Raw genomic sequence first — 42901 nt, 5'->3', positions numbered from 1 at the left:
AGGCCGCATACAACGCCGGCAGAAACAAAAGCGTTAACGCCGTCGCCACAATCAGCCCGCCCATGATCGCCACCGCCATCGGCCCGAAGAACACACTGCGCGACAAGGGAATCATCGCCAACACCGCCGCCAGCGCAGTCAACACGATAGGCCTGAAACGCCGAACCGTTGCCTCGATAATTGCCTGCCAAGGCCTGAGCCCCGCCAAAATATCCTGCTCGATCTGATCCACCAGAATCACCGAGTTGCGCATGATCATCCCTGAAAGCGCGATCGTCCCCAACATTGCCACAAACCCGAACGGCTGACGGAACACCAGCAGAAACAGTGTCACCCCAATCAACCCCAGCGGCGCCGTCAGAAACACCATCGCCGTGCGCGAAAAGCTGCGCAGTTGCAGCATCAACAACGTCAGCACCACCACGATAAACATTGGCACGCCGGCGTTCACCGACTTCTGTCCACGCTCGGAATCTTCCACCGTTCCGCCGACATCCAGTAGATAACCGTCCGGCAATTCGGCACGGATCGGATCGAGCGTCGGCATGATTTGCTTCACCAGCGACGCCGGTTGCTCCTTGCCATAAATGTCTGCACGCACGGTGACGTTGGGCAAGCGATTACGGTGCCAGATGATGCCTTCTTCAAAGCCGTATTCCAGCGTCGCGATCTGCGACAACGCCACGCTGCGGCCGTTGTCGGTCGGCACTGCCAGACTCGACAACAGTGACAGTTCGGTACGCTCATGCACGGTGCCGCGCAAAAGGATTTCGATCAATTCGTTGTCTTCGCGGTACTGACTGACACTGGAGCCGGTCAACGAACTCTGGAGGAATCTGGCCAGACTCGCCGTGCTCACGCCAAGCGCCCGGGCACGATCCTGATCAATGTTCAGGTAGACGACTTTGCTCGGTTCTTCCCAGTCCAGATGCACGTTGACCACATGCGGGTTTTCGCGAACCTTGGCCGCGACCTTGCGCGCCAACGCGCGGACTTCTTCGATATGCTCGCCCGTGACGCGGAACTGCACGGGGTAGCCGACTGGCGGACCGTTCTCCAGTCGCGTGACCCGAGAGCGCAGGGCCGGGAACTGCTCGTTGAGGGTATCGATCAGCCAGGCGCGCAGGGTTTCGCGCTCCTCGATGGTTTTCGCCAACACCACGAACTGAGCGAAGCTCGCCGCCGGCAGTTGTTGATCCAGCGGCAGATAAAAACGCGGCGAACCGGTGCCGACATACGCCACATAGTTATCAATGCCCGCATGATCCTTAAGCAACGCTTCGAGGCGTTTGACCTCGGCGGCGGTGTTGCTCAACGAGGCACCTTCGGCGAGCTTCAAGTCGACCATCAACTCCAGGCGTCCGGAGGCCGGAAAGAACTGTTGCGGCACGAAACGGAACAGCGCCACCGAACCGACGAACAGCAGCACCGTCAGCACAATCACGGTTTTACGCCGACGCACACACCACTCGACCACTCGCCGAACCCGTTGATAGAACGGCGTGCCGTAAGGGTCGGTCTTGCCGTCAGTCGAACCGTGTTTGGCCGCATGAATTTTCGCCAGATCCGGCAGGAGTTTTTCCCCCAGGTACGGCACGAACACCACCGCTGCGACCCACGAGGCGAGTAGCGCAATGGTCACTACCTGGAAGATCGAACGGGTGTATTCGCCAGTGCCGGACTGCGCCGTCGCAATCGGCAAAAAACCGGCGGCAGTGATCAACGTACCGGTGAGCATCGGGAACGCCGTGCTCGTCCAGGCAAAGCTCGCGGCCTTGATCCGGTCGAAGCCCTGCTCCATTTTGATCGCCATCATTTCCACGGCAATGATCGCGTCGTCCACCAGCAATCCCAGCGCCAGCACCAGCGCGCCAAGGGAAATCTTGTGCAGACCGATGCCAAAGTAATACATACAGGCAAAGGTCATCGCCAACACCAGCGGAATCGCCAGTGCCACGACCATGCCAGTGCGCACGCCGAGGGAGAAGAAGCTCACCAGCAACACAATCGCCAAGGCCTCGACCAGCACCTGGACGAACTCGCCAACCCCGGTTTTCACCGCTGCCGGTTGGTCGGAGACCTTGCGCAACTGCATGCCGGCCGGCAGGTTTTTCTGGATGCGGGCGAACTCGACTTCCAGCGCCTTGCCGAGCACGAGGATGTCGCCGCCATCCTTCATGGCCACCGCGAGGCCAATCGCATCTTCGGCCATGAAACGCATGCGCGGCGCCGGAGGATCGTTGAACCCACGACGCACGTCAGCGACATCGGAGATACGGAACGTACGATCACCGACCCGGACAGGAAAGTTTTTTATCTCATCAACTGTCTGAAAATTTCCCGAGACCCGTAACTGCAATCGCTCGCTGCCGGTTTCGAAAAAACCGGCAGTGGACACGGCGTTCTGTTCTTCCAGCGCTTGTTGCACGGCTGCCAGCGGCAGGCCGAGGGTGGCGAGTTTGACATTGGACAGCTCGACCCAGATTTTCTCGTCCTGCAAACCGAGCAGATCGACCTTGCCGATGTCCTTGACCCGTTGCAGCTGGATCTGGATGCGATCGGCGTAATCCTTGAGCACGGCGTAGTCGAAACCGTCGCCGGTCAGCGCGTAGATGTTGCCGAAGGTCGTACCGAATTCATCATTGAAGAATGGCCCCTGAATGCCCGGCGGCAAGGTCTGGCGAATGTCGCTGACCTTCTTGCGCACCTGATACCAGAGCTCGGGAATCTGCACCGAATGCATGGAGTCGCGGGCGATGAACGTAACCTGGGATTCACCGGGACGGGAGAACGACACGATGCGTTCGTACTCGCCGGTTTCCATGAGCTTCTTTTCGATGCGCTCGGTGACCTGGCGCGAGACTTCCTCGGCCGTGGCGCCGGGCCAGCGAGTCTGAATCACCATGGCCTTGAAGGTGAACGGCGGGTCTTCGCTCTGCCCCAGTTTGGTGTAGGACAACGCGCCGACAATCGCCAGCAAAAGCATCAGGAACAGTACGATCTGGCGATTACGCAGCGCCCATTCGGAGAGGTTGAAGCGCATCGGGGCTTACTCCTTGTCCGCCAGATTGACCACACGGTTGGAGCGATCCACCGGTCGCACCTGTTGCCCTTCCAGCAGCACATGGACGCCGGCGGCCACCACCCAGTCGCTGGCGCTGAGGCCTTCGAGCACCGGCACGGTTTTTTCACCGAATGGCCCGATGCGCACCGGGGTTTTCTTCAACGTGTTGTTGGCGCTGACGACCCAGACATAGGTCGCGCCGTTTTCAGCCGTCAGGGCCGAAAGCGGCACGGACAGCGGGATCACCTCAGCGGTCTGCACGAACACTCGGGCGCTTTGGCCAAGTTCCGCCGGGACTTTTCCTGCGGTGAAAGCGATACGTGCGGCGAAGGTGCGGGATTTCGGATCGGCCGAGGGTGACAGCTCGCGAATCTGTCCGGGGAAGCGCTGATTCGGTTGCGTCCACAGCTCCACCGATACCGGCTGGCCGACCTTGAAGCGGCCAAAGCTCTGTTCCGGCAGGCTGATCGACACTTCGCGCTCGCCATCGGTGGCGAGGGTAAACACGGTTTGCCCCGCAGCGATCACCTGGCCGACTTCCACCAGACGTTTGGCGACTACACCATCCTGTGGCGCGCGCAGCACGGCGTAACTGGCCTGGTTGGACGAGACGTTGAATTCGGCTTTGATTTGTTTAAGACGTGCTTCGCCGGAGCGATAGAGGTTTTCCGAGTTGTCGTATTGCGAACGGCTGACCATCTGACGTTCCATCAACGTCTTGTAGCGATCACGCTCGGCACGTACGAGATTCAGATTGGCTTCTGCCGCAGCGACTTGGGCGCGGGTGGCTTCGAGTTGCAGGCGCACATCCTGCGGATCGAGTTCAGCGAGGGGTTGATCGGCCTTCACGCGCTGGCCTTCTTCGACCAGTCGTCGGCTGACTTTGCCACCGATACGGAACGCCAGATCCGGCTCGTAACGGGCACGCACCTCGCCCGGGTAACTTTCCATCGCCTGGGCCGAAGGCTCTGGTTGCACCACCATGGCCGGTCGCACGGCAACTTGCGCTACCTCTTCCTGACCGCACGCAGACAATAAAAAAGCCAGACTGACTGGCAACGCGAGGGGCAAGGCATGGCGGAACATGATGACGGACCTTTCGCTAATGGTGCTTGGAATAATTATACTGGCGGGTATGTTATTAATAGCAAACTCACCAGTCCAGTATTAAAAGCGAAGAATGTCGAACAATCTTTCAGCTCCAAACGGTCCGGGTCGCCCGAAGGATCCGGCCAAGCGCCAGGCCATCCTCGAAGCGGCGAAAATCCTGTTCCTGAGTAACGGCTACGCCAACACCAGCATGGACGCGGTGGCGGCCGAGGCCGGCGTATCAAAGCTCACGGTTTATAGCCACTTCAACGACAAGGAAACGCTGTTCAGCGCCGCTGTCGTGGCCAAATGTGAAGCACAATTACCGCCGATGTTCTTTGAATTACCGGACGGCATCGCGGTGGAAAGTGTGTTGCTGAACATTGCGCGAGGCTTTCATCAGCTGATTAACAGCGATGAGTCGGTGAATTTGCACCGTTTGATCATGGCGTTGGGCAGCCAGGATCCGAAGCTTTCGCAGATTTTCTTCGAAGCCGGCCCCGAGCGAATGCTTCAGGGCATGGAGCGCTTGCTGGCGCGGATCCATGAGACGGGGGCGTTGAGCATTGACAAGCCACGCAATGCCGCCGAGCACTTCTTCTGCCTGCTCAAAGGCGCGGGGAATTTCCGTTTGCTGTATGGCTGCGGTGAACCGTTGACCGGCGAAGAGGCGGAGCGCCATGTGCGGGAAGTAGTGGCGTTGTTTATGAAAGCCTTCAGGGTAGAGGCAGCAGCAAGCCTCTAGCTGCAAGCCACAAGCAACGGCGCATCGACGCTTGCGGCTTATAGCTTGCAGCTTGCAGCTTGCAGCTGCTATTAACCCTTCAACGCTTTCTTCGGATAGATGTCATATCGGCTGGATTTGCCGTCCAGCGCATGACTCGGCTTTGGCCCTTCGATGCACGGCGCCTTGCGCGGGCGCTTGACCACCACCCGATGCGTGGCCAATGCCAATGCCGCTTCGAGCAATGCCGGTGCGTCCGGGTCATCGCCCACCAGCGGCCGGAACAAACGCATTTCCTTCTTCACCAGCGCCGTTTTCTCACGATGCGGGAACATCGGGTCGAGGTAGATCACCTGGGGCGGCTCGCCTTCCCATTGGCGCATCACCTCAATGGAGTCGCCCTTGAGCAACTTCATCCGCGCCACAATCGGCGCAACGTCGAAGTCTTCCCCCGCCCGCGCCAGACCGTCCTCCAGCAACGCACCAATCAACGGCTGCCGCTCAATCAGACTCATCTCGCAACCCAGGCTTGCCAGCACGAACGCATCCTTACCCAGCCCTGCCGTCGCATCCAGCACGCGCGGGCGTACCCCTTGGGCGATGCCGACTGCCTTGGCGATCATCTGACCGCTGCCGCCGCCGTACAAACGGCGATGGGCCGCACCGCCCTCGACGAAGTCGACCCGCACCGGCCCTGGCGCGTCGGGCCCGAGCTGTTGCAGCTGCAAACCCTGCTCGCCGACCTGCAAGGCAAACTCAGCGTCAGCGATTTGCAGCGGCAGGCCGAGGCGTTCGGCCCACTGTTCGGCGTGCGGCTCGTAAGTCGCGCCGAGGGCCTCGACGTGGATGCGGCAGGCCGCAGGTTGCTCGATCATGGAAAACACGCTCAAAAAGTTAAGGATCGGCAAAAACGGCCGATAACCCAATCAATGCGCATTTTGCCAGAGCTGAGCGTCGACCGAAAAAAATGTCAGGCATTCTTCCCACATCGATTGGCTACATTTCGTCTCATGGCGATTTCAGCCGTCAAAACACTCAAGCACTGAGCGGCGTCAGTCACCTGTGGCAGGATTTCTTTGCCCAGGCGATGGCCGAACAGTCGAGTGATGTGGTGCCTGCCTGTGGCACTTTTCCCGACGTCGATCTCGACAGCCCGAATGAGCCGACCGTTGGCAGCGATTTGCACGCGCACATTGTCAGCCAGCGCCAGTGCGACGTGACCGAGACCCCGGTGCGTCCGCCGGAGCCTCTCTTCCTGCCGATTGCCGAATTCGAAATGGAGCTGGCCGACAAGCCGTTCCCACCGTTCCCGCCGGAAGAAATCACCGCGCAACAGAAACAGCAGGACTTCGACAGCGGCTGGGTTCGTCCAATCGTGCTCACCAACGGTCAGCCGGTGCCAGAGCCGGGCGCCGCGCCGCAAAAACGACCGCTGTACCTGCCAATTGCCGAGTTCGACCTCGACCTGCTCAACAACCCGTTCCCGCCGTTCTCGCCTGAGGACATGGCCGAACAACAGAAAGCCCTCGATTTCGATAACGGTTGGGCTCGCCCGATCGTCCTGCAAAACCTGCGCATCGCCGCGTAACCCTCAGCGACACACGCTCCAGCGCCCGATATCGACATGAAAGTGATTGCGATGGGCGGCGTTGTAATCCGGACTCAACACCACACTGAACGTCTCACAGGCGCCGTCGCGCACCTGGCGCAGAAACTGCGCTTCGCGGTTTTGCTTCGGCCAGTCCTTGAGCACGCTGATGCTGCGACCGTCAGCCAGACGAAACCCGGCGATGTCCAACGCATCGGCGCTGGCGTGTCGGCTGAGGGCGCCGCTCTCGCGGTTGTAAACATTGCGGCAGGCAAAACTGCCGAGATGATCGACCCGTGTCACGGCCTGGCCGTAAACCGCCTGCGCCGCCGGTTGCAGGGCGTGGCGCTCGAACATGGCGTACGCCACCGCCAACGGACAACTGGCGAGGAAGCTGCTGCTCAGCGCAACATCACCACCCTGCACACGCACCGCGCCAATCAACGGGCACTTGGCGCCGGGGCTATCGGCCTGAGATGAAACACGCAGCCCGGAACCGCTCAATGCTTGTTCGCATAATGCACGATCGCTGCGCAAGCGCATCAGTTTGTAGCCGGTCAGCCAGTTAGGCGTTGCCTTTACATCCAGCGGCGCCCACGGATTCCACTCCGGCGGCACGTCGAGCCAACCCCGCCAGACGCTCACTGCCGCGCCGCCAACAAGCAAAACCAACAACAAAAAAAACCCGCGCCCCGCAGTCATGCTCAGTCCTTGAATAATTGATTGGCCTGAGCGAATGGCATCGACCTCGACGTGAATTCAAAGGTGCCGGATTTCTGGATCTCATCAGCGGCACGAAAGAATTCGCCAAACGCCGCCAGCGCCAGCGCCGAACCGGTGCTGATGCGCCGCACACCCATTTCGCTCAGTTGCTGAACCGTCAGTTTCAAGCCGCCGGACATCAACACGTTCACCGGTTTCGGCGCGACCGCTCGCACCACCGCCAGCACTTCTTCAGCGTTACGCAGACCCGGCGCGTAAAGCACGTCGGCGCCCGCTTCGGCGAACGCCTGCAACCGGCCAATGGTGTCGTCGAGATCAGGTTTGCCGTGCAGATAGTTCTCTGCGCGGGCAGTCAGCATGAAGGGAAAGGACAACGTGCGCACGGCAGCGACGGCGGCTTCAATTCTTGCCACGGCGTGTTCGAAGCAATAGATCGGGCCGTCTTCACGACCGGTCGCGTCTTCGATGGATCCGCCCACGGCGCCGGCCTCGGCCGCGCGAATAAGGCTCTGCGCGCACTCGACAGGCCCGTCGGCGAAACCGTTTTCCAGATCCACCGCCACCGGCAAATCAGTGGCAGCGACAATCGACCGGACATTGGCCAGGGTTTCATCGAGGCTCAGGCCACCGTCGGGTTTGCCTTGGGAAAACGCATAACCGGCACTGGTAGTGGCCAAGGCCTGATAGCCGAGGCTGGCAAGCGTCTTCGCGGATCCGGCATCCCACGGGTTGGGAATGACAAACACTTCGCGCCGTTCGTGCAAGGCTTTGAAGGCTTCGGCTTTACGGGTTTGCGCGTCCATCGGCAGGCTCCTGACGTGAAAAAGTCCGCGTCAGAGCAGGCCAAGTTGCTCTGCGGCGGGTTCTCTGTATAGCTCAGGCAGGGCCGGCAAGCCAGGCAAACGCTGCATCAGTTGTGCATGAAAACGTTGCGCCAGTTTCGCCGCCAGCAGGTTATCGGCGGTGTGCAGGAAGATGTAGGGCGTGCGCCCTTCTTCGATCCACTCGGCGATTTTTGCTACCCAAGGCACAAGGAACGGATCGTTGGCCTCAAGCTGCGGGTGGCCGATGAAGCGCACCTGGGGACACTGCGTGAACGCCGCCGGACGCGTCGGCACCCGAGGCTTTTTCGATTGCGCGTGGATCACCGATGAGTCGGTCGACATGCAACTGAACAGCGCCCGGGGATCGAGACAAATACGCTCCACCCCGCGCTCCAGCAACAGGCGATTGAGCAGGCGCTCGCTTTCACCCTTGGCGAAGAATTGCTCGTGACGCACTTCCACCGCCAACGGCCGATCCAGTGCATCGATGAACGCGGTAAGCTCTGGCAAGCGTTGCGGCGTAAAGGTTTTCGAGAGCTGCAACCAGAGTGGCGACACGCGTTCGCCAAGTGGGCTGAGCAATTGAGTGAACGTTTCGGCGGCGGTCAACTGATCGCGCAAATCGCCGCCGTGACTGATGTCGCCGGGGAATTTGGCAGTGAAGCGAAAATGCGCGGGCATCGTCTCGGCCCAGCGCTGCACGGTGGCGGGCGCAGGACTGGCGTAGAAGGTGGTGTTGCCTTCGACGGCGTTGAACACTTGGCAATAGAGCCCGAGAAAATCAGAGGTCTTGGCGTCAGGCGGATAGAGGTCATCGCGCCAGGCGTTCTCACTCCACGACGGACAGCCGAGGTAGTAAGGCAGCACCGTCAAATGTACAGATCAAGGCCCTGCACATCCGCATCCCAGTCGACAAAACCGGCAGTGCTCAGGTAGCTGGCCAGGGCCATCGCTACGCTCTTGCTCATCGCGCGGTGATAAATCATGTCTTGCTGACGGGCAGGCAGGTTGCTCAGGCGTTGCGCGGAGGCTTTGGCAGCACGGGCGGCCAGTTGCTCTTCGGAGGGGAATTCCAGCTCGCCGTCGATATCGTCGACGGATTCTTCAAGCGCGACATTGCCTCTGCGAGGCTTGCGCTTGATGGGATAGGACTGAGAGGAAACGCCGTCTATACGCATAAATTCATGCTCGGTATCAATGATGGCAATTTAGCGGCACCTGACCGACTTAGCAAATCGCCTAGTGATAACTAGAACACATAACGCGCAAAAGGTTTAAAGCGAAAGGGCGGAAACTGACGATTGGTTTTTGCAGATTGGAAAAATCACAGCCTTCGGCAGCTCCTGCAAGGCAACGCATTCCATGTAGGCGCTACCGCAGGCTGTGATCTTTTGATTGATCAACGGGCCTTCGGAGTGGCGACTTTATCGCGCAGATAAACCGGCTGCGCATCGTCCGCCGGGATGCCCTCGCCACGTTCCCAGGCAAACCGCGCCAGGGTCAGCAGGTCTTCGGCATGAGGCAACATGCCCGCATCGGATCCGGTCAGACTGACCGCGATCCGCTCGCCATAGCCCCAACCGGTGCCGGCACCAAACCAGTCGCCGCTGGCATCGGCCGGCAGCGCCGCCGCTTCCGGTGGCAAAACGGCTTCGGCGCCGACGAGACGCATCTCCCCCGCCGTTTCGCGGTAGCAACCCCAATAGACTTCGTCCATCCGCGCATCAATGGCCGCCGCGACCTGACGCGCGCCGTGCTCGCGATATGCACGCTGCGCCAGCACAGCGAGGTTCGACACCGGCAACACCGGCCGATCCAGCGCAAACGCCAGTCCTTGCACCACACCGATGGCAATCCGCACTCCGGTAAAAGCGCCCGGGCCACGGCCGAACGCAATGGCATCCACCGCTTGCAGCGTGGTGCCGGCGTCGGCGAGCAGTTGCTGGATCATCGGCAGCAGCTTCTGCGCGTGCAGGCGCGGGATCACCTCGTAATGGCTCGTGACCTTGCCGTCATGCAGCAAGGCAACGGAGCAAGCTTCGGTCGCGGTGTCCAGGGCCAACAAGGTGCTCATCGATGTTTCCGTAAACAGGTAGGGGAAAAAGTGCGCCAGTATAAACAACTACGGCCCGCAAGCGGGCCGTGGATGATGCAGCGGATCAGGTTTTTCAGCTCAGCGCCGCAAGCACCTTGGCGGTGATCGAATCGACCGAACCGACGCCAGGAATGTGGCTGTACTTCGGCTTGCCTTGAGCGGCGGACAACTTCTGGTAGAAATCCACCAGCGGTTTGGTCTGCGAATGGTAGACCGACAGGCGATGACGCACGGTTTCTTCGGTGTCGTCCTTGCGCTGCACCAGTGCTTCACCGGTGATGTCGTCTTTGCCAGCCAGTTTCGGCGGGTTGTAAACGGTGTGGTAAACGCGACCGCTGGCCTCGTGAACGCGACGGCCGGCGATACGCTGAACGATCTCTTCGTCTTCAACGGCGATTTCAACCACGGCATCCAGTTCCACACCGGCAGTCACCAGCGCTTCGGCTTGTGGGATGGTGCGAGGGAAACCGTCGAACAGGAAGCCGTTGGCGCAGTCAGGTTGAGCGATGCGATCCTGAACCAGCGCGATGATCAGGTCATCCGACACCAGGCCGCCGGCATCCATGATGCCCTTGGCTTGAACGCCCAACGGGGTGCCAGCCTTGACGGCGGCACGCAGCATGTCGCCGGTGGAGATTTGCGGGATGTTGAATTTTTCGGTGATGAACTTAGCCTGAGTACCTTTACCGGCCCCGGGAGCTCCCAGCAGAATGACGCGCATTAGATGTGCTCCTCAATTTTTTTATAAAAAACAACAGATTCGCCTCTTGGGGCCAATCTTGAACAATCGGGTCGTGGCCGCCCAAACGGCCAAAGGCTGATCAAGATACACAGCAGGCTGCGCCCACACAAGCCGCCAAAAGTCGGAGAAACCGACGCCTGCCGCGACCTCACGACGCAGTGTCCCAAGTCGCAACCCCATCATTAACTGTCGCCTGACCGCACTTTATCGCCAAACACTCAAGGGCATCCGACGCTGGCGCCGGATGCCCTGCCCTCCCGTTGAAAACCTTAGCCGGTATTTCGCAAACCGGCGGCAATCCCCGCCACAGACACCAGCAACGCCTGTTCCACCGGGCTGCCCTGGGCCACATCCTGCCGGCGGGAACGGGCCAGCAACTCGGCCTGCAACAGATGCAGCGGGTCGAGGTAGGTGTTGCGCAGACGGATGAACTCGAGGGTGTCGGGACTGTGCGCCAGTAGCTGAGATTGCCCCGTCAGCCCGAGGACAACGGAGCATGCCTGCGACAATAGGTCGCGTAAGTGCACACCCAAAGGTAATAAGTCCGACTCAACCAATCGCTCGTCGTAGGACTGGGCGATCTCGGCGTCCGCCTTGGCGAGCACCATTTCCAGCATGTCGATGCGGGTACGGAAGAACGGCCACCGCTCGCGCATCTGCCCGAGCAATTCACCTTCGCCGCGCTCCAGCGCTTTGCTCAACGCCGATTCCCAGCCGAGCCACGCCGGGAGCATCAGCCGCGTTTGCGTCCAGCCGAAAATCCACGGGATAGCCCGCAGGCTTTCGATGCCCCCCGCGCGGCGCTTGGCCGGGCGGCTGCCCAAGGGCAAGCGACCGAGTTCCTGTTCGGGAGTGGACTGGCGGAAGTACTCGACGAACTGCGGATTTTCCCGCACCACAGCGCGATAAGCACTGACGCCATCTGCCGCCAACTCGTCCATCAGGTGGCGCCATTCCGGCGTCGGCGGTGGGGGCGGCAACAGCGTCGCTTCGAGCACGGCGGCGAGATACAAGTTGAGGTTTTGTTCGGCGATGTCCGGCAGGCCGAATTTGAATCTAATCATTTCTCCCTGCTCGGTGGTGCGGAATCGCCCCGCCACTGATCCCGGCGGCTGCGACAGAATCGCCGCGTGCGCCGGGCCGCCTCCACGGCCCACGGTGCCTCCGCGACCATGGAACAACAGCAGTTCGACTTGTTGCTCGCGGCAGATTTCCACCAATCGTTCCTGGGCGCGATATTGCGCCCAGGCGGCCGCCGTGGTGCCGGCGTCCTTGGCGGAATCGGAATAACCGATCATGACTTCCTGCGGCCCCTGCAACCGTGCGCGATAGCCCGGCAACAGCAACAGGCGTTCCATGACGGGCCCCGCGTTGTCGAGGTCGGCAAGGGTTTCGAACAAGGGCACAACACGCATCGGCCGCAGCACGCCGGCTTCTTTTAACAGCAACTGCACGGCGAGCACGTCAGACGCGGCGCCGGCCATCGAGATCACGTAGGAACCCAGCGAAGCCCCCGGCGCGGCGGCGACTTCCTTGCACGTCGCCAGCACTTCGGCGGTGTCGGCCGACGGTTTGAAGTGCGCAGGCAATAATGGCCGGCGGTTGCTCAGCTCTTGCGTCAGGAAGGTGATGCGCTGTTCCTCGTCCCAGTCTTCGTAGCGACCGAGGCCGAGGTAATCGGTAATTTCGGTCATCGCCGAACTGTGCCGCGCCGAATCCTGACGAACGTCGAGGCGCACCAGGAACAGGCCGAACGTCACCGCTCGACGCAGGCAATCGAGCAACGGGCCGTCGGCAATCACGCCCATGCCACACTCGTGCAGCGATTCGTAGCACAGCTCAAGTGGATCGAGCAGGTCGCGGTTGTTATGCAGCACGTCGGCGGGCGCCGGGGTGCTGGCCGCCAGTGAGGCATGCGCCCAATTGCGCGTCGCACGCAGGCGTTCGCGCAGTTGCTTAAGCACCGCGCGGTACGGTTCTGCGCTGTCGCCAGCCTTCGCCTTGAGCGCTTCGCTGGCCTGCTGCATCGACAGCTCGGCGGCCAAGTGATCGACATCGCGCAGGTACAGGTCCGCCGCCATCCAGCGCGCCAGCAGCAACACTTCGCGGGTTACCGCTGCGGTGACGTTGGGGTTGCCGTCGCGGTCGCCGCCCATCCATGAGGCGAAGCGGATTGGCGCGGCTTCCAGCGGCAGACGCAGACCGGTCGCAGCGTGCAGCGCCTTGTCGACCTTGCGCATGTGGTGGGGAATCGCTTGCCACAGCGAATGCTCGATCACCGCGAAACCCCACTTGGCTTCGTCCACCGGCGTCGGCCGCGTGCGACGGATCTCCTCGGTGTGCCAGGCTTCGGCGATCAAGCGTTGCAGGGTGTTGTGGATTTCTTCGCGCTCGGCGCTGGTCAGGTCGCGATGATCCTGCGCGGCCAATTGCGCGGCGATGGCGTCGTACTTCTGGATCAGCGTGCGCCGCGCCACTTCGGTCGGGTGCGCGGTCAGCACCAGTTCGATTTCCAGCCGCCCGAGTTGCCGGCCGAGGGATTCGGCGCTGTGGCCTTCGCTGCGCAATCGGGCGAGCAGTTCGGGCAACACGCGCGATTCGAACGGTGCCGGCTGCGACTCCTCGCGACGGTGAATCAACTGATATTGCTCGGCGATGTTGGCGAGGTTGAGGAAATGGTTGAACGCGCGCGCCACCGGGAGCAGTTCGTCCTCGCTCAATTGATTGAGGCTGGCGCTCAGTTCGGCGTCCATCGAGCCCACGCGATCAGCCTTGGCGCCCTTGCGAATCTGCTCGATCTTGTCGAGAAAGTCCTCGCCGTACTGGTCACGAATGGTGTTGCCCAACAGCTCACCCAGCAGGTGAACGTCCTCGCGCAAGCGTGCATCGATATCGGTCATCAGCAGTTCTCCAGCGGTAATCCGGACGGCATAAAAATGAAACGCTTGGCTAGAGAGTGCCGCTCTGGGGCGCGTCTTACAAGCAGACGACGAAGGGTCTTTAAACCTTGGGCGTTAAAGCTAGTCTCAACAGTAAGCCGCATAACGGCTTGCCACCGGCCAGGGCCGGACATTCACCCAGCCTGCCACGAGCAGACGCGACATGAGGTCATTATGAAAATTCGTGAACTCGCCCAGCATTGGGAAGAAAACGCCAAGGGTCGCCTGACCGACACCGGCTACACGATTCATCTGGACATGGAATCCGCCGCACGCCTGGCGGCGATTGCCGAGATGTACCCGAAACGGCACCCCGAAGAACTCCTCGGCGAGTTGATCGGCGCCGCGCTGGAAGAATTCGAAGCGAGCCTGCCGTATGTAAAAGGCTCGACCGTGGTCGCGACCGACGAGGAAGGTGATCCGCTGTATGAAGACGTGGGGCCGACGCCGCGTTTTCTGGCGCTGTCGCGGCGGCATTTGCATGACCTGGCCAGCACCGACGACAAGGCAAAACATTAACCCTACCTGGAATGAATTGTGGGAGCGGGCTTGCTCGCGAAGGCGGTTTGTCAGCCACTTTTGAGCGAGCTGACAGACCGCTTTCGCGAGCAAACCCGCTCCCACAGGAATCGCCCAAACATGAAGTTTTTGCGTCGCCGAGTGCCCGCGCGTACCGCTTCAACCCGTCAAAGTTCCCGCTTTAGAGCCTTGTCCGTTCGGTCGAAGTTTTTCCGGGCGATAGGCCATCTTTTCTGAACTTTTGAAAAAAGCCGCCGGTCGGAACCAGTAACCACGCCTGGAACGAGCGTTTCAATAACGCCCTACACATGACGGTTGCGACTCCTCGACCAGGATGGATTTAGTTGTTTTCAGGAGATGCCTAATGGAGTTGAAGACCATGAAAACCCAAACCTCGTTTTCCCACTTGCGCGGTCTGAAACTGGCCGCACTGGCCATCGGCACCAGCTTCGTGCTGGCCGGTTGCGCCGGCAATCCGCCGACCGAGCAATATGCCGTGACCCAATCGGCGGTGAACAGCGCGGTCAGCGCCGGCGGTACTGAATTCGCTGCTGTGGAAATGAAGCAGGCGCAAGACAAACTCAAGCAAGCTGAAATCGCCATGCACGACAAAAAGTATGACGAAGCGCGCACCCTCGCCGAACAGGCCGAATGGGACGCTCGCGTCGCCGAACGCAAGGCTCAGGCGATGAAGGCCGAACAGGCTGTGAAGGATTCCCAGAAAGGTGTTCAGGAACTGCGTCAGGAAAGTCAGCGCACCGTGCAATAAGCGCGCATCCCGACCGCAAGACTGAAACTCTTATCGATAGAAAGGACGAACGATTATGCGTAAGCAACTGATGATCCCCGCTCTTCTGGCCGCAAGTGTTGCCCTGGCTGCCTGCTCCACGCCGCCGAACGCGAATCTGGAACAGGCGCGTACCAACTACGCCGGCCTGCAAGCCAACCCGCAGGCGAGCAAAGTCGCGGCACTGGAAACCAAAGACGCCAGTGATTACCTGGACAAGGCCGACAAGGCCTACATGGACAAGCAAGACGCGTCCAAGGTCGATCAACTGGCCTACCTGACCAATCAGCGCGTGGAAGTGGCCAAGCAGACCATCGCCCTGCGCACCGCAGAAAACAATCTGAAGAACGCCTCGGCGCAACGCGCTCAGGCTCGTCTCGATGCACGCGACCAGCAGATCAAACAATTGCAGGACAGCCTCAACGCCAAGCAGACCGATCGCGGCACGCTGGTGACCTTTGGTGACGTGCTGTTTGCCACCAACAAGGCTGATCTGAAATCCAGCGGTCTGGTGAACATCAACAAACTGGCGCAATTTCTTCAGGAAAACCCGGATCGCAAAGTGATTGTCGAGGGTTATACCGACAGCACCGGCACCGCGAGCTACAACCAGTCGCTGTCCGAGCGCCGTGCGACCTCGGTGCAGATGGCCCTGATCAAAATGGGTGTCGACCCGGCGCGCGTGGTCGCTCAGGGTTATGGCAAGGAATACCCGGTCGCGGATAACGGCAGCGTCTCGGGCCGTGCGATGAACCGTCGGGTGGAAGTGACCATTTCCAACGACAACCAGCCCGTGGCGCCACGTTCGGCGATGAGCTCGAACTAAGCGTTACGCGGTAAAAACGAAAGCCCCGCCTGATCCAGTCAGGCGGGGCTTTTTTTCATGCGCGAACACAATCCCCTAGAGGTATTTATGGCTGCAATTGCTGCGGGGTTTCTTCGCCCATGCAGCGCACGGCCTTTTTCTGGCCGTTGATCAGCACGCCCGTGAGGCCTTTCTGCTCCGTATCAAACAGCACCAGCACGCCATCGATGCACTGCGCCACCTGCGCCGCCGGCTCCAGCGAGACTTTGTAATCCTCGCCCGGAACAGTCTTGAGCATGCTGAATTCGTTGAGCAGCAACGCATCCTCGGGTTTGGCGAAATGCAGGTAGCCGTACCACCACAGGGCACCGACGGTGCCGAGGATGCTGCAGATGCCGGTGATGACCAGCGGAATGGCGTTGCGTTCTTCACTCATTGCGGACTCTCTGATGGGTCGTCTTCGGAATTCGGGGGTGGCGGGTAATTGGGAATTTCGCCGAGGCGGCGCAGGCCGTTGAAATGCTCGGGATCTTCAAGGTAACGCAACATCACTTGGCGCCAGACCGGGTCGCCAAACGTCTGCACATGACCGCCACGGGTCAGTTGCAGCACACGCGGTGGCGGCGCAGCTTGATACAACCGGATACCGTTGGCCATCGGTACGAGCGGATCGTCGATGCTGTGGAAGATCAGCTTCGGCACGCCGTTGAGTTGCGCCATCGAATTGATTGCGCTGTCGCCGTCCGGCACCAACCATGACAGCGGCACTTGCAACGGCCAGGTCAGCCAGCCCGTACCGAGGGCGTATTGGCCGACGCTGCGATAACTGGCCGGAACACCGTCGAGCACCAACGCCTTGAGCTGCTTTTGCCGTTCTGGATGCTGCGTCAACCAGTGCACGGCCATCGAACCGCCAAGGCTTTGACCGAGCAGAATCAGCGGCTTGCCTTTCACCTCAGGAGCCTTGTCCAGCCAGGCGAACGCCGCATCGATGTCCTGATAGATCGCCGGCAGGCTCGGCTTGCCCTCGGACAAACCGTAACCGCGATAATCCACCAGCAACACTTGATAACCCTGCTTCGGCAACCACCAGCTACCGCCCAGATGCATTGGTAAATTGCCGCCGTTGCCGTGCAAATGCAGCACCGTGCCTTTGACTTCGACGCCGGGCTTGGCCGGCAGCCACCAGGCGTTGAGCTTCAGGCCGTCGGCGGTCACCAGCGTGACTTCGCGATACTCGAGTTTGGCTTTTGCCGGTGTGAACAGCTGACCGGGTTCGGGGTAGAACAGCAATGAGCTGCAACCCCCAAGGGTCAGGAGCAGGCAGAAAATGCCGAGGATTCTCATCCGGTGAACCTCGCGAAAAAATTGGTTAGTCCGATCCAGAGCACAACGACTCTCCCTGTGGGAGCGGGCTTGCCCGCGATGGCGGCGGATCAGCCAACCTATATGTTGACTGTCAGACTGCAATCGCTGGCAAGCCAGCTCCCACAGGGTTTGCGTCTGGCCTAGAGGATATTGGAATAATCCGCTTCGATCCGGTCCAGGCTCAGATGGTTGAGGAAGTTGGAGAAGCACATCCACGCTGACAGCGCATTCATGTCACGGAACTGTTCCGGCAAATACTTCGGCGCCACCACCAGCCCCTCATCCACCAACTGCCGAAGGGTACGCATGTCTTCCAACGTGGTCTTGCCGCAAAACAGCAACGGAATTTGTTCCAACTTGCCCTTACGCACGGCCAACTGAATGTAGTTGTAAACCATGATGAAGCCCTTGAGGTAGGACAAGTCTTTGGTGAATGGCAGACCGGTCGGCGTCGAGCCACGGAAAACCCGACTGGCGTTGCCATAGCTTTCCGCCATTTCGAAACCCTGCTCGCGGAAGAATTCGAAAATCTGCAAAAAGTCCGCGCCCTCTTCGACCATGTGGATCGCGCGGGTGCGGTTGGTCAATTTGCGCAAGCGGCTTGGATACGAGGCGAAGGTGATGATTTCCATCAGGATCGCCAGGCCTTCTTGAGTGACGGTGGACGATGGCGGGCCTTTGGACAGGAAGGTGCAGATCGGCTGGTTCAAGCCGTTGAGCGTGGTGCCGACATGCACCAGGCCTTCATGCACTTCCAGCGCGCGCACATCGCGGTCGTTGAACATCGCGTCGGTGCGGATCTTGATGTAGTCGGCGCCTGCCGCCGCGTCGGCGACGATACCGTCGGACTCGAACACGCGGATGGTTTCTTCGGCCTCCCCGAATACTCTGTTCAGACGGGTTTGCAGCAGGTGCACGGCGTCCTTGGCGGTGAGGGTTTTCGCCTCGTCTTTAAGGTCGCCACGGCCATCGATGTTGTTCAGATAGTCCGACATCATCATGCCGAGGTCGGCGAGCGTCGGGTCGCCGGCGTGGAATGCATCGGACGCAGCGCCGTACAGTTCCTGCGAGATCAGGCCGAAATCCTCGGTGCCGCGCGCTTCGAGCATGCGCACCACCATGCGGTATTCCTTGCACATGCGCCGCATGATTTGCCCGACCGGGTTGAACTGGCCGAGCTGGCGGGTAATGTCACGTTCGATGTTCTGGAATTCCAGCTTCACCTTGCTCGAATCGAAGGTCAGCGGCCGGTTGAGGTAGTAATCGCGATCCACCGCCGGCATTTCCTTGCCCTTGGCCTTGAGAAAGCCCTTGCGCACGTTCTCGTCCCATTTGACGGCATCGAGGACGCGGATAGGCGTCTGCGCCAGCACTATGCGATCGGACAAAACGCGTATCGTCTGCTGGTAATCGTCCACCCGAAACTCCTGTAAAAAACCTGTCGTGCTGAATTATTGGGCCTTGGCCTGACGCTGATAGCGCACGGCTTCGACGAACACGTCGGAATTGGCCGGATCATCGAGGTAAGCAAAGACCTTGTCGAGGCCGCTATCGACATGCACACCCTCGCCGTCGTCGGTCTGGAAGGGCTGACCGTCGAGGCTTTTATCTTTGATCGCTTGATTGATCTGTTCGAGATCGAGGTTGTAGATCACCAGTTCGCGCTTATCGGTGATCTCGAAACCGGCAATGATGAACTGCCCGCCGAACCGCGCCGGCACTTTCGCCGACAAGTACCAGCGATCGCCGTGGCGCGACACCGTGAACGGGTAGGCTTCACGTTCGCGAGGCTTGGCCTTCAAGTAAGTGACAGCCTGATAGCGGTCGTTGCTGACGCGGGTCAGTTCCAGATTCATGGGCTCGCCCCAGGCATTGGTGCTCGACCATTTGCCCAGCAGGCCTTTGGGCGCCGGGTCACTGGTGGCCAAAGGCTCCTTGAAAGTCACCAGGCAGCCACTGAGCAACAGGAACGACAGGGCGATTACGACGCCACGCCAGGCTTTCATTCAACACTCCCTATGAACATACCGTATCGCTTGATCGTTCCCCATGCTCCGCGTGGGGACGATCAAGTTAAAAGATCAGACCGATGCCAGGACCAGGTGCATGTACCGGTTCAGAATGCCGAGCATGTCTTCTTCGGCCAAAGGTTCGGCGTCGTTGATCAGGCCCTGATATTCCATCCGTCCGATAATCGCCGTCAACACCTTGGCATCCTGCAGCGGTTCGCGCGAGCCCAACACCTGGAACAATTGGCAACTGCCCTGCAGCAGAATTTGCTGATGGGAGCGCACCAGTTCGGCCAGACGCGGGTTGAGCAACGCTTCCTGACGGAACGCCTGTTCGGCCATCAGATACTCGCGGCGATTGATCAGTTGGCGATGCACGTAATCGGCCATCAGCCGCGCAATCTCGTCCGCCAGTTGCGAGCGCGACTCCGGGCTGCCGTCGGCGCTGACCACCATGTCGCGCAGCAGACCTTCGTTGTTGACCCACAGCTTGGCCATGTAAGCCGCGCTGCGCTCGACATGTTGCGCGAAGGTATCAGTGAGCAAGTCATCGATGTCCTTGAAGTAATACGTGGTCGCCGACAGCGGCACGCAAGCTTCGGCGGCCACCGCCCGATGGCGCACGGCCCGAACGCCGTCGCGCACGACAATGCGCATCGCCGCATCGAGAATGTCCTGACGACGCTGCTCGCTGCCCTGCCGGCTAGCCTTGCGGCCCTGGTACTGAACACTTTCAGCGACCGCAGTGGCGATACCCGCTGCACCCTCTTGAGCCATTGCACCAATCACGACAGGTATTCCTCTGAATTTGCAAAAGTAACTATTTGATACGTTTGTACCAGACAGGCAATAAAAAGCCGCCTGTCATAGGCGGCTTTTTGTTTGAAACATTTACGCTTGCGGCCGCATGTGCGGGAACAGGATCACGTCGCGGATCGACGGGGAGTTGGTCAGCAGCATCACCAGACGGTCGATGCCGATGCCCTCGCCCGCCGTTGGCGGCATGCCGTATTCGAGCGCGCGAACGAAGTCGGCGTCGTAGTGCATGGCTTCGTCATCGCCAGCGTCCTTGTCGGCCACCTGCGCCATGAAGCGCTCGGCCTGGTCTTCCGCGTCGTTCAACTCGGAGTAGGCGTTGGCGATTTCACGGCCGCCGATGAACAGTTCGAAACGGTCGGTGACGTTCGGGTTGTCGTCGTTGCGACGGGCCAGCGGCGACACTTCGAACGGGTACTGCGTGATGAAGTGCGGCTGCTCGAGTTTGTGCTCGACCAGTTCTTCGAAAATCATCACCTGCAATTTGCCCAGACCTTCGAAGCCCAGCACCTTGGCGCCGGCCTTCTTGGCGATGGCGCGCGCCTTGTCGATGTCGTTCAGGTCATCGGCGGTCAGCTCAGGGTTGTACTTGAGGATCGAATCGAACACCGACAGACGCACGAACGGCTCGCCGAAGTGGAACACCTTGTCGCCGTACGGCACGTCGGTAGACCCCAGCACCAGCTGCGCCAGTTCGCGGAACAGTTCTTCGGTCAAATCCATGTTGTCTTCGTAATCGGCGTACGCCTGATAGAACTCCAACATGGTGAATTCAGGGTTGTGACGGGTCGAGACACCTTCGTTACGGAAGTTACGGTTGATCTCGAACACTTTCTCGAAGCCGCCGACCACAAGGCGCTTGAGGTACAGCTCCGGCGCGATACGCAGGAACATTTCCATGTCCAGGGCGTTGTGGTGGGTTTCGAACGGCTTGGCTGCCGCGCCGCCAGGAATGGTCTGCAGCATCGGCGTTTCGACTTCAAGGAAGTCACGCGCCATCAGGAAGCTGCGAATGTGCGCAATCACTTGCGAACGCACGCGGAACGTCTGGCGTACTTCTTCGTTGACGATCAGGTCGACGTAGCGCTGGCGGTAGCGCTGTTCGGTATCGGTCAGGCCGTGGTGTTTGTCCGGCAGCGGGCGCAGCGATTTGGTCAGCAGGCGCACTTCGGTCATTTCAACGTACAGGTCGCCCTTGCCAGAACGGGCCAGGGTGCCGACGGCGGCAATGATGTCGCCCATGTCCCAGGTTTTCACCGCGGCCAGGGTTTCTTCGGACAGGGTTTTACGATTGACGTAGACCTGGATGCGACCGGTCATGTCCTGGATCACCATGAACGAGCCACGGTTGAGCATGATGCGACCGGCAACCTTGACCGGGATTGCAGCCTCTGCCAGCTCTTCCTTGGTCTTGTCCGCGTATTTCTTCTGCAATTCTTCGCAGTAGTTTTCACGGCGGAAGTCGTTCGGGAAGGCATTGCCCTTGGCGCGCTCGGCGGCAAGCTTTTCCTTGCGCAGGGCGATCAGGGAGTTTTCTTCCTGTTGCAGGGCTTGCGGGTCGAGTTGTTGGTCGCTCATGTCTTTAGATATTCCATCAGGTTCGTTGCCCCCGGGCTTTGGGCCCGGGGATCGCCAGCAGGCTGGCTCCTACAGGGATCGCGTTGAATCAGGCGGTCCTGTGTGCGTCTTTTACAGGCCTGATTTCAGGCTGGCTTCCAGGTATTCGTCGATGTCGCCGTCGAGCACCTTGTCGCAATCGCTGCGTTCAATGTTGGTACGCAAATCCTTGATCCGCGACGCGTCGAGCACATAAGAACGGATCTGATGACCCCAGCCGATGTCGGACTTGGTGTCTTCCAGCGCCTGGGAAGCGGCGTTGCGCTTCTGCATCTCCTGCTCGTACAACTTGGCCCGCAGCATTTTCATCGCGGTGTCTTTGTTGGCGTGCTGGGAGCGTTCGTTCTGGCAACTGACCACGGTGTTGGTCGGTACGTGGGTGATACGTACGGCCGAGTCAGTGGTGTTTACGTGCTGACCACCGGCACCGGAGGAACGATAGGTGTCGATCCGCAGGTCTGCCGGGTTGATTTCGATTTCGACCTTGTCATCGATCTCTGGCGAGACGAATACGGCAGAGAACGAGGTGTGGCGACGGTTGCCGGAGTCGAACGGGCTCTTGCGCACCAGACGGTGGACGCCGATCTCGGTTCGCAGCCAGCCAAAGGCGTATTCGCCCTTGATGTGCACGGTCGCGCCTTTGATCCCGGCGACTTCACCGGCGGACAGTTCCATGATGGTCGCTTCGAAACCGCGTTTGTCGGCCCAGCGCAGGTACATGCGCAGCAGGATGTTGGCCCAGTCCTGCGCTTCGGTACCGCCGGAACCGGCCTGGATGTCCAGGTAGGCGTTGTTCGGGTCCATTTCATGGCTGAACATGCGGCGGAATTCCAGCTTGGCCAGATTCGCCTCTAGACGGGCCAGCTCGGCGACGACATCGCCCACTGCGCCTTCGTCGTTTTCTTCGACGGCCATGTCCAGCAGGTCGCGGCAATCGGCCAGACCGGCGTTCAGCTCGTCCAGCGTGTCGACGATCTGCGCCAGCGCAGAGCGCTCGCGGCCCAACTCTTGGGCGTATTCAGGTTTGTTCCAGACGCTCGGATCTTCAAGCTCGCGATTGACTTCAGTCAGACGCTCATGCTTTTGATCGTAGTCAAAGATACCCCCGAATAGTTTCGGAGCGCTCGGACAGGTCCTTGATGGTGTTCAGGATCGGGTTGATTTCCATGACGGGCAGCACTCGTTGGCGAACTTTTGAAAGCCGGCGAGTATAACCCAATCAAACTGTCACGGCAGCCCGTCTGGCGGGTGTTGGAGGCAATTCAAACGGTAGGAGCTGCCGCCGGCTGCGATCTTTTGATCTTTAAAAAACAAAATCAAAAGATCGCAGCCTGCGGCCGCTCCTACGGGATTGGCGGTTATTCGATACCGACCTGGTTGCGGCCATTGTTTTTCGCGAGATAGAGCCCGCGATCCGCCGCCGAGATCAGTTGCCGGCAATCGCCACCCTGCTGCGGAATCGTCGTCGCCAGCCCGATGCTGATGGTCAGCACCGAACCTTCGTTCGGCGTGTTGTGGGCAATGCTTAGCCCTTCAACCGTCAGGCGCAGCTTCTCCGCCACCAACCGCGCACCGCCCGGCGAAGTGTTCGGCAGTACCAGCGCGAATTCTTCACCACCGTAACGGGCCGGCAGATCGGAAGGTCGGGCGCTGGCATCACGGATCGCCGTGGCGACCTTGCGCAGCGCCTCGTCGCCTTCGACGTGGCCGAAGGAATCGTTGTAGGACTTGAAGTAATCGACGTCGATCATCAACAGCGACAACTGACTCTGATCACGCAGGGAACGGCGCCATTCCAGTTCCAGGTATTCATCGAAATGGCGGCGGTTGGACAACCCGGTCAGGCCGTCCGAATTCATCAAACGTTGCAGCACCAGGTTGGCGTCGAGCAATTGCTGCTGGCTGACCCGCAACGCGCGGTACGCCGCGTCTCGTTGCAGCAAGGTCATGTAGGAGCGCGAGTGGTAGCGGATGCGGGCCACCAGTTCGATGGTGTCCGGCAGCTTGACCAGGTAATCGTTGGCCCCGGCCGCGAACGCCGCGCTCTTGATCAGCGGGTCTTCCTTGGTCGACAGGACAATGATCGGGGTGTCCTTGGTCGCCGGATGATTTCGGTATTCGCGCACCAAACTCAGGCCGTCGAGGCCGGGCATCACCAGATCCTGAAGAATGACGGTCGGCTTGATCCGCACTGCCTGGGCGATGGCCTGATGCGGGTCAGAGCAAAAATGGAAGTCGATGTTCTCTTCATTCGACAACCCGCGACGCACGGCTTCGCCGATCATCGCCTGATCGTCGACCAACAACACCATGGCGGCGTTTTCGTCGGTCTTGATGCCATCGAGCTGCAAGTCATTCATGGACGGTCACCTGATTACTGCAAAAGCCAGACTTGCTGAAAAGTGCATGCATCATGAAAAAATCTCCAGCAATCGTGGTGCTATCTTGAGCAAGGGACGGATTTCCACGGCTGCATCAATGGCCGCTGCGGCCTTGGGCATGCCGTAAACCGCGCTGCTTTGCTGATCCTGCGCGATGGTCAGGTAACCCTGTTGGCGCAAGAGCTTAAGCCCTTGGGCACCGTCGCGTCCCATCCCAGTCAATAAAACGCCTACTGCATCACCCTTCCAATGATTGGCGACGCTCTCGAAAAACACATCGATCGAGGGCCGATAGATCTCGTTGACCGGCTCGGCCGTATAAGAAAGCGTGCCGTTCTTGAGCAAACGAATGTGGTGATTGGTGCCCGCCAGCAACACCGTGCCGCTCTGCGGCGTTTCACCTTCGCGCGCCAGTCGCACGTCCAGGCCGCTGGCACTGGCGAGCCATTCGGCCATGCCGGCGGCGAACACCTGATCGACATGCTGCACCAGGACAATCGCCGCCGAAAAATTGCGCGGCAGGCCTTTGAGCAACATTTCCAGCGCCGCCGGCCCGCCCGCCGAAGAGCCGATGGCGACAAGCCGCTGAGGCGAAGCCGAGCCGCGCGGCGAACTGGGCGCGACCTGCGAGCGCCCGGGTTTATCACCGATCAGCCAGCCGATGTTGAGGATCTTGCGCAGCAACGGCGCCGCCGCTTCCTGGGGATTGCCGGCGCCGAGGGCCGGCGTGTCGACCACGTCCAGCGCGCCGTAGCCCATGGCTTCGAACACCCGGTGCACGTTCTGCTGGCGATCCACGGTGACAATGACAATCGCGCACGGGCTCTCGGCCATGATCCGCCGCGTGGCTTCGACGCCGTCCATCACCGGCATGATCAGATCCATCAGGATCAGATCCGGCGTATTGGCAGCGCACAACTGCACCGCTTCCAGACCGTTGTACGCCACCCAGACCACTTGGTGCGCCGGCTCGAACGCCAGCGACCGGCGCAGTGCTTCTACCGCCAGCGGCATATCGTTGACGATTGCGATCTTCATGCCCGCGCTCCTCCGATGAGCTCCACCACCGCATCGAGCAGGGCGTCGTCATGAAAACTGGCCTTGGCTAGATAATAGTCGGCGCCGGCGTCCAGTCCACGGCGGCGATCCTCCTCACGATCCTTGTAGGACACGACCATCACCGGCAGCGATTGCAGACGGTTGTCCCGACGCAGCAGCGACACCAGTTCGATGCCGTCCATGCGCGGCATGTCGATGTCAGTGATGAGCAGGTCGAAGTCTTCTGAGCGCAGGGCATTCCAGCCGTCCATACCGTCCACTGCCACCGCCACGTCGTAGCCGCGATTGAGCAGCAGCTTGCGTTGCAACTCGCGCACGGTCAGGGAATCGTCGACCACCAGCACTCGCTTGCGCGCCGCTTCCGCCGCTTGCTGGCCGTGGCGGGCGATGCGCTCCAGGCGTCCGGTGTTGAGCAATTTGTCCACGGATCGCAGCATGTCTTCGACGTCGATGATCAGTACCACTCGGCCATCGTCGAGCAAGGCACCGGCGGAAATGTCCTGCACTTTGCCCAGACGCTCATCCAGCGGCAACACCACCAGGGTGCGCTCGCCGATAAAGCGTTCGACCGCCACGCCGTAAATCGCATCGCGCTCGCGGATTACCACGACTTTAAGCGTGTCGCCGCTGTTCTGGCTCGCCGGGCGCTGCAACAACTGGCTGGCGGCAACGAGTCCGACATGGCGGCCTTCGTGCCAGAAATGCTGACGTCCTTCAACCTGCACAATGTCGTCGGGTTCGAGGTCGCACATGCGTTCGATGTGCGCCAGCGGAAACGCGTAGGCCTCTTCGCCGACTTCGACCACCAGGCTGCGCACCACCGACAGGGTCAGTGGCACTTCCAGATGGAAACGGCTGCCCTCGCCCGCCACTTGCTCCAGCACCACGGCGCCGTGCAACTGACGCACCATATGCTGCACCGCGTCGAGGCCGACACCTCGGCCGGACACTTCGGTGACCGTGTCGCGCAGGCTGAAGCCCGGCAGGAACAGGAAGGTCAGCAGTTCGTCTTCGCTCAACTGCGCGGCGGTGTCGGCCGGGGACAACTGGCGCTCGACGATGCTGCGGCGAACTTTTTCCAGATCCACGCCATGGCCGTCGTCACTCAGTTCCAGCACCAGCAAACCCGCCTGATGAGCGACGCGCAGGCGAATCAGACCTTCTTCCGGTTTGCCGGCCAGCAGCCGCTGCTGCGGCGATTCGATGCCGTGATCGACGGCGTTGCGCAACAAGTGCGTGAGCGGCGCTTCGAGTTTTTCCAGGACGTCGCGATCAACCTGGGTTTTCTCGCCTTCGATCTCCAGCCGCACCTGTTTGCCGAGGCTGCGGCCGAGGTCGCGCACCATGCGCACCTGACCGCTCAGGACATCGGCAAACGGGCGCATGCGACAGGCCAGCGCGGTGTCGTAAAGCACTTGGGCGCGCTGGCTCGCCTGCCAGGCGAATTCATCCAGCTCGGCGTTTTTTTCCGCCAGCAGTTGTTGGGCCTCGGCGAGCAAACGACGAGCATCGCCGAGCGCTTCATGGGCTTCGAGGCCGAGAGCGTGATCCTTGAGATGCACATTCAGGCTTTCGAGGGCGCGCAAGCTGTTGCTCTGCATGCGCTTGAGCCGCTGCATCGTCGCCAGATGCGGTTTGAGGCGCTGGGTTTCGACGAGGGATTTGCTCGACAGGTCGAGAAGGCTGTTCAGGCGTTCGGCGGTAACCCGCAGTACACGCTCGCCCCCCTCAGTGGCGCGCCTGGTCTTGCGTGGCGCGTCTTGCAACTCGGCAACCGGGGCCGGGATTTCGGCTGCCGCTGCCGGCGCGACCGGGGCTTGCGGCACCCGTTCGACCATCGGCACTGGCGCGGGCGTGATCGGCGCCAGTGCCGGATCCAGCAGGCGCCCCATCAACGCTACGTAGCCTTCAATCTCGGGCGGCTGCGGACTGTTTGCAGGCGTCGCGATGCGCATCAGCAAATCGGTGCCCTGCAGCAAGGCATCGATGTGCTCCGGGCGCAGCAACAACCGCCCTTCCTGCGCGCTGACCAGACAATCTTCCATCACGTGGGCAACGCTGACGCCGCTGTCGATGCCAACGATCCGCGCCGCCCCTTTGAGCGAGTGCGCCGCGCGCATGCATGACTCCAGATGATCGGCCTGGGTCGGATTGCGCTCAAGCGCCAGCAGCCCGGCGCTGAGCACTTGGGTCTGGGCTTCGGCTTCGAGGCTGAACAGCTCGAGCAACGAGGCATCGCGCATTTGCTCGGGGGTCATGTCAGGCTCCGGGTCACGGCGGACATCAACTGTTCTTCATCCAGCCAGCGCAGGCTGCGACCTTTGAATTGCAAGACGCCACGGGTGTATTTGGCGCTGGATTGCGCCCCCGAGCGCGACGCGGCTTCGAGCACGCGCTCGTCGATGGCGTGGATGCCATCGACTTCATCCACCGGCACCACCACGGGCCCGCCATGAGCAGCAATGATCAACATGCGCGGCATGACGCGCCCATTACTGGCTGGGACGTGGCCGACATCCAGATCGAGCAATTCCACCAGTGACAGACACGCCACCAGCGCGCCGCGCACATTCGCAACGCCTTGCAGGGCGCGGGAACGCTGGTGCGGCAGCGAATGAATCGTCTGCATCGGCGCCACTTCCACCAGACTGCGCGTGGCCAGAGCGAGCCATTCTTCGCCGAGACGGAACATCAGCAATGAACGGGTTTTCAGGTCGGTTTCGACGTGTGTCGCCACCGAATCTCGCCCGTCCTGCTGCAAGGCGTAGCGATCCAGCAGACGCGTCGCGGCGGAGGAATACACCGAACAATTGCGGCAATGAATGTGTTCGTCGAGCAGCGGGCAGGATCTGTCGCCGCGAATACCGATGCGGTTCCAGCAATCGTCGATGGCCCGGGCGTCGACATGGGTGACGTTAAAAGTGTCGGACGAAGTCATCGTTTACGCTCGCTGTCGGCGGTGCGCGCGCTGCGGGCGGCACGTTCCTGCAATCGTCGGGCGCCCGCCGTATCGCCCTGGGATTGCAGCAAGGCGGCCAGGTGCATCAGCGCTTCGGGATGTTGTGGTTCGAGGTACAAGGCCTTGCGGTAGTAGTTCTGCGCTTCGAGCGCCAGCCCGGCGACATCGCTGAGCAGACCGAGCCAGTAAAACACCTGAGCCACCGGTTCGTGGCTGCGCAAGTAGCTTTCGCATGCCGCGCGGGCCTCGGCGCTTTTGCCTTCGTTGGCCAGGGCGGCGATCTGGGCCAGCATCGTCGTGGCGTCGGTGTTCGGTTTTCGATTGCTGACGGGCGACGGCACCGAAGCGGCAAACGGACGGATGCGCACGGGCGGCACGGGCACACCGCGCACCGGCAGTGGTTTCGGCGTCGGCACCAGCAGCACGGGTGGCGGCAGTTCCGGCGTTGGCTCGCTGTGACGACTGAAGGCGAACGACTGCGCAATGCCGATCGAACGCATGCCCAGCCGCCCGAGCAGACTGCCCTCGGCCGGCCCGATAAACAGCACGCCATCGACGTGGGTCAAACGCTTGAGCACCTCGAACACCTGGCGTTGGGTCGCTTGATCGAAGTAGATCAGCAGGTTGCGACAGAACACAAAATCGAACGGCGGCTGGTTGGCCAACAGCGTCGGGTCGAGGACGTTGCCCACTTGCAAACGCACCTGCTCACGGACGTTGTCATCCAGTCGATAGCCGTCCTGCTCCGCTGTGAAATATCGCTCGCGATAGGTGAGATCTTCACCGCGAAACGAGTTATTGCCGTAACGCCCGCGCCGGGCCTTGTCCACCGATAGCGGACTGACGTCCATGCCATCGACCTTGAACTGATGCGGTTCGAGCCCGGCGTCGAACAACGCCATGGCGATCGAATAGGGTTCTTCGCCGGTCGAGCATGGCAGGCTGAGAATCCGCAACGCGCGCAAGTTATTCAGTTCAGCCAGACGCGTGCGCGCCAGCCTGCCGAGGGTTTCGAACGATTCCGGGTAACGGAAAAACCACGTCTCCGGGACAATCACCGCTTCGATCAGCGCTTGCTGTTCGTCCCGTGAAGCTTGCAGGCGCTGCCAGTAGTCCTCGGCATCAGCGGCATCGGCGCTGGTCATGCGTTGGCGCACAGCGCGCTCAATGATTGCGGGGCCGACCGAGGCGACATCGAGGCCGATGCTCTCCTTGAGGAAATCGAAAAACCGTTGATCGCCGCTCATGCCAGCGCCTCCAGCCGCGCCGGATCCAGCGGCGGCGTCGGATACAGCAAGGCGCGCACGGATTCATTCAGCAAATCGCCAACCCGTACCCACTGCACCAGGCCCTGCGCATCTTCGCGCACCGGCCCCAGATAGGGCGCCTGCGGATTGTCGAGGCCGTAGGGCTGAAAGTCCGTCGGATGACAGCGCAGGGTGTCGGTGGCTTGTTCGAGGATCAGGCCGAGCCATTGCATCGGCTGATTGTCGTCAGGACGGTAATGCACCAGCACCAGGCGCGTGCTGGTGCGTGCTTGCGCAGGCTTGCCGAACGTCAGCCTGCTCAGGTCGATCACCGGCACCACGCTGCCCCGATAAGCAAAGACGCCCGCCACCCATTCCGGCGCCTGGGCAATCGGCTTCAACGGCAAGCGCGGCAACACTTCTGCCACCTCCGTGGCGCGCAGGGCATAGCGCTCGTTGCCGATGCAAAACAGCAGGAACAACGCCTGCTTCGCCACCGGCGCGGCGTTGCGTTTGGCCGCCAGTTCGTTCATCAGACTTTGAATCGCGAAACGCCGCTGCGCAGCCCGACGGCTACCTGGCTCAGTTCATCGATGGCGAAACTGGCCTGACGCAACGACTCGACCGTCTGGCTGCTGGCGTCGCCCAACTGCACCAGCGCGTGGTTGATCTGCTCGGCGCCGGTGGCCTGGGCCTGCATGCCTTCGTTGACCATCAACACGCGCGGCGCCAGGGCCTGCACCTGATGAATGATCTGCGACAACTGCTCGCCGACTTGCTGCACCTCGGACATGCCGCGTCGCACTTCTTCGGAAAACTTGTCCATGCCCATCACTCCAGCGGACACCGCCGACTGAATCTCACGCACCATTTGCTCGATGTCATAAGTGGCGACGGCGGTCTGATCGGCCAGACGCCGCACTTCGGTAGCAACCACGGCAAACCCGCGACCATATTCGCCGGCCTTTTCGGCTTCGATGGCGGCGTTCAGGGACAGCAGGTTGGTTTGATCGGCGACCTTGACGATGGTTACGACCACCTGGTTGATGTTGCCGGCTTTCTCGTTGAGGATCGCCAGTTTGGCGTTGACCAGATCGGCCGCGCCCATCACCGAGTGCATGGTGTCTTCCATGCGCGCCAGACCTTGCTGACCGGAACCGGCGGCGACCGAAGCCTGATCGGCAGCGGTGGACACTTCGGTCATGGTGCGTACCAGATCACGGGAGGTCGCGGCGATCTCGCGAGACGTCGCGCCGATTTCCGTGGTGGTCGCGGCGGTTTCGGTGGCCGTGGCTTGCTGCTGCTTGGACGTGGCGGCGATCTCGGTCACCGAGGTGGTCACTTGCACCGACGAACGCTGGGCCTGGGACACCAGCGACGTCAGCTCGGTCATCATGTCGTTGAAGCCGGTTTCCACCGCGCCGAATTCGTCTTTTCGGTCAAGGTTCAAGCGGCTGCTCAGATCGCCCGTACGCATGATGTCGAGGATTTTCACGATGCGGTTCATCGGCGCCATAATCGCGCGCATCAACAGCAGACCGCACAGGCCGGCGGCGAGCACCGCAACCAGCAGCGACAGAAGCATGCTGACTTTGGCCGCCGACACGGAGTCATCAATGGCGACCATGGCGTTGTCGGCGACTGCCTTGTTCTGGCGGATGATGTCGTTGAGTTTCATACGACCGACGAGCCAGGCCGGTGTCATTTTCTCGTTAAACAACCGGATGGCTTGGTCAGCCTGGTTGCCTTGGAGCAGGTCGAGCACGGCGGCCTGCTCGCGGTAGAAATCCTGAACGTTTTTTTCAAACACCGCGAACTCGGTCTTGTCTTCGTCGGTGGTGACGGTGTTGCGGTAATTGGCCATCTGTTCCTGAAGACGCTGGTCGAAGGCTTTGAAGTCGGCCGAATCCTCGGCGCTGATGCCCTGCCCTCGCTTCAGTCCGAGCAATTCCTGAGTTCTCAGGTAGCTGTCGACCCAGGCGCTGCGAATCATCGAACTGTAATAAACCCCCGGCAGCGCATCGTCACGCACGCTGTGTTCACTGGCTTCGATCTTCAGCAGCCGTGAGTACGAGACGACGACCATGAGCAGCATGATGGCGATAATCACCGCAAAGCTCGCCAAAATGCGTTGGCGCAACGTCCAGTTCTTCACAGTCAGTCCTCGGGGGGTGGGTCGAAATGCGGGGGAGTATAGCCGAGGGCGGTGCTTCACTTATAAGACGCTTTCGCTCCTCCAATCCTGTTGAGTGGAACCCGAATGATCGAGGATGCGCAAGTGCGCAACTTCTTGCGCAGTCAATTGTGGGAAGGCAGCACATGGCATTGCTGCAGGCCACGTTCTTTCTAGCCTGCAGCCAAGTGCGCAACTTCTTGCGCAGTACTGCGCAAGAAGTTGCGCACCTTTTAATCCGACGGTGATTGAAAGACGCCTCGTCCTGACGGGAAATCCTCTGCAAGCCCTGCCCCACGGGCGTTGATTAAAACCTGGCACGCTCCTTGATAAAGCTCTCGCCACCCACCGGGCGATTTCGCCTCCCGGGCACCCTCAATTTATCCGCAAGGAGAGCATCCCATGGCAACACCAGCGTACATGTCCATCACTGGCGAAAAACAAGGCCTGATCACTGCCGGCGCATTCACCGCCGACTCCGTGGGCAACACCTTCCAGGAAGGCCACGAAGACCAAGTCATGGTTCAGGCTTTCCACCACGACGTGATCATCCCGCGTGACCCACAGTCCGGCCAGCCAACCGGCCAGCGCGTTCACAAACCAGTGAAAATCACCAAGGTTTTCGACAAGTCCTCGCCACTGCTGCAAGCGGCCCTGACCTCCGGCGAGCGCCTGAGCAAAGTTGAAATCCAGTGGTACCGCACTTCGGCTCAAGGTACCCAAGAGCACTACTACACCACCGTTCTGGAAGACGCGATCCTCGTTTCCTCCAAGGACTACATGCACAACTGCCAGGATCCAAACAACGCGCATTTCACGCACCTGGAAGACATTGAAATGACCTACCGCAAAATCACCTGGACCCACGAAGTATCCGGTACTTCGGGTTCCGATGACTGGCGTGCTCCAGTCGTTTAATTACGGCTGATCGTTTCAAGCATCGGCCAGCTCTGCTGGTCGATGTCGTTTACGCCCCTCCAGAATTTCGCGTAGGTTGAGCGCCCGTTTTCGGGTATTCGACTAAACGCCGCTACACAGCACGAGGAACAAGGGATGTTCGCGCCGGCCAATCAGACTCACTTTGCCCTGACCATTGAGGGCCTGGAAAATGACCTCCAGGTGCTTTCGCTCACCGGTCGGGAAGCCATCAGCCAGCCATTCGTGTTCGAGGTGGCGCTGGTCAGTGAAAAGCCCGCGCTGGATCTCGAAACCCTGCTGCATAAACCAGCCTTCCTGCAACTGTCGCCTGACGGCAGCGGCATCCACGGCCAGATCTACCGCGCCGCGCAAGGCGATTCCGGCAAGCGCCTGACGCGCTACTCCGTGACCCTGCGCCCGCAGCTGTCTTACCTGGCGCACCGGATCAACCAGCGCATTTTCCAGAACCTCAGCGTGCCGAAGATCATCGGCCAGGTGCTGGAAGAGCACGGCATCCAGGGCAATGCCTACGAATTCAAGGTCGGTTCGATCTATCCCGAGCGCATTTACTGCGTGCAATACGACGAGTCGGATCTGCACTTCGTCCAGCGCCTGTGCGAAGAAGAAGGCATCCACTACCACTTCGAACACAGCGCCACCGCGCACAAACTGGTGTTCGGCGACGACCAGACGGTGTTCCCGAAACTCGCGCCCGTGGCCTATCAGCAAGACTCCGGCATGGTCGCCAACGACCCGGTGATCAAGCGCTTCGACCTGCGCCTGGAAACCCGCACCAGCCGCACCACGCGCCGCGACTACGACTTCGAAAAACCGCGCCTGACCCTCGAAAGCGATAAACGCGGCGACGCCGTGCCCGACCTCGAAGACTACGATTACCCGGGCCGTTTCATCGACCGCGAGCGCGGCAAACACTTGGCCACCCGCGCCCTCGAGCGCCACCGCAGCGATTTTCAGCTCGCCGAAGGCAAAAGCGATCAACCGTTGCTGGTCAGCGGCCACTTCCTGGCCCTGACCCAACACCCCAAAGCCAAGTGGAACGACCTCTGGCTGCTCACTGAAATTCTGCACGAAGGTAAACAGCCACAAGTGCTCGAAGAGTCGGTGACCAGCGACACCACCGCGCTCAAAGACGATTTCCACCAGGGCTATCGCAACCGCTTTCAAGCCACCCCGTGGGACGTGCCGAACCGCCCGCCGCTGAACCACCCGAAGCCGCGCATCCTCGGCAGCCAGAGCGCCGTGGTCACCGGCCCGCAAGGTGAAGAAATCCACTGCGACCAGTACGGCCGCGTCAAAGTGCAGTTCCACTGGGATCGCGAAGGCCAGGCCGACGACAAAACCAGCTGCTGGCTACGCGTCTCCTCAGCCTGGGCCGGCGCCCAGTACGGCGGCATCGCCATCCCGCGCATCGGCATGGAAGTCCTCGTCACCTTCCTCGAAGGCGACCCCGACCAGCCGCTGATCACCGGTTGCCTGTACCACAAGGAAAACATCGTCCCCTACCCGCTGCCGGCGAACAAAACCCGCACCACCTTCAAAACCCTCAGCTCCATGGGCGGCGGCGGTTACAACGAACTGCGCATCGAAGACAAAAAAGGCCAGGAACAAATCTTCCTGCACGCCCAGCGCGACTGGGATGAAAACGTCGAGCACGACCAGAAAATCCGCGTCGGCAACGAGCGCCACGATACGGTCGAACAGAATAGCTACAGCGAATTCAAGGCCGAAGAACACCACACCGTCTACGCCGACCGCAAAGTAGAAACCCGCGCCAACGACCACCTCACCGTCGGTGTGAATCAGCACATCAAGATCGGTACCGGGCAATTCATTGATGCGGGCCAGGAGATCCACCTGAGCAGCGGCATGAAGGTAGTGCTGGAGGCTGGCAGTGAACTGACGCTGATCGGTGGCGGGAGTTTTATCAAGATCGATGGCGGTGGCGTGACGCTGAGCGGGCCGGTGATCAATGTGAATTCCGGGGGCAGTCCGGGGAATGGCACCGGTGCGGCGCCACTCATGCCCGGCGTCCTCAAACAGGCCGATGCCGACAAGGCCGGCCAGGTTCTGACCCCGGCCCAGATCAACACCCTCAAACGTAACGCTCCGTTCTGCGAAGAATGCGAAAAATGCAAGGCAGGTGTCTGTGCCGTCTGATCGAATCACACCTCAGCAATGGCTGGCTGAACAGCCACTGGAAAAAGACCAGCGCCTGTACCTGATCATCAGCGCCGCCAGTGATGCCGATGCCCTGAAGTCCTTGTACCTCAACGACCCGGCCACCCAACTCATACCGATCTGGGGCGACACCCCCTACGCCAGTTGGCAACCGGTGATGCCCTACGTCACCGAGCTGAAAGCCAACTCAGCGTTTCTGAAATGGATCGAGCAGACCGATGCCCTTGACTGGGGCTGGCTCGCCGTCTCCCGCTCGGAACCGAACGAAGTGTTCGAACACCTGCGCAGCCTGACCCAAGTGAAAATGCCAAACGGGACGGAGGTGTTCTTCCGTTTTTGGGATGGGCGGCATATCTACCCGATCCTTAAAGGGCTGGGCGAGTCGGCGGGGGAACTGATGCCGATGTTTGAGCGGTTCTTGATTAATGGACAGGTGTTGGAGGTTGGTGCGAGGGCCTTGCCGAAGGCGAGGGACTGGCCGTGGTGGGAGGTGCCGAAGAAGTTGCTGGATGGGTTGATGGCGGAAAATCCATCCACTGTTATCGGCAACATGATGCAGTGGCTGCTCGATGAACATGCCGATCTGTACTTCTCGTTTCCCGAGTCGAATTTGCAACAAAAAGTGGCGCGCTTCGTAAAACGTACGCCGCTCACGGAAGAAAATTTTGCGGGCCTGTTGAAGGCCCATTTGGAAAAAGAGGTGACTGCATGAGCATTTTGATGGGTGAGATTGTTGGCAATCTCAACGCGAAACAACCTGATGCTCAGGCCATCATCGGCGACTTCAAAAAGTGCCTGACGGATTACCGTGAACACGCTGAAGCCTGGTATGGCGGCGTGCTGGATGCCGAGCAACAGTTCAAGGTCGGTGACGAAGTCGGTACTGCGGACAAGGACAGCAAAAAGGAAAATACCCTTTATGCCAACTGTCCGGCCAACGGCAAACTCACACTGGTACACAGCTTCGAATCCGCGCGCTTTGTCCCGATCGGCAACACCCCGGTGCGTTTGGTGCCTGTGGTGGATGGCCGGTTCATTGGCAAGAATGAGGCAGGGCCTGAGATCAATAAGATCATCGACTCGACCGGGATTCTGGAAGTCACGGGCCTCACACCCAATCAGCAATACAAAATCACCTTCTTTCCCAACCCCACCCGTGCGCAGATCGACAGCCTGTTCAACTCCTATCAAGGGGTAATCGGCGAGCTGAGTGGCTGGTTGCAGACCGAATGGAGCACCAGTTTCCTTCCACTCTGGCAGGCACATACCGACGCCTCAATGGGTGGCCGTGTTCTGCAAGAACTGGAAGCTGCTTGGGAAGGATTTCTCAAAGCGATCATGGGTCTGTGGGGCGATATCAAAAGCCTTTACGACCTCGTTGCGCACCCTCGCGAAAACTACGAAAAACTGAAAAAGTTTTTCACGGAGGAGCAGATCAAGAAGATCTATGACGCCTCCGCAGATGCCATTCACACCGCTCTGTTGATTGCCAGCGACGAACCACTGATGTGGATCTACGTTGCAGCCATCATGGCTTGGGTGAAGATGCTTCCGCCGCAAACCTGCACGGAAGTGCTGGCACAGATGACGACGGAATTCCTGCTGAACATCCTGGTAGGCGTGGTGCTGACCGGTGGTCTTGGCTTGGCGGTTCGCGTCGGTACGAAGGTCGTTAAAGCCACACAAAACAGCGGGAAGGTGGTGAAGCTGATCGAGGACTTCACCGGCATGCTGATGAAAGTCAGCAAGACCAAGGCCGCTCCGCATGCCGAGGCGTCCCGCCCCTTACTGCTCAATGGCAATTCGGCGTTTAATCCCGCGCGCAAAGCCAACGTCGAGATCGCGCCGCCAAAACCGGCCGAAACAGCGACAGCACCAAAAAAGAAACCGCCAGTGAGTGGCGGAAAAGTGGAGACCGACGCCCAGGTTCAAGCACGCGCCAAGACCGAATCCGCTACTCGGGTAGAGCAAAAGGAGCACGTCGACAACGCACCCGATCAATCGAAAAACCCTGCAAACGAACCGGCACAATGTTCCAAAGACACGTGTACCGGCGGTGAACCCGTTTCGATGGTTACCGGCGAAGAACTCCTGACCCTCACCGATGGCGAACTCGTTGGTGTATTGCCCTTCGAATGGACGCGCCTGTATCGAAGCAGTGCCGTTGAGATCGACAGCCGTCTCGGCCACGGCTGGAGTCACTCACTGTCGCATCGCTTGCAACTCGATGATGAGGGGGTTTTGTGGACGGACAATGAAAACCGTCAGACCCGCTTCCCGATGCCGACCGAGCAACGGCCAGCCATCACCAATAGCTTGGCCGAGGCCGCGATTTACCTCGGCACCGCACCCGAAGAACTGATTCTGACCCAAGCCGGGCCAAAGGCGCGTTTCTATCATTTCCGCGCCGGGCGCTTGACGACTATCAGCGACGCCTACGACAACAAACTGCATATCACTTATGACTTCGTCGGCCGTATTCAGCGTATCGACAACGGCGCTGGCCGCGCCCTGCTCTTGCGATATGACGACCGTCACATCGCCGCTGTCGATCAACAGCAGCAACGCGCCGAATACGATGATCGCGGTGAACGCCAGGATCCTTGGCTAACGATTCAAACCCTTGTCACCTACCACTACAACTCGCGCAACCAGCTCATATCGTCGGTTAACGCTGTAGGTGAAACGGAGCATTACCGCTACAACGACCAGCACGTCATTCTCGAGCGACAACTGGCTGGCGGCGCAGCGTTCTTTTGGGCATGGGAGCGCGAAGGCAAGCTTTCCCGTTGCGTGCATCACTGGGCCAACTACGCGCAGTTGGAGCAGCGCTACGAGTGGGACGACAAGGGCCAAGTGACGGTATACAACGCCGACGGCAGTGAACTTGTTTATGTGCATGACGAAAATGCCCGTCTGATCAGCGAAACGGCACCCGACGGTGCGCAGACGCAAAATGCGTATGACGATCAGGGACGCCTTGTCGCGGTGAAGGATCCGATGGGTGCTGTCACCGAGTATCAATACAGCGATGCCGGACGCTTGATGGCCGTCATTCCGCCAGAAGATGAACCTACCCGTTACAACTATTTCAACGGCCAGCTCATTGATGTGCAGCGCGGCAAAGCCCGCTGGCAGTACGACCGTAACCGGCAAGGCGACATCACCAAACAGATCGACCCTGACGGCAACGAAACCAGCTACAGCTACGACCGCCAGGGTCGCTTGCTGGAAATCCGTCATCCCGACGGCAGCCGTCATCAGTTGGGCTGGAACAATCTCGGCCAACTGATAGAAGAACGGCTGCCCGATGGCGGGCAACGCAAGTACCGTTACGATGCGCTTGGCCGGCAGATCACGCGCCAGGACGAAACCGGTGCCATCACCCAATACCAATGGGACGCGGTCGATCGCTTGATCCAGGTTTCCCTGCCCGGCGGGGCTACCCGCGCTTTCAGCTATAACCCGTACGGCCGCGTGACCGCCGAACGGGATGAACTGGGTCGCGTCACCCGTTACGAGTATGCCGATAACCTGCATCTGGTAAGTCGTCGCATCAACCCGGATGGCAGCCAGCTCCGCTATCGCTACGACAACAGTTTGTTGAATCTCACCGAAATCGAAAACGAACGCGGCGAGCACTACCACCTCGACTATTTCCCGAATGGCCTGATCCAGCAGGAAACCGGCTTTGACGGACGCCGCACCGCCTACGAATACGACCTCAACGGCCAGTTGCTGAAGAAAACCGAATTCGGCGACGACGGCAGCGAACTGGTCAGCGAATACCAACGCGACGCAGCCGGCCGCTTGCTGGTCAAAACCCTCCCAGACGGCGAGGAAATCCATTACAGCTACGACGCCCTAGGTCGTCTGGTCAACGTCGACGACGGCCACTGGCCCCTCGCCTACGAATACGACCTGCAAGACCGCCTCGTCACCGAACACCAGGGTTGGGGCACGCTTCGCTACGAATACGACAGCGTCGGCCAGCTCAAACACTGCCGCCTCCCCGACGGCAGCAAACTCGACTACCGCCATCAACCCGGCGGCCAGCTAAGCAGCATCGACCTCAATGGCTCGCGCCTGACCAGTCACCAGTTCAGCGCCGGTCGCGAACTCCAGCGCCAACAAGGCCTGCTGCTCAGCCAATATCAGTACGACGAGCAAGGACGCCTGCAAGCGCACAGCGTCAGCCAGCGCGAAAAAAACCTGTTCCAGCGCCGCTACGACTACGACGCCAACGGCAACCTCGCCGGTATCGACGACAGCCGCAAAGGTAAGCGCAGCTACCACTACGACCCACTCGATCGCCTGATCAGCGTGCGCGGCGCCACCCCGGAAAGCTTCGCCCACGACCCGGCGGGCAACCTGCTCGGCCAAAACAACGAAGGCACCGCCAACCTCGCCAACGTCAAAGGCAACCGCCTGCTCATGCAGGGCGACCGCCATTACGACTACGACGCCTACGGCAACCTCGTCCGCGAACGACGCGGCGCCGGGCAAAAACTCGTCACCGAATACCGCTACGACTGCCAACACCGCCTGATCGGCGTAAGCCTGCCGGGCGGCAGCACCGCGTCCTACCAATACGACGCCTTCGGCCGCCGCATCGAAAAAACCGTCGACGGCCACACCACCGAATTCCTCTGGCAAGGTGAACGCCTCATCGCCGAAAGCGCCGACAACCGCTATCGCAGCTACGTCTATGAACCCGGCACCTTCCGCCCCCTCGCCATGCTCGACGGCGAAGGCCCGCTCAAGGCAACGCCGTTCTACTACCAACTCGACCACCTCGGCACACCACAAGAACTCACCGACTACAGCGGCGACATCATGTGGTCCGCCAAATACCGCGCCTACGGCAACCTCGCAGCGCTCGACGTCAGCGAAATCGACAACCCGCTGCGGTTCCAGGGGCAGTATTTCGATGCGGAAACAGGGTTACATTACAACCGCCACCGCTACTACAATCCGGGGACTGGACGGTTTCTGACACCGGATCCGATCAAGCTGGCTGGGGGGTTGAATAACTACCAGTACGTGCCTAACCCTACGGGGTGGGTGGATCCGTTGGGGTTGAATGGGTGTCCTGGTAGCAAGGTCGAGCCACTCGAAACGAAGAAAACTGAACCAGCAACGCCCGAATTGTCTCGCAGTGGTGCGTTTAGAGAAGCGAAGTCAGAAGCTGGAATTCCTAGATCCCAACACCCGGATCCCGTGTTTGATCCTTCGACAGGCAAGACACAGCAATATAAATACGTACGCATGACAGATAAATCAGGTGAAAGTATTCTCAACAGCGATGGAAAACCGATTCTCACGCGAGAATACCAATTCACTCGAGCCGATGGCTCTAAAGTTATTCTTCAAGATCATTCAGCCGGGCATCAATACCATGAACCGGGGAATAAAGGCGATCAAAAAGCTCATTTCAATTTACGTCCGATTGAAAACCCAAGAACTGGTAAAGTTCCTGGGGCAAAAGATCACTATTACTTTAAGGAATAGCACGAATGAATTATTGGAATGAGCTAGACGGAAGTACGTTTTTCAACAAAGTTTTCGGTTCTGACATTGCGATTGGTGAAATTGATCTATTCTCAGTATCAATTGATAACAATAGACCGGTAATAACTTTGGAGTTTGACATTTCTGATTATCCAGTTGCGCCACCTGAAAAGTGGAAAAAGTCAGGATTTAATACATGCCGGATCGGGCTGAATTGCAGCAACATTAAAGACCTGACGATAAAAAATATACCAACACAAAAAAATTTGACCATGAAAATTTTAAGTCAAGATGGGAACTTTAAAATTTCTGCCACCAACGAAGATTCGCTCATTGAGTTTACAACAAGGCACCCTATGCTTTGCGGCCCATCTGCTTATTTGAACCACACTGGATGATATTTACTCACAATTGAATAAATTTAAGTCTGACTGCACAAATAAATATGAAGCAACCAATGGTTAGCGAAGCTCAGGAAAGCATAATACACAATTGCCTACTAGATTTATTAGAATCTTCATCGCTAAACAACGCCAGCTTTCTTCCCAAAGCGCTAGAAAGTATCCTTGATTCACGAGGCTTCGGAATAGAAATGTCCGGAATTTATATTAGTACGGATGACGATTTTGAAAACATACCAGATTACCTTAGGGACGGCATATCTTTTGAGTTCATGGAAAACCATGTTACCCTTCCGTCCAACGAAGCTGTATCCTGCATAATTAGCTGGTGTAAAAAAAAACGTAAAAGATCCAAACCCTACAATACATGAAACATTAAAAAAACTTGAAGAAAAATTTAACTACAGCAACTAGCCCGCACGTACTTCCGCCTACTCCAGACCACACTTGGCAAGAGGCCGATGTAGGCATAAATAATAAGATGCCCCGGAGTAACTAGCCCGATACAAGATTACTTTATTCAAACGATGGGTTGCTCTACATCAAGTTAGTCAGGAACCACTCCAAGCTTTCAGAAAAAAAAGGGAGAGTGATATCTGAAAATCGTAAAAATACTCGAACGATTAAAATCACAGAATGAAAGCTTTAGCAGGGATGAAAAGTTCAGCTACCAGTTGAAGTAATCGATAAATAAAAATCGAACATGCGGAAAAGCAGCTCAAGGAAAGAGAGCATTTAATTATCAACGTCAAGAATGTTATACAGCATGTGGACAAATTATATTTCGAACGACAAACAATGGCCATCCATCTTTGGCGAAAATTACGCTCCAAAAAAAATAAATATTTCTCACACGTTATTGCTGGATAAATCTGTCGTAATTAAGCTCCACTGCCCACTAGAGAACACACCGTGTCCGAAGAAATGGATAGAAAAAAATTATAACGAATGTGAATTTGACCTCACCATCAATGGAGTAATAACGATGGAAATAAATAATTTCAACATCCACGGCTCAATCGAATTAAAAATTGAAAAGACTGGCGACGATTGCAAAATTGAAGTCACAACTTCCAACAACTGCAAAATAACTTGCGAAGCACGACAAGTTTATGTTTCAAACATCAAAGCCTATAACAATGACGGATCAGCATGATTGTCTCTGACGGCATATCACTGGAGCGGCAAATTAAAACCCAGCTAGGCTACCGAAATAACGAAAAAGATTGCATTCGACGGTCGCTACGTTTTGACGAAGGCACCTTGGTTAAATTGGAGAGAGCTTTCAGTTGGGCTTGAAAATGGATATATCGATGAAGAAGGTGTTTCAGACTACATTTGTAAAGCACTTTCAAGCAATAGCTCGAACGAGGTTCTTGAAATCTTATCACGATAGACTCCATTTATAACTGCGCTCCATAAAAGGCGAGGTAATACGAATCCATCGGTCAAACCAAATTTTAAGGAATAAATGAACGACAATAAATTAATTCCACGAAAAGTTTGGTGGGGGGTTGGAAGCGAAATCCTATACTGAGATCGCGCAGGAACTCCCTTCAAATGACAAATCATCTAGAACATGGATAGCAATTTACGCGGCCTATCATTTGAACTTTGAGGATAGATTTCCTGGAGAGTACTAGTACAGTTTTCTAGAGAATGCTAAAAACTCAAAACATGTAATAATCGAATTCAATTTACCAACCAATATACTAGCCCCTCGAGATAGTGTCGGCATTAGCGATGCAACGATAACGAAATGTCAAAACGTAAACACCGAAGAGGAAATTAACGAATTCCTTAATCAAAATAACATAGACCCAGAGCTGTTTACACCTCCATGGACATGTGATTTTCCGCTTGACTAACTTCAACTTTAAATCACAGCGCTTTTATTCAAAGGATTCCGATTCGAATTTTGATTCAGAAAGAAAATAGATTTTTTGACCATATTAGACCTAGCTTATTTGTAGTTTTTTGAACCTAGTTGAAACGCAATCAAAAACCCTAGAAAGGAAAATTGATCCGAGATCGTCACATGAATATAAGTCAGAAGAAAACATACTGGAGCGGAGGTATAGGTAACGGCTCCAACTATCAGCTGCATGGTGACAGTGCATGGTCGAATACACAAACTGCTGCATAAAGTTTTAGGGAGCTGAGATGTTAAAAGCGCCATTTACAGATCTACCCTACAGGCCAAAAATAGACTCACTCCTCGCTGGCCTCGACACTCATTACAAGGATGAAAACTTCAAAAATGAACTATTAAGATTAAATCCAAACAACGTAACAGACCGAACAAAAATTATTAAGGAATATATAATAAAAGATAAAGAATCCC

The 42901-nt window shown here is 58.7% G+C and carries 36 protein-coding genes and 1 pseudogene; 13 read left to right on the top strand and 24 right to left on the bottom strand.

What is annotated here, in order from left to right; all coding sequences use genetic code 11:
• Both GIW69_RS23300 and GIW69_RS23295 read right to left on the bottom strand, forming a co-directional pair.
• Positions 1-3043: efflux RND transporter permease subunit (locus GIW69_RS23300; protein ID WP_236485115.1), on the bottom strand; the 3043-nt coding region annotated here is incomplete at its 3' end.
• Between the two features lie 6 nt (positions 3044-3049).
• On the bottom strand, positions 3050-4150 hold the full coding sequence (locus GIW69_RS23295; protein ID WP_236485114.1) for an efflux RND transporter periplasmic adaptor subunit: 1101 nt from the start codon (positions 4148-4150) through the stop codon (positions 3050-3052).
• 94 nt (positions 4151-4244) lie between these two features.
• On the opposite strand from GIW69_RS23295, the gene GIW69_RS23290 reads away from it, so the two are divergent.
• Positions 4245-4898: a TetR/AcrR family transcriptional regulator gene (locus GIW69_RS23290; RefSeq protein ID WP_236485113.1), complete on the top strand. Its 654-nt coding sequence runs from the start codon at positions 4245-4247 to the stop codon at positions 4896-4898.
• 71 nt (positions 4899-4969) lie between these two features.
• Here GIW69_RS23290 and GIW69_RS23285 read toward each other — a convergent pair whose 3' ends face one another.
• Positions 4970-5752 carry a class I SAM-dependent methyltransferase gene (locus GIW69_RS23285; RefSeq protein WP_268946548.1) on the bottom strand — a complete coding sequence of 261 codons (783 nt, stop codon included), beginning with the start codon at positions 5750-5752 and terminating at the stop codon, positions 4970-4972.
• A gap of 92 nt (positions 5753-5844) precedes the next feature.
• Here GIW69_RS23285 and GIW69_RS23280 point away from each other — a divergent pair, with 92 nt between their 5' ends.
• Positions 5845-6465 (top strand): energy transducer TonB, encoded by a 621-nt coding sequence (locus GIW69_RS23280; RefSeq protein ID WP_236485112.1) that lies wholly within the window; start codon positions 5845-5847, stop codon positions 6463-6465.
• Between the two features lie 3 nt (positions 6466-6468).
• Here the strand turns inward: GIW69_RS23280 and GIW69_RS23275 are convergent, their stop codons facing one another.
• From GIW69_RS23275 to ppc, 7 genes are all read right to left on the bottom strand, one after another.
• The gene (locus GIW69_RS23275; protein ID WP_236485111.1) at positions 6469-7167 is read right to left on the bottom strand and encodes an extensin family protein; all 699 of its coding nucleotides are present in this window, start codon (positions 7165-7167) and stop codon (positions 6469-6471) included.
• 2 nt (positions 7168-7169) lie between these two features.
• Positions 7170-7991 carry an isocitrate lyase/PEP mutase family protein gene (locus tag GIW69_RS23270; RefSeq protein WP_236485110.1) on the bottom strand — a complete coding sequence of 274 codons (822 nt, stop codon included), beginning with the start codon at positions 7989-7991 and terminating at the stop codon, positions 7170-7172.
• A 30-nt stretch (positions 7992-8021) separates the two neighbouring features.
• On the bottom strand, positions 8022-8879 hold the full coding sequence (locus tag GIW69_RS23265) for a DUF72 domain-containing protein (protein ID WP_236485117.1): 858 nt from the start codon (positions 8877-8879) through the stop codon (positions 8022-8024).
• Positions 8880-8881: 2 nt separating this feature from the next.
• Positions 8882-9190: a hypothetical protein gene (locus GIW69_RS23260; RefSeq protein WP_236485109.1), complete on the bottom strand. Its 309-nt coding sequence runs from the start codon at positions 9188-9190 to the stop codon at positions 8882-8884.
• A gap of 221 nt (positions 9191-9411) precedes the next feature.
• The gene (gene tsaB, locus GIW69_RS23255) at positions 9412-10086 is read right to left on the bottom strand and encodes a tRNA (adenosine(37)-N6)-threonylcarbamoyltransferase complex dimerization subunit type 1 TsaB (protein ID WP_236485108.1); all 675 of its coding nucleotides are present in this window, start codon (positions 10084-10086) and stop codon (positions 9412-9414) included.
• Between the two features lie 94 nt (positions 10087-10180).
• Positions 10181-10828 carry an adenylate kinase gene (gene adk / locus GIW69_RS23250; RefSeq protein ID WP_236485107.1) on the bottom strand — a complete coding sequence of 216 codons (648 nt, stop codon included), beginning with the start codon at positions 10826-10828 and terminating at the stop codon, positions 10181-10183.
• A gap of 290 nt (positions 10829-11118) precedes the next feature.
• On the bottom strand, positions 11119-13749 hold the full coding sequence (gene ppc, locus GIW69_RS23245) for a phosphoenolpyruvate carboxylase (RefSeq protein ID WP_236485106.1): 2631 nt from the start codon (positions 13747-13749) through the stop codon (positions 11119-11121).
• Positions 13750-13962: 213 nt separating this feature from the next.
• Between ppc and GIW69_RS23240 the strand changes: the two genes are divergently transcribed.
• The 3 genes from GIW69_RS23240 (at position 13963) to lptF (ending at position 15920) form a co-directional block, all read left to right on the top strand.
• Positions 13963-14307: a pilin assembly protein gene (locus GIW69_RS23240; RefSeq protein ID WP_236485105.1), complete on the top strand. Its 345-nt coding sequence runs from the start codon at positions 13963-13965 to the stop codon at positions 14305-14307.
• Between the two features lie 364 nt (positions 14308-14671).
• On the top strand, positions 14672-15076 hold the full coding sequence (locus GIW69_RS23235) for a DUF4398 domain-containing protein (RefSeq protein WP_085697302.1): 405 nt from the start codon (positions 14672-14674) through the stop codon (positions 15074-15076).
• Between the two features lie 55 nt (positions 15077-15131).
• A complete protein-coding gene (gene lptF, locus GIW69_RS23230; RefSeq protein ID WP_236485104.1) occupies positions 15132-15920 on the top strand; it encodes a lipotoxin F family OmpA-related lipoprotein LptF in 789 nt (262 codons plus the stop codon).
• Positions 15921-16005: 85 nt separating this feature from the next.
• Here the strand turns inward: lptF and GIW69_RS23225 are convergent, their stop codons facing one another.
• The 14 genes from GIW69_RS23225 to GIW69_RS23160 form a co-directional block, all read right to left on the bottom strand.
• On the bottom strand, positions 16006-16335 hold the full coding sequence (locus GIW69_RS23225; protein WP_236485103.1) for a PA3694 family proteiin: 330 nt from the start codon (positions 16333-16335) through the stop codon (positions 16006-16008).
• Positions 16332-17246, bottom strand: coding sequence for an alpha/beta hydrolase (locus tag GIW69_RS23220; protein ID WP_236485102.1), 915 nt, complete (start codon positions 17244-17246; stop codon positions 16332-16334). Before GIW69_RS23220 ends, GIW69_RS23225 begins: the two co-directional genes overlap by 4 nt.
• Before the next feature lie 161 nt (positions 17247-17407).
• Entirely contained in the window at positions 17408-18685 is a 1278-nt protein-coding gene (locus tag GIW69_RS23215; RefSeq protein ID WP_236485101.1) for a flavohemoglobin expression-modulating QEGLA motif protein, read from the bottom strand.
• A gap of 33 nt (positions 18686-18718) precedes the next feature.
• Positions 18719-19273, bottom strand: a complete 555-nt coding sequence (locus GIW69_RS23210) for a hypothetical protein (RefSeq protein WP_236485100.1) — start codon at positions 19271-19273, stop codon at positions 18719-18721.
• Between the two features lie 75 nt (positions 19274-19348).
• Positions 19349-20053: a TetR/AcrR family transcriptional regulator gene (locus GIW69_RS23205; protein WP_236485116.1), complete on the bottom strand. Its 705-nt coding sequence runs from the start codon at positions 20051-20053 to the stop codon at positions 19349-19351.
• A 114-nt stretch (positions 20054-20167) separates the two neighbouring features.
• The gene (gene lysS / locus GIW69_RS23200; protein ID WP_236485099.1) at positions 20168-21670 is read right to left on the bottom strand and encodes a lysine--tRNA ligase; all 1503 of its coding nucleotides are present in this window, start codon (positions 21668-21670) and stop codon (positions 20168-20170) included.
• Between the two features lie 111 nt (positions 21671-21781).
• Positions 21782-22877 (bottom strand): peptide chain release factor 2 gene (prfB, locus tag GIW69_RS23195; protein WP_236485098.1). Its coding sequence is split into 2 segments (ribosomal slippage): positions 21782-22804 and positions 22806-22877, totalling 1095 coding nucleotides; the frame shifts between segments, so codons are not numbered across the junction.
• Positions 22878-23067: 190 nt separating this feature from the next.
• Positions 23068-24069 (bottom strand): response regulator, encoded by a 1002-nt coding sequence (locus GIW69_RS23190; RefSeq protein WP_236485097.1) that lies wholly within the window; start codon positions 24067-24069, stop codon positions 23068-23070.
• A gap of 51 nt (positions 24070-24120) precedes the next feature.
• The gene (locus GIW69_RS23185) at positions 24121-25128 is read right to left on the bottom strand and encodes a chemotaxis response regulator protein-glutamate methylesterase (protein WP_236485096.1); all 1008 of its coding nucleotides are present in this window, start codon (positions 25126-25128) and stop codon (positions 24121-24123) included.
• Positions 25125-27407 (bottom strand): hybrid sensor histidine kinase/response regulator, encoded by a 2283-nt coding sequence (locus GIW69_RS23180; RefSeq protein ID WP_236485095.1) that lies wholly within the window; start codon positions 27405-27407, stop codon positions 25125-25127. Before GIW69_RS23180 ends, GIW69_RS23185 begins: the two co-directional genes overlap by 4 nt.
• The gene (locus tag GIW69_RS23175; protein WP_236485094.1) at positions 27404-28087 is read right to left on the bottom strand and encodes a chemotaxis protein CheW; all 684 of its coding nucleotides are present in this window, start codon (positions 28085-28087) and stop codon (positions 27404-27406) included. The genes GIW69_RS23180 and GIW69_RS23175 overlap by 4 nt, the downstream gene beginning before the upstream one ends.
• Entirely contained in the window at positions 28084-29355 is a 1272-nt protein-coding gene (locus tag GIW69_RS23170) for a CheR family methyltransferase (RefSeq protein ID WP_236485093.1), read from the bottom strand. The genes GIW69_RS23175 and GIW69_RS23170 overlap by 4 nt, the downstream gene beginning before the upstream one ends.
• Positions 29352-29888 (bottom strand): chemotaxis protein CheW, encoded by a 537-nt coding sequence (locus GIW69_RS23165; protein WP_236485092.1) that lies wholly within the window; start codon positions 29886-29888, stop codon positions 29352-29354. The genes GIW69_RS23170 and GIW69_RS23165 overlap by 4 nt, the downstream gene beginning before the upstream one ends.
• Complete coding sequence (locus tag GIW69_RS23160; protein ID WP_236485091.1) at positions 29888-31510, bottom strand: HAMP domain-containing methyl-accepting chemotaxis protein; 1623 nt, start codon at positions 31508-31510, stop codon at positions 29888-29890. Before GIW69_RS23160 ends, GIW69_RS23165 begins: the two co-directional genes overlap by 1 nt.
• Positions 31511-31930: 420 nt before the next feature.
• Here GIW69_RS23160 and GIW69_RS23155 point away from each other — a divergent pair, with 420 nt between their 5' ends.
• The 8 genes and pseudogenes from GIW69_RS23155 to GIW69_RS23125 form a co-directional block, all read left to right on the top strand.
• Positions 31931-32446, top strand: a complete 516-nt coding sequence (locus tag GIW69_RS23155) for an Hcp family type VI secretion system effector (RefSeq protein ID WP_236485090.1) — start codon at positions 31931-31933, stop codon at positions 32444-32446.
• Positions 32447-32581: 135 nt separating this feature from the next.
• Positions 32582-34624: a type VI secretion system Vgr family protein gene (locus GIW69_RS23150; protein WP_236485089.1), complete on the top strand. Its 2043-nt coding sequence runs from the start codon at positions 32582-32584 to the stop codon at positions 34622-34624.
• Positions 34614-35357: a DUF4123 domain-containing protein gene (locus tag GIW69_RS23145; RefSeq protein WP_236485088.1), complete on the top strand. Its 744-nt coding sequence runs from the start codon at positions 34614-34616 to the stop codon at positions 35355-35357. The genes GIW69_RS23150 and GIW69_RS23145 overlap by 11 nt, the downstream gene beginning before the upstream one ends.
• Positions 35354-40156, top strand: a complete 4803-nt coding sequence (locus GIW69_RS23140; protein WP_236485087.1) for an RHS repeat-associated core domain-containing protein — start codon at positions 35354-35356, stop codon at positions 40154-40156. The genes GIW69_RS23145 and GIW69_RS23140 overlap by 4 nt, the downstream gene beginning before the upstream one ends.
• Positions 40157-40161: 5 nt before the next feature.
• On the top strand, positions 40162-40554 hold the full coding sequence (locus tag GIW69_RS23135) for an Imm50 family immunity protein (protein ID WP_236485086.1): 393 nt from the start codon (positions 40162-40164) through the stop codon (positions 40552-40554).
• Between the two features lie 769 nt (positions 40555-41323).
• Positions 41324-41713, top strand: coding sequence for an Imm50 family immunity protein (locus tag GIW69_RS23130; RefSeq protein WP_236485085.1), 390 nt, complete (start codon positions 41324-41326; stop codon positions 41711-41713).
• 93 nt (positions 41714-41806) lie between these two features.
• Positions 41807-41953, top strand: a complete 147-nt coding sequence (locus tag GIW69_RS26475; RefSeq protein ID WP_496570951.1) for a DUF2247 family protein — start codon at positions 41807-41809, stop codon at positions 41951-41953.
• Positions 41954-42720: 767 nt separating this feature from the next.
• A pseudogene (locus GIW69_RS23125) lies at positions 42721-42901 on the top strand (hypothetical protein); the annotation flags it as partial.

The sequence above is a fragment of the Pseudomonas syringae genome (assembly GCF_021605415.1).
In the GTDB taxonomy this organism is placed as follows: Bacteria; Pseudomonadota; Gammaproteobacteria; order Pseudomonadales; family Pseudomonadaceae; genus Aquipseudomonas; species Aquipseudomonas syringae_S.
This window is presented reverse-complemented; position numbering and strand designations above follow the sequence as displayed.

Coding starts and splice junctions, on each gene's coding strand:
- GIW69_RS23150 (WP_236485089.1), top strand. CDS start 32,582: ATGTTCGCGCCGGCCAATCAGACTCACTTTGCCCTGACCATTGAGGGC.
- GIW69_RS23210 (WP_236485100.1), bottom strand. CDS start 19,273: ATGAAAGCCTGGCGTGGCGTCGTAATCGCCCTGTCGTTCCTGTTGCTC.
- GIW69_RS23225 (WP_236485103.1), bottom strand. CDS start 16,335: ATGAGTGAAGAACGCAACGCCATTCCGCTGGTCATCACCGGCATCTGC.
- lptF (WP_236485104.1), top strand. CDS start 15,132: ATGCGTAAGCAACTGATGATCCCCGCTCTTCTGGCCGCAAGTGTTGCC.
- GIW69_RS23285 (WP_268946548.1), bottom strand. CDS start 5,752: ATGATCGAGCAACCTGCGGCCTGCCGCATCCACGTCGAGGCCCTCGGC.
- GIW69_RS23240 (WP_236485105.1), top strand. CDS start 13,963: ATGAAAATTCGTGAACTCGCCCAGCATTGGGAAGAAAACGCCAAGGGT.
- GIW69_RS23185 (WP_236485096.1), bottom strand. CDS start 25,128: ATGAAGATCGCAATCGTCAACGATATGCCGCTGGCGGTAGAAGCACTG.
- GIW69_RS23290 (WP_236485113.1), top strand. CDS start 4,245: ATGTCGAACAATCTTTCAGCTCCAAACGGTCCGGGTCGCCCGAAGGAT.
- GIW69_RS23165 (WP_236485092.1), bottom strand. CDS start 29,888: ATGAACGAACTGGCGGCCAAACGCAACGCCGCGCCGGTGGCGAAGCAG.
- lysS (WP_236485099.1), bottom strand. CDS start 21,670: ATGAGCGACCAACAACTCGACCCGCAAGCCCTGCAACAGGAAGAAAAC.
- GIW69_RS23220 (WP_236485102.1), bottom strand. CDS start 17,246: ATGAGAATCCTCGGCATTTTCTGCCTGCTCCTGACCCTTGGGGGTTGC.
- adk (WP_236485107.1), bottom strand. CDS start 10,828: ATGCGCGTCATTCTGCTGGGAGCTCCCGGGGCCGGTAAAGGTACTCAG.
- GIW69_RS23270 (WP_236485110.1), bottom strand. CDS start 7,991: ATGGACGCGCAAACCCGTAAAGCCGAAGCCTTCAAAGCCTTGCACGAA.
- GIW69_RS23205 (WP_236485116.1), bottom strand. CDS start 20,053: ATGGCTCAAGAGGGTGCAGCGGGTATCGCCACTGCGGTCGCTGAAAGT.
- GIW69_RS23260 (WP_236485109.1), bottom strand. CDS start 9,190: ATGCGTATAGACGGCGTTTCCTCTCAGTCCTATCCCATCAAGCGCAAG.
- GIW69_RS23280 (WP_236485112.1), top strand. CDS start 5,845: ATGTCAGGCATTCTTCCCACATCGATTGGCTACATTTCGTCTCATGGC.
- GIW69_RS23170 (WP_236485093.1), bottom strand. CDS start 29,355: ATGAGCGGCGATCAACGGTTTTTCGATTTCCTCAAGGAGAGCATCGGC.
- GIW69_RS23235 (WP_085697302.1), top strand. CDS start 14,672: ATGGAGTTGAAGACCATGAAAACCCAAACCTCGTTTTCCCACTTGCGC.
- GIW69_RS23130 (WP_236485085.1), top strand. CDS start 41,324: ATGTGGACAAATTATATTTCGAACGACAAACAATGGCCATCCATCTTT.
- GIW69_RS23175 (WP_236485094.1), bottom strand. CDS start 28,087: ATGACTTCGTCCGACACTTTTAACGTCACCCATGTCGACGCCCGGGCC.
- GIW69_RS23275 (WP_236485111.1), bottom strand. CDS start 7,167: ATGACTGCGGGGCGCGGGTTTTTTTTGTTGTTGGTTTTGCTTGTTGGC.
- GIW69_RS23190 (WP_236485097.1), bottom strand. CDS start 24,069: ATGAATGACTTGCAGCTCGATGGCATCAAGACCGACGAAAACGCCGCC.
- GIW69_RS23135 (WP_236485086.1), top strand. CDS start 40,162: ATGAATTATTGGAATGAGCTAGACGGAAGTACGTTTTTCAACAAAGTT.
- GIW69_RS23155 (WP_236485090.1), top strand. CDS start 31,931: ATGGCAACACCAGCGTACATGTCCATCACTGGCGAAAAACAAGGCCTG.
- ppc (WP_236485106.1), bottom strand. CDS start 13,749: ATGACCGATATCGATGCACGCTTGCGCGAGGACGTTCACCTGCTGGGT.
- tsaB (WP_236485108.1), bottom strand. CDS start 10,086: ATGAGCACCTTGTTGGCCCTGGACACCGCGACCGAAGCTTGCTCCGTT.
- GIW69_RS23140 (WP_236485087.1), top strand. CDS start 35,354: ATGAGCATTTTGATGGGTGAGATTGTTGGCAATCTCAACGCGAAACAA.
- GIW69_RS23295 (WP_236485114.1), bottom strand. CDS start 4,150: ATGTTCCGCCATGCCTTGCCCCTCGCGTTGCCAGTCAGTCTGGCTTTT.
- GIW69_RS23180 (WP_236485095.1), bottom strand. CDS start 27,407: ATGACCCCCGAGCAAATGCGCGATGCCTCGTTGCTCGAGCTGTTCAGC.